The sequence below is a fragment of the Pseudomonas rossensis genome (assembly GCF_039888995.1).
Lineage (GTDB): Bacteria > Pseudomonadota > Gammaproteobacteria > Pseudomonadales > Pseudomonadaceae > Aquipseudomonas > Aquipseudomonas rossensis.
The window spans coordinates 1-42,399 of the sequence record NZ_JBBWCB010000049.1; the positions used below are offsets into that span (position 1 = coordinate 1).

A 42,399-nucleotide genomic window follows, 5' to 3' on the forward strand; every position below is an offset into this window, starting at 1 on the left:
AGAACATCCTTTAGATAGGCGTACGGATCATGACCATTCAGCCGCGCAGACTGGATCACGCTCATGATCGCCGCCGCCCTTTTTCCGCTGCGTAGCGATCCGGCGAAGAGCCAGTTCTTGCGTCCAAGGGCCCATGGTCGGATCTGGTTCTCCGCCCAATTATTATCAATGGGTACGGCCCCGTCATTGAGGTAGCGCGACAGCGCTGCCCAGCGTTTGAGGCTGTAATCGAGTGCTCTGCTGATGGCCGAACCTTCGGGCACAAGTTCGCGCTGGGCAATCATCCAGGCATGCAGCCTATTCATCACCGGTGCGGCTTTTTCTTGCCGTATCCGGCATCGTAAATCCGGCTCCAGGTCACGCACTTCGCTCTCGATTTCGTACAACAACTGGATGTAGCGCAGCGCCTGCTCGGCGATCTGGCTCTTGTTCGTTGCGTGCAACTCGAAGAACTTGCGCCGGGCGTGGGCCATGCAGCCGATCTCGGTCACGCCGAGTTCGAAGCTGGCCTTATAACCGCCAAAATCGTCGCAGACCAACTTGCCTTTCCAGCCTTGCAGGAAGTTACGAGCATGCTCACCGGCGCGGCTGGGGCTGAAGTCATAAACGACAGCGGCTGTTTCGCAGAACTGGCTGGTGGCGTACGCCCAAACATAAGAGCGGTGGGTTTTCTTCGAGCCCGGAGCGAGCATTTGCACGGGTGTTTCATCCGCGTGCACGACCTGTTGCCCGATCACTACGTCACGCAAGGCATCGACCAAGGGCTGCAACTGCACGCCCGTCATGCCAACCCATTGGGCCAACGTCGAACGTGGAATCGCCAAGCCAGCTCGACCGAAAATTGATTCCTGACGGTAAAGCGGAAGATGATCAGCGAACTTCGCGATCATGACGTGCGCAAGTAATCCGGCAGTCGGGATGCCCTTGTCGATAACTTGCGCAGGTACCGGCGCCTGGATCAGCGTTTCGCAGTCATCGCAAACCCACTTGCCACGAACATGGCGCTCAACGGTGAACACGCCCGGCGTGTAGTCCAGCTTTTCGCTGACATCTTCACCGATGCGCTTCAGTGCGCAGCCGCATGGGCAGTGAGTGTTGTCCGGTTCGTGATGGATCAACGTGCGCGGGAATTCTGCCGGCAATGCCGTGCGCTTGGGCTTTTGCTTTTTCTCGGTCGCCGCTGGTGCTATTTGCAACGCCTGAAGCTCGGCCTCAATCGCCGCAATATCGGTATCGATCAGGTCATCCAGCAGGCTGGCCTGCTCAGGATTCATCTGCTCACTGCGCTTGGCAAACTTCAAACGCTTGAGCTGTGCGATCTCGTGGGTCAGCTTCTCGATCACCGTTTGATCGCGGTTGATCTTCTTGCCCATGGTTTCGACCGTTCTGCCCATGGTCTCGACTTGCGACAGCAGCTGCGCAGCGAATGCACGCAGTTGGTCGGGAGTCATTTGATCGAGATTGGGCGAGGAAGTCATACCGTGGATTTTACCAAAGCAGACCGCTTGCGGCAGCAAACCGAGATGCTAATTACAGTTTTTAAAGCAGCGTAATAGCTCCGCCAGACCCCACGCGTTGCCAAGGTAGGCCTAGTACCAAAGCCTGAAGTTGCTCGGTATCCAACTGCACTTCACTGCCTTGCCGAACGCCTGGCCAATGGAATTTACCTTGGTTCAAGCGACGTGCCGCCAGCCATACGCCAATCCCATCGTGTACCAGCACTTTCATCCGAGTCGCGCGGCGATTGGCAAACAGATAAGCGCAGTGCGGCTTCGCCGCACCGAACACCGCGACCACCCTCGCCAGCGCCGTTTCAGTGCCGGCGCGCATATCCATGGGCTCGGTGGCGAGCCAGATGGCGTCGATGCGGATCATCGCAACAGGTCTCGAAGGAAAGCGGCGCAGGCAGCAGCGCTATCGGTTGGCCAGTTCACTTTGACGGTGCCGCGTGGGTGCAGAATCTCAACGCTGATATTCGATGAAGATACGGGCGCCGTTGTTTGCATAGGCAATGGGATGAATGCTGGTTGAAGCGCCGTGCTTTTCTGCACTTGCACCCGAATCCATTTGTGAACGAGGTTTGCGTTAAGGCTATGGCTGAGGGCGATGCTGGCAATCGATGCGCCGGGTTGGGCACACTCTTGAATGACCTGGGCTTTGAAGGATTTGATACGAACGGCGTGTTGGCTGCATGAAATACCCGCTTAAAAGGCTAGAACTGGTGCCCACCTAAATTTAAGTGCACACCATGTCCCGGCTTTGCGGGGTTGGGTAGATGACTTGGCCGGACGCATACGCCGATTTTCTTTTTTTGTACTGCCAGCTGCCTGTTTTGCTTCAGTCGTGAAACTAGTGCCCATGGCAAGCGGTCCCTTTCTACATCAGCATGAATCGTTTATTTACAGCTAGTCTTTTGCTTGAAGCGAACGACAGTCAGGCTGCGTGTCTGGCCTAAGGAAGCGAATGAACAAGCTCATTGTTGTAATAGGAGTTCTGGCGCTGGCGGGCTGCGGCACTAATGCCAAGACTCACGCGGTGCGTGGGGTTAGTGGTATTGAGATTGATTGTTCCGGACTGGGGTCGGGATGGGAGAAGTGCCGCAAGCGAGCGAACAAGGAGTGCAAGGCGGAGGGCTACAAAGTTGTAGCCCGGTCCGATGATGCCAAAGACGAGGATGAGTACCCTTTGGCTTCAATCCTGCGGGCTATCTGACGCGCACCATGCTGGTTATCTGTAGATGAGTGCGAGAGTGCACGATCAGTGTTCCGCTGCTCTGGAATAGGGCATCTCATAGCGGGTGGAGAATGTCAAAAACTCGGGCTGTTCAAATTGATCCGGGCGTGCTAAAACCTTTGAAGCGCTGATCTAGCTGCTTGAAAAAGAAGGGAAAAATATGACGAAGTCGGAGTTGATCGAACGAATTGTCACCCATCAAGGGCTGCTCTCATCCAAGGATGTGGAGCTGGCCATCAAGACCATGCTCGAACAAATGTCCCAATGTCTGGCCACCGGTGATCGCATCGAGATCCGTGGGTTTGGCAGCTTCTCCTTGCACTACCGCGCACCGCGCGTAGGTCGCAATCCAAAAACCGGTCAGTCCGTCAGCCTCGACGGCAAGTTCGTGCCGCATTTCAAGCCAGGCAAAGAATTGCGCGATCGTGTGAACGAGGACGAGGAGGAAGGGCTTTGACGGCCATCGCAATGCAAGGAACCGCTCATGCGTAACCTCAAGCGCGTACTGCTCGCCGTATTCGTCCTGTTGCTGGTTTTGGCGATCCTGGCGTTCGTTCTCGAGAATCAACAATCGGTTTCCCTGCTATTCCTGGGTTGGGCGGGACCGCAACTGCCGGTATCGCTGATCATGGTTGTTGCGCTGCTGATCGGGATGGTGATCGGGCCGATTCTTGGCTGGTTTCTGGGACGTACGTCCAGAGCTTCACGCAAGCGCCTTGTCTGATTGCGACATGACGCGGAAGGCGCGCTAAACTTTAGCCACAGCTTGTCTATATCCATTAGTAAAACCGTCATTAAGCTGTAAAATGCTGCGCTTGTCCGATAGTGGCATATGCCCACGTCGGTTCAGACTGACTCTGTCAGAGGCCTCAGCTGACTTGATGGCTTCTGCATTCATGGATTAGACAGTGCTCGGTTGGCGGCCCTGTCAGTAACTCAAGGGTATGGTTTCGCGTGAAAATTCTAGTAACCGGCGGCGCCGGGTTTATCGGCTCGGCAGTCATCCGTCATATCATCTCCAACACTAATGACTCTGTCGTAAACGTCGATAAGCTGACTTACGCCGGTAACCTTGAGTCATTGGCCGAAGTTAGCCAGAACTCGCGTTACGTGTTCGAGCGCGTCGATATCTGCGATCGCGATCAGATCGACCGAGTCCTGCGAGAACACCAACCCGATGCGATCATGCACCTTGCCGCAGAGTCCCATGTCGACCGCTCGATCTCTGGTCCGTCTGAATTCATCCAGACCAACATCATCGGCACTTACACTTTGCTGGAAGCTGCACGCCACTATTGGGCGGCGCTGGATGGTGCGCGTAAAGCCAACTTCCGCTTTCACCATATTTCGACTGACGAAGTTTACGGAGACCTCGAAGGTCCGGAAGACCTCTTCACTGAAACCACGCCGTATCAACCAAGCTCGCCTTACTCCGCCAGCAAAGCCAGTTCCGATCACCTGATTCGCGCCTGGAGCCGTACTTACGGCTTGCCGACCCTGGTCACCAACTGCTCGAACAACTACGGCCCGTGCCACTTCCCTGAGAAGTTGATCCCGCTGATCATTCTCAATGCACTGGAAGGCAAGCCGCTGCCGGTCTACGGCAAAGGCAATCAGGTCCGCGACTGGCTGTACGTCGAAGATCACGCCCGCGCTCTGTACAAAGTCGTGACCGAAGGCGTGATCGGCGAGACGTACAACATCGGCGGCCATAACGAAAAACAAAACATCGAAGTGGTGCATACCTTGTGCGCACTGCTCGACGAACTGCGTCCCGATTCTGCTCACCGTCCACATGCCAGCCTGATCACTTACGTTCAGGATCGCCCGGGTCATGACCAGCGCTATGCAATCGATGCCAGCAAAATTCAGCGTGAGCTGGGTTGGACGCCGGAAGAAACCTTTGAAACCGGCATACGTAAAACGGTCGAGTGGTACCTCAACAACACTGAATGGGTGGCTCACGTAAAGAGCGGTAGCTACCAGCAGTGGATCGACCAGAACTACGCAGACCGCTCGAACAAGGCATGAAAATACTCCTGCTGGGAAAAAACGGCCAGGTGGGCTGGGAGCTGCAACGCTCCCTCGCGCCGCTTGGCGAGTTGATCGCCCTGGATCGCCATGCTGTTGATGGCTTGTGCGGTGATCTGTCCGATCTCGATGCCTTGCGCGCGACGATTCGCGAAGTCAAACCCGACGTCATCGTCAATGCTGCGGCCTACACCGCTGTCGATAAAGCCGAGTCCGAGACCGAGTTGGCCGACCGTGTGAACGGTCAGGCAAGCCAGGTCATGGCTGAAGAGGCCACTACCCTGGGTGCTTGGCTGATTCATTACTCGACCGACTACGTCTTCAGCGGCCAGGGCTCTGCTCCGTGGCAAGAGTCGGATGCAGTCGCCCCGGTGAATCACTACGGCGCCAGTAAATTGGCCGGAGAACTGGCAATTACCGCGTCGGGCTGCAAACATCTGATCTTTCGCACCAGCTGGGTCTATGGCGCTCGCGGCAACAACTTCGCCAAGACCATGCTGCGTTTGGCCAAGGATCGTGAAACGTTGAGCGTTATCGCCGACCAAGTCGGAGCCCCGACGGGTGCAGACCTGATTGCCGACGTAACCGCATTGGCCATTCAGCAAGTTCTGCAACGTCCCGAGCTGTCGGGCTTGTATCATTTGGCGGCCAGTGGTGAAGTGTCGTGGCACGGCTATGCTAGCCATGTGATCGGCTTCGCCCAAACCAACGGCGAGCAGCTCTCGGTTACGGCGGTCAATCCGATTGCAACGGCGGCTTATCCAACACCTGCGCGTCGCCCTCTGAATTCGCGTTTGAATACGCAAAAGCTGCGTGACAATTTTTCTCTGCACTTGCCGGATTGGCAAGGTGGTGTAACCCGAATGCTTAGGGAAGTTCTGAATAAATGACCACGACAATTCGCAAAGGCATCATCCTCGCTGGCGGCTCGGGCACTCGGCTGCACCCGTTGACCCTCGGTGTGTCCAAGCAGATGCTGCCAATTTACGACAAGCCGATGATCTTTTATCCGCTGTCGGTACTGATGCTCGCGGGTATGCGTGAAATTCTGATCATCTCCACCCCGGAAGACCTGCCGTGCTTCCGAAAGTTGCTGGGAGACGGCAGTTTGTACGGCATCAAGTTGACCTACGCCGAGCAGCCTAGTCCGGACGGCTTGGCACAAGCCTTCATTATTGGCGAAGAGTTCATCGGTAAGAATCCTTGCTGTCTGATCCTGGGTGACAACATCTTTTACGGTCAGCACTTCTCTGACAACTTGCGGTCGGCCAGCAGCCAACAAACCGGCGCTACCGTATTCGGTTATCACGTGTCCGATCCGGAGCGTTTCGGGGTCGTTGAATTCGACGCATCGGGACGTGCCTTGAGTATCGAGGAGAAACCACTCAAGCCAAAGTCCAACTACGCCGTTACGGGGTTGTACTTTTACGATAATCGGGTCGTGGAGATAGCGAAGGGCATCTCGCCATCTGCCCGAGGCGAGCTGGAAATTACCGACGTTAATCGTGCCTATCTGGAACAGGGGGTTCTCAATGTCGAGATGTTGGGTCGAGGCTTTGCCTGGTTAGACACGGGTACACATGATTCTCTGCTTGAAGCCAGCCATTTCGTCCATACGATCGAAAAGCGTCAAGGCTTGAAGGTCGCGTGCCTTGAAGAGATCGCATTCAATAATGGATGGATCACTATTGAAGAATTGCTCCTGCAGGCTGATCGATTGAAAAAAACGGGGTATGGGCATTATCTGCAGAGCCTTGCCCAATCAGCATCAGGCCGCGGTGAATAGTTTTTGTCGTCACAAACTCTAGCTGTTTGAGCCATAGCGACATCAAATTAGGACCTTATCGAACGTCTTGATAGTTTTTCAAAATTAATAAAAGGTCAGTTTCTTTATGCAAAATAGTCCCGTGAATCCTAGTGCATCACAGGAGATCGATTTCGGGAGTGTTCTCAGAATATTGTGGGAACAAAAGTGGATGGTGATAGGTGTGGCTGCTATTACAACCGCACTTGCAGCGGTTTATGCATACACGAGCACACCTGTCTATGAGGCACGTGCATATGTGATACCCCCAACACAAAATGATATTGCCAACTTTAACTATGGTCGTTCCAAGGAAGCAGAGCTTTCGCCTTATAAAGTCAAAGACGTCTACGGTATTTTTTCCCGTAACTTGCAGGCTGAGTCCCTGCGGCGAAAGTTTTACGAGGAAAAGTACCTTCCGATGTTGAGTAGCAGCGAACGTGAAGGTCCGCAGGATGTGCTTTACTCACAGTTCAGTAAGAAGATTGTAGTGCTGCCGCCAAGTAAAGACGCACCTGATCGCTATTTGATTATTGCTCAAAATAAAGACCCGGTGGTTGCGAAAGAATGGGTTGATACCTATATCGAACGTGCGGGCGAACGCGCAGAAAACGAAATGTTCAAAAACGTGTCTCGTGAAGCCGAAGTGCGAGCTCGTAATCTTGCGCAGCAAATAGATTCCTTGCGCGAAACCGGTAAACAGAACCGCGAAGACGCGATCACCAAACTGCGTGAGGCCAGGGAAGTCGCTAGCGCGATTAAACTCGAAAAACCGCCGATCATCACTGGTAACCCTGCTGTAGAAATTGCAGGAAGCATGGATGGGCAGTTGATTTACATGCGCGGTACCAAGGCGCTTGAGGCAGAGATCAAAAATCTGGAAGCTCGGGTTTCTAATGATCCGTTCATCGGCCGTCTCAGAGAACTTCAAGCGAAGTACAGCTTTTTCAAAGAGCTGCAAGCTCGCACTCGAGACGTCGCGGTCTACCGTGTTGATGGTGCAGTCGAGCTACCTGATACGCCAGTCAAGCCTAAAAAGGTAGTTATCACATTGCTTGGATTATTGTGTGGTCTCGTGCTTGGCGGTATGGCAGCAGTGGCGTACCAGATCTTCGTCAGACGAGAAATTAAGCACTGATTTTCCAGCCCGGCTTTAAACTGCTTGATTAGCAAAATATTCGGCGCACTGGCTGGTGCCAACTGCGCCCTTGGCCTCTGCGAAAACGCTCGTTTTTGCCTGGCTTGGTGGGTAGGGGGAGCGCTAGAAATCCGGCGGACCAGACCACACTCATCGTTTTCGTAATGAGCACCCGTTGCAGGTAGAATGTTGAACAAATCTACAGGCTTGAGTTCGGAGAACGATTGCCTGGTCCCGCGTCACGTTGTTTGCTTGCTACCGCGGGGTTCCGTCTGAGCTGACCTACCGTCAACATAAATGGGCTAGGACTGGTCAAACTGAATGCATTATTGGTAGTGCCGGGCGTATGGCTGACCAAGAAACGACTATTTTTGATATGTGTATGGATATGAAGATTCATGATGCGAGGAGCGACTTAAGCGCTCCTCGGCAGCAAACGTGGTATCTCATTCAATGCAAACCTCGCCAGGATGGACGCGCCGAGGAGCATTTGATTCGTCAGGGCTATCAATGCTCGCGGCCTACCTGCCTTCGAGAAAAAACGGTAAGAGGGCAGCGTCAGTGGCTTACTGAATCTCTTTTTCCGGGGTATCTGTTTATCAATCTCCCTGGCGATGCAAATTGGGTTCCTTTGCGATCGACTCGAGGTGTCGCCAGAGTGGTAGGTTTTGGCGGTATACCTTTGCCTGTCAGTGACTCTCTCGTCGTTGAGCTTCAGGATCGTTCTGCGCAAACCCTCAAGTCAACGCTTGGCGACGATGATAAACTGAGCAGTCAAGGCAGCGCCTTTCCTGAATTGGACGCCATTTTCATGACGGCGGATGTAGATCAGCGCGCATTGCTTTTCATCGATTTAGTTACTCGCCAACGGAGCTGCCCAGGAAACTGACGGGTGACAGGTCCGATTGGGGCTTGCTCGAATTAAAAAGAGACGAGTGGGCTTGACATGATTGTGTACATCGTTCTTAGGAAACTGACGTTAAATCCTGGGGCGGTAGCGTGTTTTAAAATCTGTGCAGTGCCAGTTCGATCCAAAAATTTTGAAGTCAGCCTCGATAATCTAGATCATCTGCATGAATGAATATCAATTTTCCTCAGCGTTGGTAAAAAAATGCCCTTAAAAGTACTTTCTGTATTTGGAACCAGGCCAGAAGCTATAAAAATGGCTCCTCTCGCGCTGGCGCTCGCAGAGGACGATCGTTTCGAGTCGAAAGTTTGTGTCACTGCTCAACACCGACAAATGCTGGATCAGGTGCTGGATCTGTTTGAGTTAAAACCAGACTATGATCTGAATATCATGCAGCCTGGCCAGGATCTGAACGGGGTGACGACCGCGATCCTGCAGGGCATAAAAGAAGTTTTTGAAGATTTCAAACCCGATATCGTGCTGGTCCACGGCGATACTGCGACGACATTTGCAACTGCCCTGGCAGCCTATTATCAGCAAATTCCCGTCGCCCATGTTGAAGCCGGTTTGAGAACAGGAAATCTTTATTCTCCCTGGCCCGAAGAGGGTAACCGCAAGCTCACCGGTGCGTTGGCTGCACTGCATTTTGCTCCGACAGAAAACTCCCGTTCCAATCTTCTGAACGAAGGTATCAAACCTGAGTTTGTGCATGTAACAGGCAACACAGTCATTGACGCGTTGCTGGACGTTGTCAAAAAACTGGAAGCATCAAGCTCGTTAAAAACGGCTCTGGAAAATCAGTTCTCATTTATCCGTAACGCCGAGAAACTGATTCTGGTTACCGGTCATCGTCGCGAAAGTTTCGGTGGCGGTTTCGAGCGTATTTGCCAAGCGCTTGTGGATACCGCCAAGGCATTTCCAGATGTCGAAATTGTCTATCCCGTGCATCTGAATCCTAATGTCAGAGAGCCAATCAACCGTCTGTTGTCGGGTATTGACAATATTCACTTGATTGAGCCATTGGACTATTTGCCTTTCGTTTATTTGATGAATCAGTCATTTATCATTCTGACCGACTCCGGTGGTATTCAGGAAGAGGCACCTTCGCTAGGCAAGCCTGTGCTCGTCATGCGTGAGACCACCGAACGTCCCGAAGCTGTCGAAGCAGGAACGGTCAAACTGGTAGGCACCGAAAGAAACGCGATTGCCGAGAATTTGAAGTTACTGCTGACAGATACCGCGGCCTACGAAAGCATGAGTTTTGCTCATAATCCATACGGTGATGGCAAAGCTTGCCAACGTATAATCGAAGTGCTGGCCGACTATACTGTCGCTGTAAAAAATTAATTTATCGGAATCGGGAGATTTAACTCCCAGGAATTGAAGGGCGGGCATCGTGTTTAAAACTATTTCAGTTATCGGCTTGGGCTATATCGGCCTACCTACCGCAGCGGTTTTCGCATCGCGGAAAATCAAGGTAGTTGGGGTGGACGTGAACAAGCTCGCTGTTGATACCATCAACAAAGGCATGATTCATATCGTTGAGCCGGAACTCGATATCGTTGTTCATGCCGCGGTAACAGAAGGCTACCTGCGCGCGACCCAGACCCCAGAGCCTGCGGACGCATTTCTGATCGCGGTGCCAACCCCATTCAAGGGCGACCACGAGCCCGATCTTTCGTACATCGAATCTGCATGCCGGGCCATTGCTCCGGTATTGAAGTCCGGTGACTTGGTGATTCTGGAATCGACCTCGCCTGTAGGCGCGACAGAACAGGTAGCTCAGTGGCTGGCTGAAATGCGCACTGATCTTACATTTCCCCAGAGTCACGGAGAGTCGTCTGACATTCGGGTTGCCCACTGTCCTGAGCGCGTCCTGCCTGGGCACGTTCTGCGAGAACTGGTTCAGAATGATCGCGTGATTGGTGGCATGACCGCCAAGTGTTCCGAGCGCGCGACCAAGCTGTACAAGCTTTTTGTGGAGGGGGAGTGTGTCATCACTAACGCTCGGACCGCGGAGATGTGCAAACTCACCGAAAACAGCTTTCGCGATGTGAACATCGCGTTTGCCAACGAGCTTTCGATGATCTGCGATAAGTTGGACATCAACGTCTGGGAACTGATTCGCCTGGCTAACCGCCACCCAAGGGTAAATATCCTTCAACCAGGGCCAGGTGTTGGCGGGCATTGCATTGCTGTCGACCCATGGTTCATCGTGAGTAAAACTCCAGAAGAAGCAAAGATCATCCGATGCGCACGGGAGGTGAACGATTCGAAGCCTGAGTGGGTCATCGACAAGGTCAAGCTGGCTGTTGCAGAGCATCTTCAAGCCAATCCGGATAAAACAGCAAAAGAAGTAACAGTCGCTTGTTTCGGTCTCGCGTTCAAACCTGACATCGACGATTTGCGCGAAAGCCCTGCGGTGGCGATCACTAAACGTATCGCGCACGAACATCCTGGACGCGTATTTGCAGTAGAGCCCAACATATCGGAATTACCGTCGGCCCTTGGCGAGCAGGTGGAATTCAAATCGATAGAAGAGGCGTTGAATGAAGCGACCATTGTGCTACTGCTGGTTGATCACAAAGTGTTCAAAGAGCTGGATTCATCCCGATTCGAAGCCGTTACGCTGATAGATACTCGTGGCATCTGGGGGAAATAAAACGAGTGCCATCAAGTAATTTTCACTGTGCGTGATAACTATTTCATGGCGATTTTACGAGCAGTACCTTACCGGGTACTGCTTTGTGCGTATTGAATATTATGCAACTGGCGAAAGCGACTCGCTTTTACTAATGAGGGAGAAAGGCGTCGGGTTCAATAATAATTAATTGAAAACACTTTGATTCGAGATATGACATTGTTGCGAAAAGACCTGACAAATATAGCTTCGTTAGCATGCATTCAAGGCGCAAACGCAGTTTTGCCTATTTTTATCTTTCCTTACGTGCTGCATTTGTTTGGTTCGGCTAAATATGCAGATCTCGTGGTGTCCGAGGCTATCTCGCTTATCATTCTGGCTATCGTTCTCTTCAGCTTTGAGGTTAACGGAGTGTCGCGAGTCGTCAGTTCATACTCACGTGGCGGAATCGCCATGGCATCAAACGTTTACTGTGAAATATTTTTTTCAAGAATCATTATCTGGTTGATTTGCCTGGTTTGTGTGTTGGTTTCCGGATTGTTTTTGCAAGCACAATTTTTCTTTTCGTTATTATGTTGGATGTTAGTTCCACTTAGCTTTATCTTTCAGTCGACCTATTTTTATCAATCGATTGAGAACAATCTTCCCGTCGCGATTTTTACCTTAATCAGTCGCTTGACGTGTTGTTTAGCTGTGTTTTTTCTTTTGAAACCGGAGACACCCGTTTACGTTCTACCGTTAATCGTAGGCGGATGTTATTTGGCTGGGGGAATGGCTTCATCGATCTACTTGCGAAAGGTGCTGGGCCTGCAATACGTCAGCGTATCATTTGCTCGCTTATGGGATTGTCTGCTCGAAGGAAAAGAAATCTTTTTCGGAAATATCGCTGTGGTTCTCTTCAGAGATTCTAACTTGTTGGTGTTAAGTCTTTTCTCTGTAAGCCCGGTAGCGATAGCAAGTTATTCAGTAGTCGAGAAATTTATCAAAGCTTTTCAAGCGCTGATTCGACCGCTTAATCAGTTTTTCTTTACTCGGACGATTCATGCGCTGCGTGATGAAGTTTTTCCTCGGCCAGCGGCGCTTGTTCAAGTCATGAAGTTGACCTGGATTCAATTGTTAGTGCTCGCTACGATTTTGTCAGGATTCATTATCCTATGGCTTCTATTTAATGATTACTTTGAGTTTCTGAGATCTTATCCAAACAAGAATCTTATGGCTGGACTGTTTCTACTTATGTCGATTGGCGTGTTCTTTGGTGTCGCCAATTTCATGCTGGGAACAGCAGGTCTGAATAATCTCAATTCGAAAAAATATTACGCCACGATTTTGATAGTCACCGGTGTCACATCCGTATCCATTTGCCTGACATTGACCAGTCTATGGGGGGTTTACGGCGCGGCAACCAGTTTTGTTCTGGGTGAACTGATTTTGTTTACCTTGATTGTAACTAAATATCTTAAATCTTGAGACTGGAAAGGGGCTTGTAAAGCCTCGTTCCGCATGTCTCGAAAATCAATTCAGGCACTTCGTGTGTCAATGAATAAATATATCCGGAGTTAGCATGAGTAAAAGACCCTATCAAATTTGCACTAACTGTGTGATGGACACCACAGACGAAAATATTGTATTTGATGAAAAAGGGGTTTGCGATCACTGCAATGGCTATCATCGTGACTTGCTTCCTCACTGGGATACCGGGCCCAAGGGGCGGCAGCAGATCACCGAGATCTTCGAGAAGATCAAGGCGGAGAACAAAGGCAAGCCATTCGATTGCATCATGGGCATGAGCGGCGGGCTGGACAGTTCCTACTTGTTGCACATTGCTGTTAAAGAGTTTGGCCTACGACCATTGGTTTTTCATGTGGACGGCGGCTGGAACTCTCAACTGGCCGTGCATAACATCGAAGTAATAGTTGAAAAACTAGGTCTCGACTTGTACACCGAGGTTATCAATTGGGAGGAGATGAAAGACTTCCAGCGGGCGTTCTTCAAGGCATCCGTCCCTCATCTCGATATTCCGCAAGATCACGCTTTCATCGCAACGTTGTATCACTTCGCGAATAAACACGGCATCAAGTACATCCTCAACGGCGGTAACTATTCCACCGAGTGCGTAAGAAATCCGCTTGAGTGGATGTACTACGGCACCGATATGTGGCAGTTGAAGGATATTCACAAGAAGTTTGGCGAGCGCCCTCTGGTTGATTATCCACTGAGCAGCATTTGGTTTCACAAGGTTTATCTGCGTTTCCTCAAGGGCGTAAAAGTAATCAAGCCCTTGAACTATGTGCCATATATTCGTTCCGAAGCCATTGAGACCCTGTCCAGGGAATATGGTTGGAAGTCGTACCCGCGTAAGCACGACGAGTCGCGCTTCACCAAGTTTTATGAAGGTTATTGGCTGCCTACAAAGTTTGGTTACGATACCCGGAAGATTCAGTATTCAAGTCTGATTCTCACTGGGCAGATGACCCGTGAAGAGGCACTGACTAACCTGGCACAGCCTGCGTATGATCCGGAAACCGCCGAGCAGGATTTCGAATATATTGCAAACAAACTGGACATGACTGTTGCCGAGTTGACAGCATTGATGAAGCTGCCGAACAAATCATATCGCGATTACAAGTCTCAACACTATCTGTTTGAACTCGGCGCGAAAGTTATGCATATGCTGGGTATGGAAAGGGCCGTCAAGAGATGATTACAGTCATTGACTATGGTATTGGCAATATTTTGTCGTTTATAAATCTTTATAAGCGGCTCAATATCGAATGTCGTGTGGCGACCTCATATCAGGATTTGGTCGGCGCGACCAAGATCATACTTCCCGGTGTCGGTTCCTTCGACCACGCGATGATCAGTCTTGATCGGTCGGGTATGCGCGAGGCACTGGATGATCTAGTGCTGGACAAAAAAGTTCCTGTGTTGGGTATCTGCGTTGGCATGCAGATGCTTGCCAACTCTAGCGATGAAGGTGACCTTCCTGGTTTGGGTTGGGTGCCCGGTACTGTAAGAAAGTTCGATATTGAAAAAGTGAAACAGCTACCTCATATGGGGTGGAATGATGTTGTGCTTTTGCACGCCAGTGGGTTGTTCAAAAACTTCGAAGAAACGCCAAAATATTATTTCCTTCATTCCTTTTACTTTGAATGTGCGGATCGTGAACATGCGCTTGCGTCTTCTATATATGGCGAAGAGTTTACCTGCGCGGTCAATGCTGGGTCGGTGTATGGCGTGCAGTTCCACCCGGAAAAAAGTCATCACTTTGGCGTCAACTTACTGAAAAACTTCTCGGAGTTATCATAAATGCTACGGCCCAGAATAATTCCGTGCTTGCTGATTCGTAACAAGGGTCTCGTCAAGACTGTAAAGTTCAAAGAGTCCAAGTACATCGGCGACCCCCTCAATGCGGTCAAAATATTCAACGAGAAAGAAGTCGATGAACTGATCGTTTTGGATATTGATGCATCGGCTGAAGGTCGCGAACCAGACTATGCTCTGATAAAAAAAATGGCGATGGAATGCCGTATGCCTTTTTGCTACGGGGGCGGTATATCTACAGCTGAGCAAGCTCGCAAGATAATCGGGCTGGGCGTCGAGAAAATTGCAATCAGTTCCGCTGCAATCCAGAATCCAGCGTTGGTCAAGGAGATTGCGCAAGAAATTGGCAGTCAAAGCGTCGTTGTTGTTTTGGACGTCAAGAAAAAACTCTTGGGTGGACGATACGATGTATGGATCAACAACGGTAAGAAGAACACCGGGAAATGCCTGTTGGAAATGTGCAGCGAACTCCAGGAACAAGGTGTTGGTGAGATCGTAATCAATTCCATCGATTATGATGGCGTTATGAAAGGCTATAATTTCGACGTCGCTGGAAAGGTCCATGACAAGGTTCATGTACCGCTGACGATACTAGGCGGTGCTGGTTCAATTGATGATGTAGGCGCATTGATTAATAAATTTGGCGTAGTGGGTGCGGCAGCAGGCAGTCTCTTTGTATTCAAGGGAGTGTATAAGGCAGTGCTGATCAACTATCCAACATTTGCGGAACGAGATTCCTTGCTGGCTCGATATTTTCCGGCATGATCATGATGTTGGTCGTTTGTCGTTATATACGGATCAAGCTGATCGAAACCTTTAATTTAAGTAGGCTGACATGAGAGTAGCGATAGTTTGTGTTTGTTATAATGCGTACGATCATTTGTTAAATTTTGCAATTTCTCTTAAAGAGTCGCTTTCCTTGGCGGAAGGAGTAAGTTTTACCCTGGTTGTCGTTGATAACTCAACAAAGGAAGTGAGTCAGCAGGTTCTGGCCGACGTTGCCGCGATGAACTTTACGACTCACTACTTGAAATCTGACAATGTAGGGTACTTTCCAGGATTCAAAAAAGGGACGGAGGTGCTTGAGTCATTGCTTGATTTTGATTGTGTTGCGGTTTCAAATGTTGATTTAACCGTTCGACCTGATTTTTTTGAAGCATTAAAAGCCCAGATAGGTGGTGTGTCGGATCAAGTTGGAATCATTGCGCCGGCCATTCTTTCCAAAGACCGGGGCGGTGATCTAAATCCGAAGACATTATTCAGACCAACTCGTTATTCTTTGTTGAAGAATATTTTCATTTTTAAGCGGCTCTGGTTGCTGAAGATTTATCGCAAACTTTCTGATTTGAAAGTTAAGAGTACGATAGGCTCGCTGGCCCCAGGTGAATCATTTTATTCTCCTCATGGTTCATTTATTTTATTTACAAAACAGTATTTTGCACGCGGTGGGTCAGTCGACTATCCACAATTCCTGTTTGGTGAAGAGGATTTTGTCGCCGAGCAATGCCTGAGGATTGGACTAAAGGTTCAGTACCAGCCGAGTATAACGATCATTGACGATGACCATGGGTCTACTTCCCGCGAGAAACTCGAATTCATCGCGAGCGAACATGTAAAGTCCCTTAAATATATTGTCGATACTTATCATTCTTGATGGTGGTTTTATGAAACAGATTTTGCAGGATATGGCGAAGGGCGGAACCACTATTACCGAGGCTCCCTCGCCCCAGGCGTCGCGCGGTAACGTAATAATTAATACACGTGTGTCTCTGATTTCTGCGGGTACGGAGCGCATGTTGGTCGGCTTTGGCAAGGCATCCTACCTGGAGAAAGCGCGCCAGCAGCCGGACAAAGTCAAAATGGTGCTGGAAAAGATCCAAACTGATGGGCTTGTAACCACGCTAGAAGCAGTGCAATCCAAGCTCTCGCAGCCGTTGCCGCTGGGATATTGCAACGTGGGCGTTGTCCACGAAGTCGGACCTGGAGTCGAAGGCTTCAAAGTCGGAGATCGGGTTGTATCCAATGGCCCTCACTCCGATGTAGTGAAAGTATCCAAGAACCTTTGCGCTCATATTCCGGATGAAGTCGACGATATCGAAGCTTCGTTTACCGTTGTTGCAAGTATTGGTCTACAGGGCATTCGGCTTGCGCAACCGACTCTTGGAGAGGCATTTGTCGTCATAGGTGCAGGGTTGATCGGTCTGCTGACCGTGCAACTATTGCGCGCGCAAGGATGTCGGGTGCTGGCCATTGATTTTGACGAATCAAAGCTCGCTTTGGCGCGTCAATTCGGAGCGAGCACCTGTAATCCTGCGAAGGGTGAAGACCCGGTTTCGGCCGGTATGGCATTCAGTCGCGGCTGCGGTGTCGATGGCGTCATTATTACTGCGTCGACAAAAGCCAGCGATCCGGTTACTCATGCGGCAAGGATGTCTCGCAAGCGCGGTCGTATCATATTGGTCGGTGTGACGGGGCTGGAGCTTAATCGCGCTGACTTCTATGAAAAGGAACTGAGCTTCCAGGTTTCGTGCTCGTACGGCCCGGGACGCTATGATCCACTGTACGAAGAGAAGGGTCAGGATTACCCGATAGGATTTGTTCGCTGGACTGAACAACGTAACTTTGAAGCGATCCTCGACATGCTTGCCGCGCGGCAGTTGGATGTCAAACCGCTAGTCAGCCAGCGATTTGCATTTGAAGATGCTGGTGAAGCCTACAAAATGCTGACCGAAGACAAGTCCGGTCTAGGTATATGCCTCGAATATGCTTCTGATGTCGCGGCGCGCTCAATCAAGAATGTCGTTCTTGATTCATCCAGTACCTTCAATGCGCAGCGTCCGGTAATGGGGTTCATCGGTGCCGGCAACTACGCTTCGAGAATGTTGATACCAGCCTTTAAAAGCGCTGGAGCGCAGTTTCATACCATCGTCACTGCAGGTGGCGTGAATGGCGTAATCCATGGTGCAAAGGCTGGCTTTGCCGTTGCTTCAACCGATGTAAATGGAATGTTGGCTGACTCGACCATAAACACGGTAGCCATCGTTACTCGCCATGACAGTCATTCCTATTTTGTCAGTAAGGCATTGGTTGCCGGGAAGAATGTCTTTGTCGAGAAGCCCTTGGCGATCACCCATCCGGAATTGGATGACGTGCAAGCAGCCTACGATGAAGCTCATGCAGGCGGCACCGGGCCGCAGTTGATGGTTGGTTTCAACCGGCGCTTCTCTCCGCATGTTGTAAAAATGAAAGAGCTTTTGAGTTCAGTCAAAGAGCCAAAGACATTTCTGATGACTATGAACGCCGGGGCCATTCCAGCGAATCATTGGACTCAAGACAACGCGGTTGGCGGTGGTCGAATCATCGGCGAAGCCTGTCACTTCATTGATCTGATGCGCTTTCTTGCTGGTAGCAAGATCACTTCGGTGCAAGCTCGCCGGATGGGCGATGCGCCAGGTATTGATATTACAGAGGATAAAGCCTCAATTACCCTAGCCTTTGAAGATGGCTCGTTCGGTACAATAATTTATGTGGCCAACGGCGCCTCTAGTTTTGCCAAAGAACGAGTCGAAGTATTCACCGCTGGGCGCGTTCTTCAATTGGATAACTTTCGAAAACTTAAGGGTTTCGGTTGGCCGGATTTCAAGAAGTTTAATTTGTGGAAGCAGGATAAAGGCCAGAATAACTGTGCGGCAAACTTTATGAGCGCAATTCAAATCGGTAAGCCAGCCATCCCTGTTGATGAGGTTTTTGAAGTCGCTCGTGTTTCTATTGAAGTTGCCACGCTACTGCGTAATCAATAATGAGTCGACTGACTAAACTCACTTCCATCGTTGCTTTGGGAATTCCGAACCTGGTTCGGGTATTCCTTTACAGGATGGGCCTTAAGTTTGGATTGAGCCCGGTGCTGCGTCTTAAAGGTTCCGTGCAAACGGGACCTTTCTTTATTGAACGTGCTTATTCCTCATCGAATATGGCGTTACCTATTCAATGGGAAACGACGGCTTTGCTGTTCAGCCATTGGTCATATCCGATAACAGCTGCCGCACCCGATTGGCATCGCAATCCACTGACTGGCGTACGGGTGGAGAAATCGGATCGAAATTGGTGGGAGATCCCCGATTTTGATTCACGCTTGGGTGACATCAAGATGGTTTGGGAGTGTTCTCGACTTGATTGGTTGTTGGCGTTTGCTCAGCGCGTGAAAGCGGGAGAAAAAAATTCCCTGATACGCCTGGAAAGCTGGCTTGCCGACTGGTGTTCAAAAAACCCTCCTTATAAAGGAGCGAATTGGAAGTGCGGGCAGGAAGCTTCTATTCGAGTCATGCATCTGGCAATGGCTTCTCTGATATTGGAGCAGACGGGCGAGGCAACAACATCGCTGCTTGGACTCATCAAGCAACATCTGAAGAGAATCGAGCCGACTATCAGCTACGCAATGGCCCAGGATAATAATCACGGTACTTCTGAAGCTGCCGCGCTTTATATCGGGGGTAGTCTGCTGGTCCATAATAACCACGCGGAAGGCTCCGAATGGGCTCGCAAAGGATCCTATTGGTTGGAAAACCGTGCGCGGCGGTTGATCGGAGTTGACGGCAGCTTCAGCCAATACTCCCTCAACTATCACCGAGTAATGCTGGATACTTTCAGCATGGTTGAGGTTTGGCGTAGTCATCTGAATCTGCCGAGGTTTTCTGAAACCTGGTACGCGCGAGCGGCGGCGGCTACGAATTGGCTTCGTGCAATGGTCAGGGAAGAAAATGGGGATGCTCCGAACCTCGGGGCTAACGACGGCGCTCGACTACTCCAGTTGAGTCAATCGGGATACCGAGATTTTCGTCCAAGCGTTCAGCTTGCCATGAATCTTTTTCTCGGGAAAAAGGCGTTTGGTGAGGGCAATTGGAACGAGCCAATTCGATGGCTGGGTCTGAAAGAGTCTTTTGATACAGCAGCGCCTCAGAATAGCCAGGTTTTCGATGAGGGTGGTTTTGCTGTATTGCGCAATAAAAATGCGATGGCGATGTTGAGATACCCTCGTTTTCGGTTCAGACCCAGCCAGGCGGATGCGTTACATGTTGACCTTTGGGTGGGTGGAAACAACCTGTTGCGTGATGCTGGGACCTACTCTTATAACACTGACGCAAAGTGGCTGAATTATTTCCCCGGTACGCAAGCCCATAACACTGTCCAATTCGATAACCGCGACCAAATGCCAAGAATCAGCCGTTTTCTGTTCGGTAGTTGGTTGAAAACATCCTATCTGGAGCCGCTGCAGGTATCCGAGTCAGGTGTGAGTTTTGCCGCTGGTTACAAGGATGCGTTGAAGTCAGAACACAAGCGCGAAATACAATTAAGTGCCGACTCGCTGACGGTTGTTGACCACATTTCGGGCTTCAAGAAAAATGCTGTTCTTCGTTGGCGATTGATGCCGGGTATCTGGATTTTTGAAGGTAACCGATTGAGCTGTGGTGATCATGTCATTGAAGTAAATGGCACAATGCCTATAGTTCGACTGAAAGTGGTCGAAGGCTGGGAGTCCCTCTATTATCTCGACAAGACTCAAGTTCCGGTTCTGGAGTTGGAAGTTAGTCAGTCAGGTTCATTGACGACAAAGTATCGTTGGAGCTTATGAATATTCTTTATTTCCATCAGCATTTTTCTACGCCAAAGGGAAGTGTTGGTACTAGGTCTTACGAAATGGCTCAGCGTTTGCTGGGGCGTGGCCACACGGTGACTATGGTTTGCGGAAGTTATGGGGGAGGAGATACCGGGCTTACCATGCCCTTTGTCAATTCACGCCGTAGCGGTGTCGTTGATGGTATTAAGATTATTGAGCTTGATCTTTCATATTCAAATAGCGATGGGTTCGTCACGCGAGCCCTTACTTTTTTGAAGTTTGCATGGTCAAGTGTTCGTATCGCGTTAACCGAGAAATATGATGTGGTGTTCGCCACCACGACTCCGTTAACCGCTGGAATACCAGGAATTTTTGCTCGCTGGCTGCGTGGTAAACCTTTTGTTTTTGAAGTCAGGGATTTATGGCCTGAGTTACCAAAAGCAATGGGTGTTATTACTAATCCGGTGATATTAGGTGCGATGTCGGTACTTGAGTGGGCGACTTACCATTCTGCACATCGGTTAATTGGCCTTTCGCCTGGTATCGTTGAAGGCATCGTGCACAGAGGCGTCGCAAAAATTAAGGTTGCGCTGGTGCCAAATGGCTGCGACTTGAAGATTTTCAACGCAGATGTGCAGGCTTGGCGCCCTGATGGTGTGGCTGCAACTGATTTGCTCGCCATCTTCGCTGGAACCCATGGCATCGCCAACGGCCTGGATTCATTATTGGATGCCGCAGCAGAATTAAAGCGTCGAGGCCGTACGGACATCAAGTTGCTATTGATCGGCCAAGGTAAATTGAAACCAAGGCTGATGGCTCGAGCGAAGCAGGAGCAGCTGGATAACGTCATTTTTCATGAGCCAATCAATAAAGAAAAATTGTCCGGGCTCATGGCCAGCGCTGATGTCGGTTTACAACTTTTAGCTAACATCCCAGCATTCTATTTTGGTACCTCACCCAATAAGTTCTTTGATTACATATCGGCAGGCCTGCCGGTGCTCAACAATTACCCAGGTTGGCTGGCCGGTATGATTTCCGAGCACCAATGCGGTTTTGCAGTACCTCCACAGGATGCCAGCGCTTTCGCCTCGGCACTTGAAAAAGCCGCTGACGATAAAGACGCTTTAAAGCTGATGGGAAAGAATGCACTTCAATTGGCTGAGCGCGAATTTGATCGGACATTGCTGTCCAATCGCTTTGTAGATTGGCTGGAAGGAGTGAAAGCATGATCAAGCGAATGTTCGATATCGTCGCGTCATTCATAGGACTGATCGTGCTATCTCCGGTCATCGCCATCACTGCTTGGCAAATCAGACGAAAATTGGGATCGCCAGTTCTGTTCCGTCAGGTACGCCCGGGACTCAATGGCACCCCTTTTGAAATGATAAAGTTTCGAACCATGCGTGATGCGCTGGACAGCGACGGTAACCCGTTGCCTGACTCCGAGCGGATGACGCCTTTCGGAAGCTTTTTGCGGGCGACGAGCCTGGATGAGTTGCCAGAGTTACTGAATGTTTTGAGGGGCGACATGAGTCTGGTCGGTCCGAGACCGCTCTTGATGGAATACTTGCCGCTCTACAGCGCTGAACAATATCGTCGGCATGAGGTTCGGCCAGGGGTGACGGGCTGGGCCCAGATCAATGGTCGCAACGCGCTGAGCTGGAAAGAGAAGTTTGCGCTGGATATTTGGTACGTCGATAACCAATCGTTTTTGCTCGATGTGAAAATTATTTTCAGAACGGTACGCAAGGTCGTTGTCCGGGATGGGATCAGTGCCGACGGTGAGGTTTCTATGTCAAAATTCACCGGCAATGAGTAAATCGATCAAACGGCCCGGTGACACTCCGCCCTGAAGATTTATCAGGTGTCAACTTTACGGGAGCTCACGCCAGGTGATGTCAGTGAGATCAATCTGCCAGGGCCCCAGCTCACCTATCCATAAATTTGGACTTATTAACTATGCTTAACACTCCATTTTCTCCCTGGCCCTCTTTCTCCATTGAGGAAGCTGATGCTGTCCGTGATGTGATTCTGTCCAATAAAGTAAATTATTGGACAGGGCAAGAGTGTCGGGAGTTTGAGAAGGAATTCGCTGCATGGAGTGGAACCCAATATGCGGTAGCCGTCGCTAACGGTACTGTCGCTTTGGACTTGGCTTTCAAAGCTCTGAAAATCGGCGAAGGTGATGAAGTTATCGTCACTTCCAGAACGTTCCTGGCCTCGGTGTCCAGTATCGTTAACACTGGTGCCATCCCAGTTTTTGCTGATGTGGATCGGGACTCGCAAAATATTAACGCCGAGACCATTCGTGCTGTTTGCAGCCCTCGAACCAAAGCGATCGTCTGCGTGCATCTTGCCGGTTGGCCATGTGATATGGATCCCATCATGGCGCTCGCCGAAGAACTGCAGCTTAAGGTCATCGAAGATTGTGCGCAGGCCCATGGTGCACATTACAAAGGAGCCCCTGTCGGTAGCATAGGTCACATCGGAGCGTGGTCCTTCTGCCAGGATAAAATCATGACCACGGGTGGTGAGGGTGGCATGGTGACGACGAATGATCGAAGTCTCTGGGCGGCTATGTGGGCCTACAAGGACCATGGCAAGAGTTGGAACGCTGTGTATGAGAAGGAACATCAACCAGGGTTCCGCTGGTTGCATGAGAGCTTCGGTACAAACTGGCGGATGCTTGAGGTTCAGGCTGTGTTGGGGCGAATCCAGTTGCGTCAGATGGCTGACTGGACTGCGCGCAGAATTGCGAATTCGAATCGGATTTGGGAAAGCGCCAAATTGCTGAAAGGGCTTCGCGTACCTACTATTCCGAGTGACTGCACCCATGCTGCCTATAAATGTTATGTGTTCCTCAAACCTGAAGCGTTGAAAGAAGGATGGTCGCGTGACAGGGTTCTTGCTGAAATTACCTCGCGCGGTGTGCCTTGTTTTTCTGGCTCATGTTCCGAGGTCTATTTGGAAAAGGCTTTTGACAATACTGGATGGCGCCCTGCCAAGCGGCTTGAAGTTGCGGTTGAATTGGGTGAAACGAGTATTATGTTCATGGTACATCCAACGCTTCTGGATTCTGAAATAACTAAAACCTGCGAAGTCCTTACTGAGGTGATGCGGTCGGCGACGCAGTAACCCGGTACGGCTCGATTGTCGCAGCGCCACGCCTGATAAACTGCCTGAAATATGGCAGTTTTGTGTTATTTTGAGGCGTTGGCTAACGTGTGGCTAATAGTGATTTTTCCATAAGCCTCAGGAATTTGTGCTCATCGTTGGAGGTTTACGCGGTGTTTGAGAAGGGAGTAGAAGGGTTGAGAGGTTTCTTGCTGGGTTTGCCGCGCCGAAAAAAACGTGCCTTTCAGTTGACCGCAGATGTAGTTCTAGTTTGGGGCGCTCTCTGGATGTCGTTTATTGTTCGTCTGGGTATCGACGAGATGATAAATCCCTTTAAGGAGCATTTCTGGTTATTTCTTGTCGCCCCTGTTGTAGCTATTCCTATTTTTATTCGATGTGGTATGTATCGTGCCGTGATGCGTTATTTTGGTAATGACGCCTTAATCGTAATTATCAAGGCTGTCACACTCTCCGCGTTGATATTAGGCTTTATTGTTTATTGGTACAGTAATCATCAGCATGTAGTACCGCGGTCCATTATGTTTAACTACTGGTGGCTGAGCCTGGTAATGATCGGCGGGCTTCGCCTGGCCATGCGTCAATATTTTTTAGGTGACTGGTTCGCTGCTGCTCAACATGTACCTTTCGCCAGCCGGGATGATGGAATACCTAGAGTTGCCATTTATGGAGCGGGTGCGGCGGGTAATCAGCTTGTTGCGGCACTTCGAATGGGTAAGCTAATGCGACCTGTCGCATTTATTGATGATGATCATAGTCTTTCAAAGAGCGTAATTGCTGGCCTGCAAGTTTATAAGCCCAAGCACATCAAGCGAATGATTGATGTGACAGGCGCACAAGAGATTCTATTGGCTATCCCTTCATCGACGCGTGCCCGGCGCCGTGAGATTCTGACTTATCTTGAGGGTTTTCCCCTGCACGTCCGAAGTGTTCCCGGCTTTATGGATCTGGCGAGCGGGCGGGTCAAGGTAGACGATATCCAAGAGGTGGATGTTGCGGACTTGTTGGGCCGTGACTCGGTTCCGGCAAAGGAAAATTTGCTGGAGCACTGCATCAAAAGCCGCGTTGTTCTTGTTACAGGTGCTGGTGGCTCCATTGGTTCTGAACTTTGTCGGCAAATTCTTTCGCTGGGACCAACTACACTTCTGCTGTTCGAGCATAGTGAGTTCAATCTTTATGAAATCACTTCAGAACTGGAACGACGGTTGCTCAGAGAGTCGCTTCCGGTCAAGTTGCTGCCGATATTAGGTTCGATTCGTAATCAAGAAAAATTGCTTGATGTAATGAAAACCTGGAAGGTCGAAACAGTCTACCATGCGGCTGCTTATAAGCACGTTCCTATGGTGGAGCACAATATCTCAGAAGGTATTCTGAATAATGTTATTGGCACATTGAATACGGCAGAAGCCGCGCTGCGTTCAGGCGTCTCGAATTTTGTACTGGTGTCTACGGACAAGGCTGTTCGGCCAACGAACGTGATGGGCAGTACCAAGCGTTTGGCGGAGTTAATCTTGCAAGCCTTGAGTCATGAAATGGCTCCGGTGTTGTTTGGCGATACAAGCAACATCTCCAGTGTCAATAAAACTCGTTTTACGATGGTCCGTTTCGGCAACGTATTGGGTTCATCCGGATCTGTGATTCCTCTGTTTCACAAACAAATCAAAGCAGGGGGGCCGCTGACCGTTACACATCCGAAAATCACTCGCTATTTCATGACAATACCTGAGGCTGCGCAGTTGGTTATTCAGGCTGGTTCCATGGGGCAGGGGGGGGATGTGTTCGTTTTGGATATGGGAGAGCCCGTCAAGATCATCGAGTTGGCGAAAAAGATGATTCATTTATCTGGCATGAGCGCGCGTTCTGAGTCGAATCCGCACGGAGATATTTCGATCGAGTTCACTGGTCTTCGGCCAGGAGAGAAACTCTATGAAGAACTCTTGATTGGGGATGATGTTGTTAAGACCGAACACCCGATGATCATGAGTGCCAATGAGGATTACATTCCCTGGGACCACTTGAAGGCAAAACTTGTCGAGCTGAACTCCGCTGTAGTGGCTGATGATTATACTCGGGTTCGCCAACTACTTCGTGAAACGGTCAGTGGTTATAGCCCTGATGGAGAGATCGTTGACTGGTTTTATCAGCAGCGACGTCTCGAGCCGTAACATCTGTCAACTATGCTTCGCGCGCATCAATAGGAAAGGGAACGCATGTGCTTGCGTTTCCGTCTATTGCTAGGCGATCTGTCACACAAAAAAAGATGCTTGGGTCATGAGGCGCTGCCGGCACTTAAGTTACTGGCTTGGACAAAGTGAGCAAGCAAACTAGAGATCACATAGATGAAACCGTTCTTTATAATTTTTGTAGCTTTTCTCTGTTCGCCGGTCTCAGCAGCAGAGCAGGAACGTCCGAGAGGTATTGAAGGTTCAGTTGTGCTGTCTAGAGCAGTACCGGTAAAGCTGGATGTTGATGAGAATAAAATTACGCTTGATTATGGAAAGGTAAATTTCTCAAAAGTAACGATAAACCCTAACGCTGAAAATGTTGGGAATACCGTAACAATCAAGTTAAGGGAAAGTAGCCAGCCGAATCCGCTTCCGAGTACGGGACCGGAAAAAATTGGTGTCCGCTATCTGGATCAGAACATTACTTTGCGCAAAGGCTCGCAATTAGTAGTGCTGCCTGACGCGGATAAGCGATTGATGCCCGCCAGCATTGGCGCGGTGATGCCGTTCCGTTACATTGATATTTATGGGTGGAAGGGTAGTTTTTCGGAAAAGTTCATCAAGGTCGAGTCCGCACGTTCATCGAAATACAAAAAACAGGGTGCTACTAGTTTCTCCGGCGACCAAACTGCCGAGGAATTGAATCGAATTCTCGAGTTGGCCAACCATACAATAGAGGCCACAAGTTTTGGTGGCGTCTTCGTCGATGGCGACAGAGAGCGTCTGCCTTATGAGGCTGATGCCTATATCAACATGCTTGGTTGGTTTGCCAATATAAATGACATTACGGTTCCTCGTCGAACATTTGAATTCTTAGTTGAACATCCCAGCTGGCCAACGGAATGGCAGGCACACATGATTTTCATGGCGTGGACTGACTATTTACAAACTGGCGATACCAAGTTTTTACGAAAGCATTATAACTGGCTGAAAACGATTAGCTTGGCGGGTGCTATCTCCGATACTGGAATGGTCGATGTCACGAAAATTTCCGAGGACCTGAAAAAAGAACTCAAAGTAACCTACCCACTTGGGGATATCGTTGATTGGCCGCCGAATCAACGAGACAGACACGAAATGCTTCCGAACAATACCGTCACTAATGCATTTATCTACAAAGGTTTCATTCTCATGGCCGATATCGCTCGGGCATTAGGTGAAGACTCTGATCATGAAAAATTCACTGATTTAGCAAGCCGTTTAAAAGCTGCCATGGATGCGAAAGTGAAGGGAGACAACGGATGGTATGTGGATGGAATCGGTTCAACACATACATCGGCACACAGCTTGTTTATCCCTCTTGCGTTTGGCATGGTTGAGAGCAGTCAGCGAGATAGTTTTTTGAAGGGGCTGACTGCAAAAATCGGAGAGTACGGTGGTGGTTTCCCCAATTCGGTTTTCACTGCCCAGTATCTCTTGGAGGCATTGTTTGAATCGGGGGAGGATGAGCTCGCGCTTTCGCTGATGCTTAACAAGACGCAGCGTGGATGGATGAACATGCTGGACAAATACGATGCGACTGTGACCCATGAAGCGTGGGACGTTGATTTCAAGGATAACGAAGACTGGACACATCCTTGGGGCGCAGCGCCAGCTAATATCATTCCTCGATTCATTCTGGGGATTAAGCCTATCGCGCCAGGATGGAGCAGTTGGGAAATCAAGCCATCAAGAGTTTTGAAGTTTTCTGCAAAGTCGACAATCCCTACCCCTCACGGCCTGATTAAAATATCCTACGATTACCCAGGTCGGAAAATAGTATTCAATGTGCCAAAAGGTACAGTAGCCACATTGTGTTCTGGTCAGTTATCTCATCAATTCGAATCTGGGAATCACGAAGTCGTATGGGATATCCAATAAGAAATTGACTCAGATAGCGGAATAAAAAAGCCGACAAGTATGTCGGCTTTTTTATTTAGAAGCTATGTTTTGTTTGTATCATTCAAGACGTCTTTTTTGATATATTTTGTTGGCTGTTAGTGTGAGTGATAGAGTTATAAATAAGGCAAATATACTGTTCCATACCATGATGCTGATAATAAATGATGTATAGATGTAACCTGCCATGCATATATAGATAGCTACTGAAATGACTGGGTTTTTTTCTGATAGTATTTTCAGGTAAGCAAGGTTAAATATAGTGCCAGTAATAAGCATGTAAACTAGAGTGCCAAATATTCCGAAATCTTGTATGGCTCCTCTATATATGGTGTAAATGTTTGTTTGTAATATTTCTTTGTATTGAAAGTACTCATCGTAGTATCCATCTGGGACTGGGGTCACGTCACCTAAAGCCCTGAAGATTGCCATGAAAGTCGAAAATCCCAGAGTCAGATTGCCCTCATGAGAGTAATTCTGCCATGAGCCATTGAAGTTGTAGCTCGAGAACCAATCTGAAAATGCATAGAGATGACCGAAGGCATAGGAGGATAGATAATAAATAAGCTTGTCTTTCACTTCATCGGTATTGCTGCTATCGATACCTCTGGCTAAAAATGACGAAATCAGTACGGGTATCAATATGAGAAGCGAACAAAGCAGTATTTTATTGGTTGCTTTGTTTGTAAGTGCGGTGTCGCCCTTTCTGAGTCTGCTGATAATGACACCACCATAGAACAGCGATGCACATAAAAATAGAGTTCCCTTGTCCGCATACACAATCATGTGTAGCGCGGCAGGTACAAAGCTGAGTAGCAGAATAATAATTTTTTGTAGTTTTCCGTTCTTTGAACTAAGAATTAGGCCGCCGATGCAAACACCCGTGTAGTTCAGTAGAACGCCTAGCTGGGCAAAAATATTGGGCTCTATTTTTCCGGAGTATCGCAGAGCGAGATACTGGTTGGCGGTACCAAACAGGTCGGTCACGAAGTCCGCAGGAGTAAACCCTTGAATGGATAAGTTAATTAATATGCAAAGTATTGTTATTCCTTGCAAACTGACAAAGGTAAAAGCCAGAAATGCACCGGAGTAATGGTCCAGAGCGTCATGTTTTTTAAGCGAGTTTGTAAGTAGTGGTGTTTTCAACCCCGAAACAAGTCCTGGGAGCCCGAACATAAAGACGCAACCGGCGATGAATAAAGTAGCCCAGGGATTTGCTGGGATATTGAACATTACCGTCAGTGGGAAAAAGGTAAACAAGAACCAGAAAACAGCGAAAATAACGCCAGGTGTGACCCATGATTGTGCTTTATGCTTCAGAACAAGTGCATATCCCAAAATGCTTAAGCTGAAAAAAATCGCCAGCAGCTTTTCAATAACAGTGATTTCGTCCATTTTTTTTCCTTTGTGCCCTCAGCCAAGCGACATCGAGATGGCGACTATATTCGCGTGCTGATAGCATTTTAGTCCATGTTGAGGGGCGATCCCCCAATGATGGTGGTCATCCGAAATGAGGCGGTAGAGGCTCTTCGTTATAGTCGATGTCAAAGCGCTACTGTGTCTGGATTGACCGTATTGACGGTCTGTGACAAAAAAATGGCAGTTATGTTCAGCGCTGTCTCCTCGCTTCAGGTTTTCGAAAAATCCGATATTTTCGGGAGTCAAAGGTATTTTTCACCTTGGATTCTGTTTCTGACTTTTTTGGACGGTATGCCGTAATTTACTGTACAAGCTTGAACATCCTGCATAACCATTGCTGCGCCACCAATGACGCTATGCGCTCCTATTGTAACGCCATGTTTTATAGTTGCACCAATACCAATGGCGGAGAAGTCACCAATATTACAGTTTCCTCCTGCGGTGACACCCGGTGCGAGACTCGAGAAATCACCCATTGAGGAATCGTGGTCCAAGGAAGCTTTAGTATTGACGATACAAAAATTTCCAACAGTACTGCACGGATTGATAATCGCGCCTGCCATGACGACGCTACCGGCACCGATGCTTACCTCTTTTCCTATGATCGCCTGGGGGTGTATCGCATTGATGAATTGTGCCTGTGGAAATATTTTCAGTATTTTTTCGGCGACCAGCGCTCTAACGTTGTTGTCGCCGATGGCAATAATAAAACCCGCTATTTTATGGCTTGTCGTAAGTTGCGGGATGTCTGTTTCCATGCCAAGAACTTTGTAGCCGACAATTTGTTCCCCCACGGCACGACCTGAATCCACAAAGCCGGCAATTAGATACTTCGACTGCTTCTCAATGATATCGACTATGACCTTTGCGTGTCCGGATGCGCCGACGATAATGATGTTTTGCATGCGTCAAGGTCTCATTAAAGTGTATTGGAAAATGCAGTTGTGTAGTTCGCCGCTGTACAGTGGCGACAATACTTCATAGAGAATTTGTTCATTTGGCGAACATTGCATTTGGGGTGTCATTAGAGCTTTTGAACACTTCCCGGAACAACGGAGAGACTATGTTGGCGCCTCGTTCACTCAAGTGATTGTCATCATAGTAGATCGGCCATTCATCCTTCGAACCGTAGCATCTCCCGTCGTGACAAAGGTATGGCAGGGGATCGAGTAGGGTGATGCCGCACTTTTGTCGCGCAGCGTCTTGTGCTTCCCACGCGAAGTCGTTGCGCTTACGGTATTCCTCAATGCTGATCGAGGTTCCGCTGGTCTTTCCGAGAAGGAACTCCCGCGCAGTGGCCACCGGTACGGACGACCTCATTTCCGGAATAGGGCGAACCATGAACACAGGATGGTACTTTGCAATTTCACAAGCCGCATTAATCAGGCCTTCACGTAACTCCTGCAGGTATTCGGGTGTCCGCTCGGAGTATTGCTTCTCAAAATACACTGTCGGTTTTTGCCCTTCGGAAAAGCCATGAACATAGGCTGATGTCTCATTCATGATAATCACAGGGACATTGCGCGGCAGGGTTTTCTGCTTTTCCAATGCCCAGCTGACAAACTCTGCACAAGCGGTATTTGGCTGTTTGACCCCCATGAAGGTCGGGCAGGCACTGAACGTCCAGTGGAGCACGTTCAATTTTTTATCAGGAAGCGCATTTACCACTGACGTCATGATTGAAGCTGCGTGACTATCACCAATGACCACCACGCCGAGTTGATCGCCGCCGTAAGTACATTCTGGCGATTTCATCATCCCCCATACATGGCACTGCATTCGGCGGGGGTGGAAATTCTGAGCCTCACTCAGAATCTGGACGTACTTTTCGGGAAGTCGGGCGGGGAATCCTTCGTTCGTCGCGATGGCTTTCCCAACGATCAAAGGAGCGATAACGAAGGTCAGCAAGATGGATGCGGAGAATACCGGATTAAATTGTCTAAACGCCTTCTGCGATTTCTGCTCGATAAATTGATACGAGAAATGGCCAAGGATAATGGTGATGGCGAGGCCAGCCAAGGCGGCAGCAATATCGAGGTATTCTAGAAAATACAAACCTACTACGACCGGCCAATGCCACAGATAGAGTGAGTAGGATCGAGTCCCAAGCCATTGAGCAAATAGGTTGCCGGTAAACAGGGAGTCGTTACGTGAGGCAAGCAGTACTAGTGCCGTGCCCAGCACGGGCACCAAGGCATATCCACCTGGCCAAAGGGTGTTTTTGTTGAATACGAGAATACTGAACATAATCATGAGCAAGCCAGCGAGTTCTGCGGCTCGTCTTTTTCTCAATGAAAGATGAACATGAGCCCCGAGCAAAAAAACCAAACTGCCCGCCAGCATTTCCCACACTCTCATCGGAAGGAAATAGAAAGCTTTGGTGGGCTCTACGCTGGTGTAATACAACGATGCGCCAAAAGACGTAAAGAACGCTAATACTATAATTATGGTGATTAATGTCCTGCTTGGTTTTACTTTCCAGGCCGCAAGTAATACCAGAGGAATGGTCAGATAGAACTGCCATTCCACTGCCAGTGACCAAGTATGCAGTAACCACTTTTCATGTGAGGCAGAGTCAAAATAGCCGGCTTCTTGCTGAAATTGGATATTTGAGAAAAACAAAACTGCGCTAGTTGCATGCTCACCCAGGGTGCGGTATTCCACAGGGCCGAGGCAGAACCATCCGATAGCAAGCAATGACAAGCACAGTGCTAATAACGTGGGCAGTATTCGCTTTATTCTCGCGAAGTAAAATTTCCATAGCAACGAGCTACTGCTTTTACTTTTCCTATTTTCGAGGTCTTCGATGATTATTTTTGTCATCAGCAGACCGGAGATAACAAAAAACATATCCACGCCAGCGAAACCACCGGTAATTCCTGGGATATTGAAGTGATAAAGCATCACCGCGACCACAGCCCAGGCTCTGAGTCCATTAATGTCGAGCCTGAATTTTTCGTGATTTGCGACTGCTGAAGTAAGGGGCACGATGTGTTGCACTCTCTGGATTCCTGCACAAACGTAGGCGTTTTCGAACCGTGTTTTTTTGTTGCATGGACAGCGGCCGACGATTTTAGATCAGTGGCGAACCTTTGTCCGTTTGTGTTTCATTTCTCCTGCCGCTAAATCTCGCCCCTCACTCAATCCAGCGTCCGCCAAGCGCGGGATCCGGATCATCAACGCTGAGGCATGTCCGGTTGTACGAATGCGTTTCTGGTTAAGGGGGGCGGTACACGTGAATAGTCTTGCTAATACGTGTTGTGCGAGCCAGGTAACTGACGGGGCTTTTTATTACACTTTCTGTAACGCTATCATTTTTGACACGCTCGGCTCATCGCCTAGGTTTAGGGGGCAGCTTCGGAAAAGCTGCTTTCTCAATCGATGTCATGGAGCTTCATTTATGCGTACTGGCTATTTCTACTCTCTGGTTTTTGCCCTGCTCACCAGCGCCTCTATTGCTGCCATTGCTGCGCCGACGGCCAAGCCAGAGGCTGGCAATGCACCCTTGGTGCTGGAGGTTTCTCCCAAGGCACAGTCCGGCAAGGTCGATCTGAATCAGGCCGATGCGCCAACCCTTCAGCGCGAGTTGGCCGGTGTGGGCGAGGCCAAGGCCAAGGCGATTGTTGCCTATCGTGAGAGTAATGGGCCGTTTGCGTCCGTGGACGAGTTGCTCGAAGTGAAGGGAATCGGTAAAGCGATTCTGGATAAGAATCGCGAGAAGCTTGAGGTGAACTAAGCTTGTAGATCAACGCCAAGAGGGCCGGTCATTGACCGGCCTTTTTTGCATTTTGGCGAGAGTGGATCAAAAGATCGCAGCCTTCGGCAGCTCCTACAAAGGCGGACCTTCCGTCGATGTGGGAAAAATTACGACTATCATATACGGCTAAGATTATGCCTATAATAAATCAATCATTCGCCAAAGCGTTCTGAGCCTCAGGCGCTTGTCTTTCCCTTAGGCATCTCCCAGGAGCACAGTCATGAACTCTGTCCAGTCCCAAGGTACGGCCCTCGTCACCGGTGCTTCTTCCGGTATCGGTGCGATTTACGCCGAGCGGTTGGCGGCGCGTGGTTTTGATTTGTTATTGGTTGCCCGTGATCAAGAGCGGCTGGAAGCGGCGGCTACCAAGTTGCGCGCCGAGCATGGCGTTCAGGTCGAGGTGTTCAAGGCGGATCTGACGCAAAAGGATGATGTGCTGAAGATCGAACAGCGTCTTCGCAGCGATTCGAGTATCAGCCTGTTACTGAACAACGCCGGTGTTGCAGCGGATGGTTTGTTGGCCAATGCCGACATGGATCAGCTGGAACGTTTGATTCAACTGAACGTGACAACGGTCACGCGGTTGGCCTCGGCAGCGGCCGCCAGCTTTGCCAAGGCGGGTCGGGGGACGATCATCAATATCGGGTCAGTAGTGGCCTTGTTTCCCGAGCGCTTCAATGCAACTTACAGCGCCAGTAAGGCTTATGTGTTAAGTCTGACGCAGTCGTTGAACGCCGAACTGGAGGGCACCGGGGTCAAGGTGCAGGCCGTGTTGCCAGGCGTAACACGCACCGAAATCTGGGAGCGCTCCGGTATCGACGCGACCCAGATTCCGGCGGATATGGTCATGGAAGCCGATGATATGGTCGATGCGGCGTTGTCGGGTCTGGACCAGGGTGAGTTGATCACCATTCCTTCGTTGCCGGATGCGGCCGACTGGGATGCCTTCGTTGCGGCGCGTCATGTACTGGCGCCGAATCTTTCCAAAAGTAAGGCCGCCGCGCGTTACACGTGAGGCGTCATGAATCGGCTTGAGGTATTTGCGGTATGAGTGATCGTCGAGTAGTTGTAACGGGCATGGGCTTGGTGTCGCCATTGGGTTCTGGCGTCGAAGCCGTCTGGTCGCGTCTGTTGGCCGGGCGTTCCGGGTTGCGCAATTTGCCGGACGAGGTGGTTGCCGATCTGCCGGCCAAGGTCGGCGGTGCAGTGCCGACGCTGGCTGACGATCCCGAGGCGGGTTTTGACCCGGATCGGGCGGCGCCGCCTAAAGAGCAGAAGAAGATGGACCGCTTCATTATGTTCGCCATGGAAGCGGCGCGTCAGGCGCTGGAACAGGCCGGTTGGCAAGCGGCGGACGCCAATGCCCAGGAGCGTACGGCAACCATTATCGGTTCCGGCGTGGGTGGTTTCGGTGCGATAGCGGATGCGGTGCGCACCACGGACAGCCGCGGGCCGCGACGCTTGTCGCCGTTCACCATTCCTTCATTTCTGGTCAACCTCGCCGCGGGTCATGTATCGATCCAGCACGGTTTCAAGGGCCCATTGGGTGCGCCGGTGACAGCTTGCGCGGCCGGGGTTCAGGCGATTGGTGATGCGGCGCGGTTGATTCGTTGTGGCGAGGCAGACATCGCGGTGTGTGGTGGCGCGGAAGCGGCGATCGATCGCGTCAGTCTCGCCGGGTTTGCCGCTGCTCGCGCCTTGTCCAGTGGTTACAACGACACCCCGGAGCGTGCCTCGCGGCCGTTTGACAGTGACCGCGATGGCTTCGTCATGGGGGAGGGCGCGGGCCTTCTGGTGATCGAATCCCTGGAGCATGCCCTGGCCCGCGGTGCTCAACCGCTGGCGGAATTGGTCGGTTATGGCACAAGTGCTGACGCCTATCACCTGACGGCGGGTCCCGAGGATGGCAGCGGTGCGCGACGAGCAATGTCGCTGGCGTTGGCCCAAGCGGGCATTTCGCCGGCGCAGGTGCAGCATCTCAATGCTCACGCAACCTCGACCCCGGTCGGGGACTTGGGTGAGTTGGCGGCCATCAAGGCGTTGTTCGGCACGGATAACAAAATCGCCGTGACATCGACCAAATCGGCCACTGGGCATTTGCTCGGCGCAGCGGGCGGTATCGAGGCGATCTTCACGCTGTTGGCAATTCGCGATCAGGTCGTGCCGGCCACCCTCAACTTCGATAACCCGGATCCCGCCGCCCAAGGCGTGGACATCGTCCACGGCCAGGCGCGGCCGATGGCTATCGAATACGCGCTGTCCAACGGCTTCGGGTTTGGTGGGGTGAATGCCAGCGTGCTGTTCAAGCGTTGGGAGGGTTAATCCCGGGGCTGTTTGAGATAGGCGCGAGTCACGTCGAGAATCCGCTGCGCCAGCTCGGGGTTCTCGACACTGCGTGACAGTAGTAAAGCCCCGACCAGTGTCGACATGATGACGATGCTTTGGTCGGCGGCGTCCTCGTCTTCAAGAGTGCCTTGCACTTGTTCGAGCCGTGCGTTGAGCACCACGTCAGTGGTCGGGCTTTGCTGCCCGCGCAGGCCGAGTTCCGATGACATGGTCGGCAACGGGCAACCTTCATCGGGTGAAGTCTGGTGCCATTCGGACAAATAGGCGTCGATGAACGCTTCCAGCGGACGATCTTGAGCGAAGAGCTCGGCGCAAATCACATCGACCTGCTCGCCCGCGGCTTGCAAAGCCTTTTCCACCAGTTCGTCCTTGGACTTGAAATGCGAGTAGAAACCACCGTGAGTCAGGCCCAGTGCTTTCATCAGCGGTTGCAGACCTGTCGCGCCAATGCCATCGCGGCGAAAGCGCGCTGACGCTTCCTTGATGATGCGTTGGTGGGTCTGGGCTTTATGGTCCTGCGAGTAACGCATCGGGTATCTCCGCAACAATGCGCCATATTAACCAATGAAAATGGGATGGTGATTGTACTTCTACTTCTAAAAAGCATGCAGATGCGTCCAACTCCGTCCTGCTGTTTAGAATGATCTGGCACGAATAGTGATTACTCATTAACTGACGATTGTTGAACAATCACGAGGCAATGAGTATGAACAGCGGACTGTCCCTGGCCGACCACATCACACTTGAGTTGCGCGCCGACATCATTGGCGGCCGGTTGCTGCCCGGCATGGCGTTGGTGGAAAACGATCTGGTGTCTGCCTACAACGCCTCCCGCAATACCATTCGAGAGGCATTGCATCGCCTGGGGCAGGAAGGTCTGACCCGTTATGTGCGCAACAAAGGCGTGATGGTGCGCAGGCTTGGGGTCGAGGACGTGCGGGATCTGTTCAAGGTCAGGCGCACCCTGGAGCTGCAGGCCATCAGCGCGAGTCAGCCGCTGCGCGACTATCAATCCGACCGAATGCTCGAAGCCCTGGAAGCCACCGAGCTTGCCCGGGAGCGCGAAGACTGGCGCGCTGTCGGCACCCACAGCCTGGCCTTTCATCAACACATCGTCGGGTTGCTGCGCAGTCCATTGTTCGATGAGTTCTTCACCAACGTCGTCGCGCAATTGCGCCTGGTGTTCTGCACCGCCCCCGATGAATCACGTTTTCAGGCGCCCTGGCTGGCGCGCGACCGGCAGATTCATGAGTTGTTGGCCGAGGGCGACAAACGTGCGGCCGAAGACGCCATGAGCCTGTATCTCGACGATTCCGAACACCTCCTGTTGCAAATGCTTGCTCCAGTTTCCCATCACTGATCGAGGATTCGTGCCATGTACAAAGACTATCCGGCGGCCTATCAAGTCAGCAAAGGTTCCGCCTTGCAGGTGGACAAAGCCTACTACGAACGGATCCGCGACAAGAAGGACGGGCGCACGCTGATCGAGGCATTCGAGGTGCCAATCCGCACCGGCCGCGCCTGGAAAGTGCCGGCCGGGCATGTGTTTCGCGTGACCACACCCGTCGGGCCGCAAGTCGGGGATTTCAACGTCTGGAATGCCAACGATCCACGGGAGCGTTTGTGGGCGGCACGGACCCGGCAGTTACAGGGCGCACACGTCAGCACCCATGACCGGCTCTGGTCGAACCTGCCTTTTCTGCGGCCGCTGGTGACCATCACCGATGACAGCCTGGCCGGTTACGGGATCGACGAACATGGCGGTCGCTTGCACGATTTGCTCGGCACTCGCTGCGATCCCTATGTGAACAAAATGCTCACCGGCGAAGATTTCCATCATCACTGCCACTCGAACCTTACCCGCGCAGTGCTGCCTCATGGCCTGACCGAATTCGACGTGCATGACGTGCTGAACATTTTCCAGTGCACGGGCCTTAACCACGACGACATGTACTTCATGAAAGCCTGTCCGGCGCAGAAGGGCGATTACCTGGAGTTTTTTGCCGAAATCGATCTGCTCTGCGCGCTCTCGACCTGCCCGGGCGGTGACCTGTCGCTGGCCATGTGGGGGCCGGATGCACAGGATCCGCTAAGCGTGTGTCGCCCGCTCGGGGTGGAGATTTATCGGTTGGAGGATTCGTTGCTTGAGGGCTGGAGTCAGCCTGAACGTGCTGCGTACAAAGGGCTGCATGGCTTGCACATTGCCAAGGCCGATTGGGAATAACCGAAAAACACACCTACCTGTAGCAGCTGGCGAAGCCTGCGTTCGGCTGCGCAGCAGTCGTAAATTCGATGCACGCGGTCTAACTGACATACCGCGTTCACTGATTTTACGACTGCTGCGCAGCCGAACGCAGGCTTCGCCAGCTGCTACAGGTGAGCCGTCTGGCGATGTTTGTTTTAGCGGTCCTGCGCATCCTTGGCATCCGCTTCCGCGTTGCGTTCAGCGACGCGTTTGCGTTGCTCCTCGGTCAGTTCGACCTTGTTGGCGGTGTCACGCAACATCATCAAACCACCAACGATCGAGCCGATTGCAACGATCAGAATCAACCAGGCATACCAGGGCATAGGGCTCTCCTTAAGGGCAGGGCGATGGGCGGGTTTCGCCAATCGATCGTGCATACCACTTTGAGCGATTAATTTTCGCAGTGGTTCCATTCTATGCCTGATCTGCCGTAGACACCGTACATCCTTGTAGGAGCTGCCGCAGGCTGCGATCTTTGGATCTTTAGCGTCAGTTGCATCGCCAAAATCAAAAGATCGCAGCCTGCGGCAGCTCCTACAGGGGAGGTTAGAGCCCGGTCAGCATCGCGTCCGCCGGTGCATCGGCACGCAGTTGCGCCGTCAGCATGAAGTACACGAACCCCACCGCCATGAAGGCCATGAAGGCCAGGAAGATCAACCCGATCAACGTGTTGAACCAGACCATTGCCACCAGGCAGACCACCGCCAGCACCAGTGCAATGAACGGCACCAGCGGATAGCACGGCGCGCGAAAGGTGCGCTCCAGATTCGGTTCGGTTTTGCGCAGTTTGAACAGGCTGAGCATGCTCATGATGTACATCACGATCGCCCCGAAGACCGCCATCGTGATCATCGCCGCTGTCAGCGTCATGCCGCCCAGGTTGATCAAACCATCGCTATAAATCGCGGCAATGCCGATCACGCCACCGGCGATGATTGCTCGGTGTGGGGTCTGAAAACGTGACAATTTGGCCAGGGACGCCGGCAGGTAACCGGCCCGGGCGAGGGCGAAGAACTGCCGCGAGTAGCCGAGGATGATTCCGTGGAAACTCGCCACCAGCCCGAACAAGCCAATCCACACCAGCATGTGCAACCAGCCCGAACTTTCACCCACCACGGTTTTCATCGCTTGCGGCAGCGGGTCGTTGATGTTCGACAAGGTGCGCCAGTCACCGACGCCACCGGCAAAGAACATCACGCCCATGGCCAGCAAAACCAACGTCAGAATGCCGCTGATGTAGGCCTTCGGAATGGTTCGTTTCGGATCCTTGGCTTCTTCGGCGGCCATGGCCGCGCCTTCGATGGCCAGGAAAAACCAGATAGCGAACGGAATCGCCGCGAACATCCCGGCAATCGCCGGGGCGCCAAACACATCGGAACCGGCCCAGCCATTGAGTGCGAAATTGCTGAAGCTGAACGCCGGGGCGACCACGCCCATGAACACCAGCAGTTCGGCCACTGCGAGAACGCAGACTACCAATTCGAAGGTTGCGGCCAGTTTCACCCCGAGGATGTTCAGGCCCATGAACACGATGTAGGCACCGACCGCTGCGTGTTTCGGGTCGAGTGCGGGGAATTGCACGTTGAGGTAGGCACCGATCGCCAGAGCGATGGCCGGCGGGGCGAAGACAAATTCAATCAGTGTAGCTAGCCCCGCGATCAATCCGCCTTTCTCGCCAAAGGCGCGGCGGCTGTAGGCAAAGGGACCACCAGCGTGAGGAATCGCGGTGGTCAGCTCGGTGAAACTGAAGATGAAGCAGGTGTACATCGTGGCGACCATGAAGGACGTCACCAGAAAACCGAGTGTGCCCGCCACGCCCCAGCCGTAACTCCAGCCGAAGTATTCACCGGAAATCACCAGCCCGACCGCAATGCCCCACAGGTGCAGCGTGCCCAGCGTGGGTTTGAGTTGTGTGTTCATGCGTTGCTCCCTGAACGGTTTGGAAAGCTCGGGGGAGGGTGTTTGCAGTGGGCGTGCCAGTGTTGTGATGGCGGTCGTAAAGTGCAGAAAGGCGTCGTATCGGGGATGTTTGCCCCCGAATGACTGTTTTTTGTGCGCCAGTTGGGGGCAGTGGTGTCTGTTATGCCGCCATCGCGAGCAAGCTCGCTCCCACATTTGGAATGCGTTCGCCCAAACAACACTGATCCCCTGTGGGAGCGAGCTTGCTCGCGATGGCGCCCGCCCGGACACCGCTGTAACGCCGGCATAAACCCACTCTTTACGCTTTCTTTATTCCCCGCCACACCCCTCGATCTCGTTCCTTTACAGCCTCTCTCCCGACAATGACTCCACACGCGGCAATACGCCGTAACACGGAGAACTTCCATGAGCGTTCTGGACGGGGTGTCACTGCTATTGGCAGTGGGGCTGTTCATTTATCTGTTGGTTGCGCTGTTGCGCGCGGACCGGAACTAGGAGCGGCTATGCACAGTTATGACTATTGGCTGATCCTCGCCTTCTTCGCCCTGGTGCTGATTCCGGCACCGTTTCTGGGGCGCTTCTACTACAAGGTGATGGAAGGTCAGCGCACTTGGCTTTCGCCGATTCTCGGACCGGTAGAGCGCGGGTGTTATCGGGTGGCCGGCGTAGATCCGCAGGCCGAACAGAGCTGGCAGAAATACACCCTGGCCTTGCTCGCCTTCAACCTCGCGGGCTTTTTGCTGTTGTTCGCGATTCTGTTGTTCCAGGACCACTTGCCACTGAACCCGCAGAACCTGCCGGGTCAGGAGTGGACGCAAGCGTTCAATACTGCCGTCAGCTTCATGACCAATACCAACTGGCAGTCCTACAGCGGCGAAGCGACCCTGAGCTACCTGAGTCAGATGGTCGGCCTCACCGTGCAGAACTTCGTCAGCGCCGCCACCGGCCTCGCCGTGTTGGTAGCCCTGTGCCGCGGTATCGGTCGCAAGTCGAGCAAGACCCTCGGCAACTTCTGGGTCGACATGACCCGCGCTACCCTCTACGGCTTGCTGCCGTTGTGCCTGCTGCTGGCGCTGTATCTGGTCTGGCAGGGCGTGCCGCAAACCTTCGCTCAATACGTGAATGCCGTAACGATGCAAGGCGTCGATCAGGTGATCCCGCTCGGTCCGGCCGCCAGCCAGATTGCGATCAAGCAACTGGGCACCAACGGTGGTGGCTTCTTCGGCGTCAACTCGGCGCACCCGTTCGAGAACCCGACGGCGTGGAGCAACCTGTTTGAAGTCGGCTCGATCATTCTGATCCCGGTGGCGCTGGTGTTCACCTTCGGCCACTACGTGAAAGACCTGCGTCAGAGCCGCGCGATCATCGCCTGCATGCTGGCGCTGTTCCTGATCGGCGGCGCGACTTCGCTGTGGGCTGAATACCAGCCGAACCCGACCCTGAACAATGTCGCCGTCGAACAGACCGGGCCGCTGGAAGGCAAGGAAGCACGCTTCGGCACAACCGCCACGGTGCTGTGGTCGGTGACCACCACTGCGGCGTCCAACGGTTCGGTCAACGGCATGCACGACAGCCTCAACCCGCTGAGCGGCTTGGTCGCGATGGTCAACATGATGGTCGGCGAAGTGATCTTCGGCGGCGTCGGTGCCGGGCTCTACGGCATGTTGCTGAACGTGTTGATCGCAGTGTTTCTCGCCGGCCTGATGATCGGCCGTACCCCGGAATACCTCGGCAAAAAGCTGCAAGCCAAAGAAGTCCAGTTGCTGGTCGTGACCTTGCTGGTGATGCCGGTCGGTGTGCTGGTACTCGGCGCGATTGCCGCGAGTCTGCCCGGACCGGTGGCGGCGGTAAGCAACCCCGGTCCCCACGGTTTCAGTCAGTTGCTTTATGCCTACACCTCGGCCAGTGCCAACAACGGTTCGGCGTTTGGCGGCTTCGGTGCCAACACCGCGTTCCACAACCTGATGCTGGGTCTTGGCATGTTGATCGGTCGCTTCGGTTACATCCTCCCGGTACTGGCCCTGGCCGGCAGCCTGGCGATGAAGAAAACCGCACCGATCGGCCAGAACAGCTTCCCGACTCACGGCCCGCTGTTCGTGACCTTGCTGACTGTGACCATTTTGCTGGTGGGTGGTTTGACCTTCCTGCCGACATTGGCGCTGGGTCCTATTGCTGAACATTTGAGCTTGGGCTTCTGAGGAATCAATGATGAATATGCCCGCAACTAAAACCGCCACCGTCAAGGCGCCGGAACAACCGAAAACCGCGATCTCGGCCCTCTGGCGTCCGGCGCTGGTGCAAGCCTTCGTCAAGCTCGACCCTCGGCAATTGCAGCGTGCGCCGGTGATGCTGGTGGTCGAACTGACCGCGATCCTGACCACCGTGCTGTGCTTCATTCCCGACAGCAGCGTGCCGACCTTTGTCGCGGCGCAAATTGCCTTGTGGCTGTGGTTCACCGTGTTGTTCGCCAACTTCGCTGAAGCACTGGCCGAAGGTCGCGGCAAGGCTCGCGCTGACAGCCTCAAGGCCGGTAGCGAAGGTCTGAGTGCCCGCCGCAAAACCAGCAACGGCGCCTTTCAAGTGGTGCCGGCCACCAGCCTGCGCAAGGACGATGTGGTCCGCGTTGAAGCGGGGGAAATGATCCCCGGTGACGGCGAGGTGATTGAAGGTATCGCCGCGGTCAACGAAGCGGCGATTACCGGTGAATCCGCGCCGGTGATTCGCGAATCCGGCGGCGACCGTTCGGCCGTCACCGGCAACACCCGACTGGTCTCCGACTGGCTGTTGGTGCGCATCACCGCCAACCCGGGCGAGTCGACACTGGACCGCATGATCGCCCTGGTCGAAGGCGCCAAACGCCAGAAAACCCCGAACGAAGTGGCGCTCGACATCCTGCTGATCGGCCTGACCCTGATCTTTCTGTTGGTGGTCGTCACCCTCCAACCGTTCGCCCACTTCGCCAACGGCAGCCTGCCGCTGGTGTTCCTGGTGGCGTTACTGGTCACGCTGATTCCGACCACCATTGGCGGTCTGTTGTCGGCCATCGGTATCGCCGGGATGGACCGTCTGGTGCGCCTGAATGTGATCGCCAAATCCGGTCGCGCCGTGGAAGCGGCGGGGGACGTGCACGTCCTGCTGCTCGACAAAACCGGCACCATCACTTTCGGTAACCGTCGTTGCACCGCGGTTTACGCGGCACCTGGCGTCACTGCCAAGGAACTCGCCGAGGGGGCATTGTTCGCCTCGCTGGCCGATGACACGGCCGAAGGTAAATCCATCGGTGAGTAC

At 51.9% G+C, this 42,399-nt stretch carries 38 protein-coding genes and 1 pseudogene; 30 read left to right on the forward strand and 9 right to left on the reverse strand.

Annotated elements, in window-relative coordinates:
- The 3 genes from tnpC to tnpA form a co-directional block, all read right to left on the reverse strand.
- Positions 1-1,478: IS66 family transposase (gene tnpC, locus WLY71_RS15030; RefSeq protein ID WP_347804166.1), on the reverse strand; the 1,478-nt coding region annotated here is incomplete at its 3' end.
- Positions 1,479-1,539: 61 nt separating this feature from the next.
- Positions 1,540-1,875: an IS66 family insertion sequence element accessory protein TnpB gene (gene tnpB / locus WLY71_RS15035; protein ID WP_083359309.1), complete on the reverse strand. Its 336-nt coding sequence runs from the start codon at positions 1,873-1,875 to the stop codon at positions 1,540-1,542.
- Positions 1,872-2,198 carry an IS66-like element accessory protein TnpA gene (gene tnpA, locus WLY71_RS31360; protein WP_425589928.1) on the reverse strand — a complete coding sequence of 109 codons (327 nt, stop codon included), beginning with the start codon at positions 2,196-2,198 and terminating at the stop codon, positions 1,872-1,874. The genes tnpB and tnpA overlap by 4 nt, the downstream gene beginning before the upstream one ends.
- Positions 2,199-2,463: 265 nt before the next feature.
- On the opposite strand from tnpA, the pseudogene WLY71_RS15040 reads away from it, so the two are divergent.
- The 22 genes and pseudogenes from WLY71_RS15040 (at position 2,464) to WLY71_RS15145 (ending at position 27,406) form a co-directional block, all read left to right on the forward strand.
- Positions 2,464-2,741, forward strand: a pseudogene (locus tag WLY71_RS15040) (hypothetical protein).
- Between the two features lie 152 nt (positions 2,742-2,893).
- Positions 2,894-3,190: an integration host factor subunit beta gene (gene ihfB, locus WLY71_RS15045; RefSeq protein WP_003369729.1), complete on the forward strand. Its 297-nt coding sequence runs from the start codon at positions 2,894-2,896 to the stop codon at positions 3,188-3,190.
- A 27-nt stretch (positions 3,191-3,217) separates the two neighbouring features.
- Positions 3,218-3,457: a LapA family protein gene (locus WLY71_RS15050; protein ID WP_347804167.1), complete on the forward strand. Its 240-nt coding sequence runs from the start codon at positions 3,218-3,220 to the stop codon at positions 3,455-3,457.
- Positions 3,458-3,687: 230 nt separating this feature from the next.
- Positions 3,688-4,764 (forward strand): dTDP-glucose 4,6-dehydratase, encoded by a 1,077-nt coding sequence (gene rfbB, locus WLY71_RS15055; protein ID WP_347804168.1) that lies wholly within the window; start codon positions 3,688-3,690, stop codon positions 4,762-4,764.
- The gene (rfbD, locus tag WLY71_RS15060; protein WP_347804169.1) at positions 4,761-5,654 is read left to right on the forward strand and encodes a dTDP-4-dehydrorhamnose reductase; all 894 of its coding nucleotides are present in this window, start codon (positions 4,761-4,763) and stop codon (positions 5,652-5,654) included. The genes rfbB and rfbD overlap by 4 nt, the downstream gene beginning before the upstream one ends.
- Positions 5,651-6,550 (forward strand): glucose-1-phosphate thymidylyltransferase RfbA, encoded by a 900-nt coding sequence (rfbA, locus tag WLY71_RS15065; protein ID WP_347804170.1) that lies wholly within the window; start codon positions 5,651-5,653, stop codon positions 6,548-6,550. Before rfbD ends, rfbA begins: the two co-directional genes overlap by 4 nt.
- 106 nt (positions 6,551-6,656) lie before the next feature.
- Positions 6,657-7,706, forward strand: a complete 1,050-nt coding sequence (locus WLY71_RS15070) for an LPS O-antigen chain length determinant protein WzzB (protein WP_347804171.1) — start codon at positions 6,657-6,659, stop codon at positions 7,704-7,706.
- Positions 7,707-8,094: 388 nt separating this feature from the next.
- Positions 8,095-8,595: a transcriptional activator RfaH gene (locus tag WLY71_RS15075; RefSeq protein ID WP_347804193.1), complete on the forward strand. Its 501-nt coding sequence runs from the start codon at positions 8,095-8,097 to the stop codon at positions 8,593-8,595.
- Positions 8,596-8,817: 222 nt separating this feature from the next.
- The gene (gene wecB, locus WLY71_RS15080; protein WP_283190299.1) at positions 8,818-9,960 is read left to right on the forward strand and encodes a non-hydrolyzing UDP-N-acetylglucosamine 2-epimerase; all 1,143 of its coding nucleotides are present in this window, start codon (positions 8,818-8,820) and stop codon (positions 9,958-9,960) included.
- A 46-nt stretch (positions 9,961-10,006) separates the two neighbouring features.
- Positions 10,007-11,275: a UDP-N-acetyl-D-mannosamine dehydrogenase gene (gene wecC / locus WLY71_RS15085; RefSeq protein ID WP_347804194.1), complete on the forward strand. Its 1,269-nt coding sequence runs from the start codon at positions 10,007-10,009 to the stop codon at positions 11,273-11,275.
- A 192-nt stretch (positions 11,276-11,467) separates the two neighbouring features.
- The gene (locus WLY71_RS15090; protein ID WP_347804172.1) at positions 11,468-12,721 is read left to right on the forward strand and encodes an oligosaccharide flippase family protein; all 1,254 of its coding nucleotides are present in this window, start codon (positions 11,468-11,470) and stop codon (positions 12,719-12,721) included.
- A gap of 94 nt (positions 12,722-12,815) precedes the next feature.
- The gene (locus tag WLY71_RS15095; protein ID WP_347804173.1) at positions 12,816-13,955 is read left to right on the forward strand and encodes an N-acetyl sugar amidotransferase; all 1,140 of its coding nucleotides are present in this window, start codon (positions 12,816-12,818) and stop codon (positions 13,953-13,955) included.
- Complete coding sequence (gene hisH / locus WLY71_RS15100) at positions 13,952-14,560, forward strand: imidazole glycerol phosphate synthase subunit HisH (protein WP_347804174.1); 609 nt, start codon at positions 13,952-13,954, stop codon at positions 14,558-14,560. The genes WLY71_RS15095 and hisH overlap by 4 nt, the downstream gene beginning before the upstream one ends.
- The gene (locus WLY71_RS15105; RefSeq protein WP_347804175.1) at positions 14,561-15,340 is read left to right on the forward strand and encodes an AglZ/HisF2 family acetamidino modification protein; all 780 of its coding nucleotides are present in this window, start codon (positions 14,561-14,563) and stop codon (positions 15,338-15,340) included.
- A gap of 70 nt (positions 15,341-15,410) precedes the next feature.
- On the forward strand, positions 15,411-16,229 hold the full coding sequence (locus tag WLY71_RS15110; RefSeq protein WP_347804176.1) for a glycosyltransferase family 2 protein: 819 nt from the start codon (positions 15,411-15,413) through the stop codon (positions 16,227-16,229).
- A gap of 10 nt (positions 16,230-16,239) precedes the next feature.
- Positions 16,240-18,375, forward strand: a complete 2,136-nt coding sequence (locus tag WLY71_RS15115; protein ID WP_347804177.1) for a bi-domain-containing oxidoreductase — start codon at positions 16,240-16,242, stop codon at positions 18,373-18,375.
- Positions 18,375-20,204, forward strand: coding sequence for a heparinase II/III family protein (locus WLY71_RS15120; protein ID WP_347804178.1), 1,830 nt, complete (start codon positions 18,375-18,377; stop codon positions 20,202-20,204). The genes WLY71_RS15115 and WLY71_RS15120 overlap by 1 nt, the downstream gene beginning before the upstream one ends.
- Entirely contained in the window at positions 20,201-21,418 is a 1,218-nt protein-coding gene (locus tag WLY71_RS15125) for a glycosyltransferase family 4 protein (RefSeq protein ID WP_347804179.1), read from the forward strand. Before WLY71_RS15120 ends, WLY71_RS15125 begins: the two co-directional genes overlap by 4 nt.
- Positions 21,415-22,008 (forward strand): sugar transferase, encoded by a 594-nt coding sequence (locus WLY71_RS15130; RefSeq protein ID WP_347804180.1) that lies wholly within the window; start codon positions 21,415-21,417, stop codon positions 22,006-22,008. Before WLY71_RS15125 ends, WLY71_RS15130 begins: the two co-directional genes overlap by 4 nt.
- A 140-nt stretch (positions 22,009-22,148) precedes the next feature.
- The gene (locus tag WLY71_RS15135; RefSeq protein ID WP_347804181.1) at positions 22,149-23,324 is read left to right on the forward strand and encodes a DegT/DnrJ/EryC1/StrS family aminotransferase; all 1,176 of its coding nucleotides are present in this window, start codon (positions 22,149-22,151) and stop codon (positions 23,322-23,324) included.
- A 152-nt stretch (positions 23,325-23,476) separates the two neighbouring features.
- On the forward strand, positions 23,477-25,486 hold the full coding sequence (locus WLY71_RS15140) for a polysaccharide biosynthesis protein (RefSeq protein WP_347804182.1): 2,010 nt from the start codon (positions 23,477-23,479) through the stop codon (positions 25,484-25,486).
- A 174-nt stretch (positions 25,487-25,660) separates the two neighbouring features.
- Entirely contained in the window at positions 25,661-27,406 is a 1,746-nt protein-coding gene (locus WLY71_RS15145; RefSeq protein WP_347804183.1) for an alpha-L-rhamnosidase-related protein, read from the forward strand.
- Positions 27,407-27,484: 78 nt separating this feature from the next.
- Here WLY71_RS15145 and WLY71_RS15150 read toward each other — a convergent pair whose 3' ends face one another.
- The 3 genes from WLY71_RS15150 to WLY71_RS15160 form a co-directional block, all read right to left on the reverse strand.
- Complete coding sequence (locus WLY71_RS15150) at positions 27,485-28,819, reverse strand: O-antigen polymerase (RefSeq protein ID WP_347804184.1); 1,335 nt, start codon at positions 28,817-28,819, stop codon at positions 27,485-27,487.
- A gap of 266 nt (positions 28,820-29,085) precedes the next feature.
- Complete coding sequence (locus tag WLY71_RS15155; RefSeq protein ID WP_347804185.1) at positions 29,086-29,748, reverse strand: acetyltransferase; 663 nt, start codon at positions 29,746-29,748, stop codon at positions 29,086-29,088.
- 88 nt (positions 29,749-29,836) lie between these two features.
- The gene (locus WLY71_RS15160; RefSeq protein WP_347804186.1) at positions 29,837-31,843 is read right to left on the reverse strand and encodes an acyltransferase family protein; all 2,007 of its coding nucleotides are present in this window, start codon (positions 31,841-31,843) and stop codon (positions 29,837-29,839) included.
- A 400-nt stretch (positions 31,844-32,243) separates the two neighbouring features.
- Here WLY71_RS15160 and WLY71_RS15165 point away from each other — a divergent pair, with 400 nt between their 5' ends.
- From WLY71_RS15165 to fabF, 3 genes are all read left to right on the forward strand, one after another.
- Positions 32,244-32,579 (forward strand): ComEA family DNA-binding protein, encoded by a 336-nt coding sequence (locus WLY71_RS15165; protein ID WP_282479698.1) that lies wholly within the window; start codon positions 32,244-32,246, stop codon positions 32,577-32,579.
- A gap of 241 nt (positions 32,580-32,820) precedes the next feature.
- Positions 32,821-33,615 carry an SDR family NAD(P)-dependent oxidoreductase gene (locus tag WLY71_RS15170; protein ID WP_347804187.1) on the forward strand — a complete coding sequence of 265 codons (795 nt, stop codon included), beginning with the start codon at positions 32,821-32,823 and terminating at the stop codon, positions 33,613-33,615.
- A gap of 32 nt (positions 33,616-33,647) precedes the next feature.
- Positions 33,648-34,922 carry a beta-ketoacyl-ACP synthase II gene (gene fabF / locus WLY71_RS15175; RefSeq protein WP_347804188.1) on the forward strand — a complete coding sequence of 425 codons (1,275 nt, stop codon included), beginning with the start codon at positions 33,648-33,650 and terminating at the stop codon, positions 34,920-34,922.
- On the opposite strand, the gene WLY71_RS15180 is transcribed toward fabF, so the two are convergent.
- Positions 34,919-35,476 carry a TetR/AcrR family transcriptional regulator gene (locus WLY71_RS15180; protein ID WP_111450694.1) on the reverse strand — a complete coding sequence of 186 codons (558 nt, stop codon included), beginning with the start codon at positions 35,474-35,476 and terminating at the stop codon, positions 34,919-34,921. The two genes, fabF and WLY71_RS15180, sit on opposite strands and share 4 nt — an antisense overlap.
- Before the next feature lie 176 nt (positions 35,477-35,652).
- On the opposite strand from WLY71_RS15180, the gene WLY71_RS15185 reads away from it, so the two are divergent.
- Positions 35,653-36,306, forward strand: a complete 654-nt coding sequence (locus WLY71_RS15185) for a GntR family transcriptional regulator (RefSeq protein WP_046057107.1) — start codon at positions 35,653-35,655, stop codon at positions 36,304-36,306.
- Between the two features lie 15 nt (positions 36,307-36,321).
- The gene (locus tag WLY71_RS15190; RefSeq protein WP_347804189.1) at positions 36,322-37,170 is read left to right on the forward strand and encodes an urea carboxylase-associated family protein; all 849 of its coding nucleotides are present in this window, start codon (positions 36,322-36,324) and stop codon (positions 37,168-37,170) included.
- Positions 37,171-37,346: 176 nt separating this feature from the next.
- Here WLY71_RS15190 and WLY71_RS15195 read toward each other — a convergent pair whose 3' ends face one another.
- Positions 37,347-37,514: a DUF2897 family protein gene (locus tag WLY71_RS15195; protein WP_008006000.1), complete on the reverse strand. Its 168-nt coding sequence runs from the start codon at positions 37,512-37,514 to the stop codon at positions 37,347-37,349.
- Positions 37,515-37,737: 223 nt separating this feature from the next.
- Positions 37,738-39,111, reverse strand: a complete 1,374-nt coding sequence (gene eat, locus WLY71_RS15200; protein WP_347804190.1) for an ethanolamine permease — start codon at positions 39,109-39,111, stop codon at positions 37,738-37,740.
- Positions 39,112-39,516: 405 nt separating this feature from the next.
- Here eat and kdpF point away from each other — a divergent pair, with 405 nt between their 5' ends.
- From kdpF to WLY71_RS15215, 3 genes are all read left to right on the forward strand, one after another.
- Positions 39,517-39,606: a K(+)-transporting ATPase subunit F gene (gene kdpF / locus WLY71_RS15205; RefSeq protein WP_007899818.1), complete on the forward strand. Its 90-nt coding sequence runs from the start codon at positions 39,517-39,519 to the stop codon at positions 39,604-39,606.
- Between the two features lie 8 nt (positions 39,607-39,614).
- Positions 39,615-41,309, forward strand: coding sequence for a potassium-transporting ATPase subunit KdpA (kdpA, locus tag WLY71_RS15210; RefSeq protein ID WP_347804191.1), 1,695 nt, complete (start codon positions 39,615-39,617; stop codon positions 41,307-41,309).
- A gap of 10 nt (positions 41,310-41,319) precedes the next feature.
- The coding region (locus WLY71_RS15215) for an HAD-IC family P-type ATPase (RefSeq protein ID WP_347804192.1) at positions 41,320-42,399 on the forward strand (1,080 nt) is incomplete at its 3' end.

Bases quoted from the DNA above. Each gene is read 5' to 3' on its own strand.
- WLY71_RS15185 (WP_046057107.1), top strand. From the start codon at position 35,653: ATGAACAGCGGACTGTCCCTGGCCGACCACATCACACTTGAGTTGCGC.
- WLY71_RS15075 (WP_347804193.1), top strand. From the start codon at position 8,095: ATGAAGATTCATGATGCGAGGAGCGACTTAAGCGCTCCTCGGCAGCAA.
- kdpA (WP_347804191.1), top strand. From the start codon at position 39,615: ATGCACAGTTATGACTATTGGCTGATCCTCGCCTTCTTCGCCCTGGTG.
- WLY71_RS15130 (WP_347804180.1), top strand. From the start codon at position 21,415: ATGATCAAGCGAATGTTCGATATCGTCGCGTCATTCATAGGACTGATC.
- WLY71_RS15110 (WP_347804176.1), top strand. From the start codon at position 15,411: ATGAGAGTAGCGATAGTTTGTGTTTGTTATAATGCGTACGATCATTTG.
- WLY71_RS15125 (WP_347804179.1), top strand. From the start codon at position 20,201: ATGAATATTCTTTATTTCCATCAGCATTTTTCTACGCCAAAGGGAAGT.
- WLY71_RS15150 (WP_347804184.1), bottom strand. From the start codon at position 28,819: ATGGACGAAATCACTGTTATTGAAAAGCTGCTGGCGATTTTTTTCAGC.
- hisH (WP_347804174.1), top strand. From the start codon at position 13,952: ATGATTACAGTCATTGACTATGGTATTGGCAATATTTTGTCGTTTATA.
- rfbD (WP_347804169.1), top strand. From the start codon at position 4,761: ATGAAAATACTCCTGCTGGGAAAAAACGGCCAGGTGGGCTGGGAGCTG.
- WLY71_RS15090 (WP_347804172.1), top strand. From the start codon at position 11,468: ATGACATTGTTGCGAAAAGACCTGACAAATATAGCTTCGTTAGCATGC.
- WLY71_RS15050 (WP_347804167.1), top strand. From the start codon at position 3,218: ATGCGTAACCTCAAGCGCGTACTGCTCGCCGTATTCGTCCTGTTGCTG.
- WLY71_RS15195 (WP_008006000.1), bottom strand. From the start codon at position 37,514: ATGCCCTGGTATGCCTGGTTGATTCTGATCGTTGCAATCGGCTCGATC.
- fabF (WP_347804188.1), top strand. From the start codon at position 33,648: ATGAGTGATCGTCGAGTAGTTGTAACGGGCATGGGCTTGGTGTCGCCA.
- WLY71_RS15170 (WP_347804187.1), top strand. From the start codon at position 32,821: ATGAACTCTGTCCAGTCCCAAGGTACGGCCCTCGTCACCGGTGCTTCT.
- WLY71_RS15165 (WP_282479698.1), top strand. From the start codon at position 32,244: ATGCGTACTGGCTATTTCTACTCTCTGGTTTTTGCCCTGCTCACCAGC.
- tnpB (WP_083359309.1), bottom strand. From the start codon at position 1,875: ATGATCCGCATCGACGCCATCTGGCTCGCCACCGAGCCCATGGATATG.
- WLY71_RS15190 (WP_347804189.1), top strand. From the start codon at position 36,322: ATGTACAAAGACTATCCGGCGGCCTATCAAGTCAGCAAAGGTTCCGCC.
- WLY71_RS15135 (WP_347804181.1), top strand. From the start codon at position 22,149: ATGCTTAACACTCCATTTTCTCCCTGGCCCTCTTTCTCCATTGAGGAA.
- WLY71_RS15115 (WP_347804177.1), top strand. From the start codon at position 16,240: ATGAAACAGATTTTGCAGGATATGGCGAAGGGCGGAACCACTATTACC.
- ihfB (WP_003369729.1), top strand. From the start codon at position 2,894: ATGACGAAGTCGGAGTTGATCGAACGAATTGTCACCCATCAAGGGCTG.
- WLY71_RS15120 (WP_347804178.1), top strand. From the start codon at position 18,375: ATGAGTCGACTGACTAAACTCACTTCCATCGTTGCTTTGGGAATTCCG.
- rfbA (WP_347804170.1), top strand. From the start codon at position 5,651: ATGACCACGACAATTCGCAAAGGCATCATCCTCGCTGGCGGCTCGGGC.
- WLY71_RS15105 (WP_347804175.1), top strand. From the start codon at position 14,561: ATGCTACGGCCCAGAATAATTCCGTGCTTGCTGATTCGTAACAAGGGT.
- WLY71_RS15155 (WP_347804185.1), bottom strand. From the start codon at position 29,748: ATGCAAAACATCATTATCGTCGGCGCATCCGGACACGCAAAGGTCATA.
- WLY71_RS15180 (WP_111450694.1), bottom strand. From the start codon at position 35,476: ATGCGTTACTCGCAGGACCATAAAGCCCAGACCCACCAACGCATCATC.
- wecB (WP_283190299.1), top strand. From the start codon at position 8,818: ATGCCCTTAAAAGTACTTTCTGTATTTGGAACCAGGCCAGAAGCTATA.
- eat (WP_347804190.1), bottom strand. From the start codon at position 39,111: ATGAACACACAACTCAAACCCACGCTGGGCACGCTGCACCTGTGGGGC.
- WLY71_RS15145 (WP_347804183.1), top strand. From the start codon at position 25,661: ATGAAACCGTTCTTTATAATTTTTGTAGCTTTTCTCTGTTCGCCGGTC.
- WLY71_RS15095 (WP_347804173.1), top strand. From the start codon at position 12,816: ATGAGTAAAAGACCCTATCAAATTTGCACTAACTGTGTGATGGACACC.
- WLY71_RS15070 (WP_347804171.1), top strand. From the start codon at position 6,657: ATGCAAAATAGTCCCGTGAATCCTAGTGCATCACAGGAGATCGATTTC.
- kdpF (WP_007899818.1), top strand. From the start codon at position 39,517: ATGAGCGTTCTGGACGGGGTGTCACTGCTATTGGCAGTGGGGCTGTTC.